At 70.4% G+C, this 57671-nt stretch carries 53 protein-coding genes (2 of these 53 only partly in view); 27 read left to right on the top strand and 26 right to left on the bottom strand.

Annotated elements, in window-relative coordinates; all coding sequences use genetic code 11:
* From Q0Q23_RS02110 to Q0Q23_RS02100, 3 genes are all read left to right on the top strand, one after another.
* On the top strand, positions 1–534 hold the 3' portion of the coding sequence (locus Q0Q23_RS02110) for an aliphatic sulfonate ABC transporter substrate-binding protein (protein WP_295118580.1). It extends 504 nt beyond the left edge of the window; the window shows 534 of its 1038 coding nt (coding positions 505–1038); its start codon lies beyond the left edge, outside the window; its stop codon occupies positions 532–534.
* Between the two features lie 119 nt (positions 535–653).
* A complete protein-coding gene (locus Q0Q23_RS02105; RefSeq protein WP_295118660.1) occupies positions 654–1433 on the top strand; it encodes an ABC transporter permease in 780 nt (259 codons plus the stop codon).
* 129 nt (positions 1434–1562) lie between these two features.
* A complete protein-coding gene (locus Q0Q23_RS02100; RefSeq protein WP_295118577.1) occupies positions 1563–2510 on the top strand; it encodes a helix-turn-helix domain-containing protein in 948 nt (315 codons plus the stop codon).
* Here Q0Q23_RS02100 and Q0Q23_RS02095 read toward each other — a convergent pair.
* Complete coding sequence (locus tag Q0Q23_RS02095; protein WP_295118574.1) at positions 2507–5395, bottom strand: SpaA isopeptide-forming pilin-related protein; 2889 nt, start codon at positions 5393–5395, stop codon at positions 2507–2509. The genes Q0Q23_RS02100 and Q0Q23_RS02095 overlap by 4 nt on opposite strands.
* A 158-nt stretch (positions 5396–5553) precedes the next feature.
* Complete coding sequence (locus Q0Q23_RS02090) at positions 5554–6450, bottom strand: SDR family oxidoreductase (protein WP_295118571.1); 897 nt, start codon at positions 6448–6450, stop codon at positions 5554–5556.
* 129 nt (positions 6451–6579) lie between these two features.
* Between Q0Q23_RS02090 and Q0Q23_RS02085 the strand changes: the two genes are divergently transcribed.
* Together Q0Q23_RS02085 and Q0Q23_RS02080 are read left to right on the top strand one after the other, a co-directional pair.
* A complete protein-coding gene (locus Q0Q23_RS02085) occupies positions 6580–7503 on the top strand; it encodes a helix-turn-helix domain-containing protein (protein WP_295118568.1) in 924 nt (307 codons plus the stop codon).
* 105 nt (positions 7504–7608) lie between these two features.
* Positions 7609–8076: an SRPBCC family protein gene (locus Q0Q23_RS02080; protein ID WP_295118565.1), complete on the top strand. Its 468-nt coding sequence runs from the start codon at positions 7609–7611 to the stop codon at positions 8074–8076.
* 84 nt (positions 8077–8160) lie between these two features.
* Here the strand turns inward: Q0Q23_RS02080 and Q0Q23_RS02075 are convergent, their stop codons facing one another.
* Positions 8161–8901, bottom strand: coding sequence for a DNA alkylation repair protein (locus Q0Q23_RS02075; RefSeq protein ID WP_295118562.1), 741 nt, complete (start codon positions 8899–8901; stop codon positions 8161–8163).
* A 183-nt stretch (positions 8902–9084) separates the two neighbouring features.
* Here Q0Q23_RS02075 and Q0Q23_RS02070 point away from each other — a divergent pair, with 183 nt between their 5' ends.
* The 3 genes from Q0Q23_RS02070 to Q0Q23_RS02060 all read left to right on the top strand — a co-directional run bounded on the left by Q0Q23_RS02070 (position 9085) and on the right by Q0Q23_RS02060 (position 12415).
* A complete protein-coding gene (locus Q0Q23_RS02070) occupies positions 9085–10530 on the top strand; it encodes a DUF6421 family protein (protein ID WP_295118559.1) in 1446 nt (481 codons plus the stop codon).
* 95 nt (positions 10531–10625) lie between these two features.
* Positions 10626–11258, top strand: coding sequence for an SDR family oxidoreductase (locus tag Q0Q23_RS02065; protein WP_295118658.1), 633 nt, complete (start codon positions 10626–10628; stop codon positions 11256–11258).
* A gap of 83 nt (positions 11259–11341) precedes the next feature.
* Entirely contained in the window at positions 11342–12415 is a 1074-nt protein-coding gene (locus tag Q0Q23_RS02060) for a low specificity L-threonine aldolase (protein ID WP_295118556.1), read from the top strand.
* 194 nt (positions 12416–12609) lie between these two features.
* Here Q0Q23_RS02060 and Q0Q23_RS02055 read toward each other — a convergent pair whose 3' ends face one another.
* Complete coding sequence (locus tag Q0Q23_RS02055) at positions 12610–13377, bottom strand: GNAT family N-acetyltransferase (RefSeq protein ID WP_295118553.1); 768 nt, start codon at positions 13375–13377, stop codon at positions 12610–12612.
* Positions 13378–13414: 37 nt separating this feature from the next.
* Here Q0Q23_RS02055 and Q0Q23_RS02050 point away from each other — a divergent pair, with 37 nt between their 5' ends.
* Positions 13415–13741, top strand: a complete 327-nt coding sequence (locus Q0Q23_RS02050; protein WP_295118551.1) for a hypothetical protein — start codon at positions 13415–13417, stop codon at positions 13739–13741.
* Positions 13742–13757: 16 nt separating this feature from the next.
* Here Q0Q23_RS02050 and galU read toward each other — a convergent pair whose 3' ends face one another.
* From galU to Q0Q23_RS02030, 4 genes are all read right to left on the bottom strand, one after another.
* Positions 13758–14741: a UTP--glucose-1-phosphate uridylyltransferase GalU gene (galU, locus tag Q0Q23_RS02045; protein ID WP_295118548.1), complete on the bottom strand. Its 984-nt coding sequence runs from the start codon at positions 14739–14741 to the stop codon at positions 13758–13760.
* 108 nt (positions 14742–14849) lie between these two features.
* A complete protein-coding gene (locus tag Q0Q23_RS02040) occupies positions 14850–16256 on the bottom strand; it encodes a UDP-glucose/GDP-mannose dehydrogenase family protein (protein ID WP_295118545.1) in 1407 nt (468 codons plus the stop codon).
* 31 nt (positions 16257–16287) lie between these two features.
* Positions 16288–17769, bottom strand: a complete 1482-nt coding sequence (locus Q0Q23_RS02035; RefSeq protein WP_295118543.1) for a glycoside hydrolase family 26 protein — start codon at positions 17767–17769, stop codon at positions 16288–16290.
* Positions 17762–19339 (bottom strand): glycosyltransferase family 2 protein, encoded by a 1578-nt coding sequence (locus Q0Q23_RS02030; RefSeq protein ID WP_295118539.1) that lies wholly within the window; start codon positions 19337–19339, stop codon positions 17762–17764. Before Q0Q23_RS02030 ends, Q0Q23_RS02035 begins: the two co-directional genes overlap by 8 nt.
* A 421-nt stretch (positions 19340–19760) precedes the next feature.
* Between Q0Q23_RS02030 and Q0Q23_RS02025 the strand changes: the two genes are divergently transcribed.
* Both Q0Q23_RS02025 and Q0Q23_RS02020 read left to right on the top strand, forming a co-directional pair.
* Positions 19761–20258 (top strand): hypothetical protein, encoded by a 498-nt coding sequence (locus Q0Q23_RS02025; RefSeq protein ID WP_295118536.1) that lies wholly within the window; start codon positions 19761–19763, stop codon positions 20256–20258.
* 149 nt (positions 20259–20407) lie between these two features.
* A complete protein-coding gene (locus tag Q0Q23_RS02020) occupies positions 20408–20998 on the top strand; it encodes a nitroreductase family protein (RefSeq protein ID WP_295118535.1) in 591 nt (196 codons plus the stop codon).
* Positions 20999–21068: 70 nt separating this feature from the next.
* On the opposite strand, the gene Q0Q23_RS02015 is transcribed toward Q0Q23_RS02020, so the two are convergent.
* Together Q0Q23_RS02015 and Q0Q23_RS02010 are read right to left on the bottom strand one after the other, a co-directional pair.
* On the bottom strand, positions 21069–22118 hold the full coding sequence (locus Q0Q23_RS02015; RefSeq protein ID WP_295118532.1) for a zinc-dependent alcohol dehydrogenase family protein: 1050 nt from the start codon (positions 22116–22118) through the stop codon (positions 21069–21071).
* 67 nt (positions 22119–22185) lie between these two features.
* On the bottom strand, positions 22186–25986 hold the full coding sequence (locus Q0Q23_RS02010; protein WP_295118529.1) for an S-layer family protein: 3801 nt from the start codon (positions 25984–25986) through the stop codon (positions 22186–22188).
* A gap of 216 nt (positions 25987–26202) precedes the next feature.
* On the opposite strand from Q0Q23_RS02010, the gene Q0Q23_RS02005 reads away from it, so the two are divergent.
* Genes Q0Q23_RS02005 through Q0Q23_RS01980 form a run of 6 tightly spaced genes read left to right on the top strand, consistent with a single transcriptional unit; the run spans position 26203 to position 29019 of the window.
* On the top strand, positions 26203–26670 hold the full coding sequence (locus Q0Q23_RS02005; RefSeq protein ID WP_295118527.1) for a DUF6916 family protein: 468 nt from the start codon (positions 26203–26205) through the stop codon (positions 26668–26670).
* A complete protein-coding gene (locus Q0Q23_RS02000) occupies positions 26670–27134 on the top strand; it encodes an N-acetyltransferase (protein ID WP_295118655.1) in 465 nt (154 codons plus the stop codon). The genes Q0Q23_RS02005 and Q0Q23_RS02000 overlap by 1 nt, the downstream gene beginning before the upstream one ends.
* Positions 27131–27475, top strand: a complete 345-nt coding sequence (locus tag Q0Q23_RS01995) for a DUF6916 family protein (protein ID WP_295118524.1) — start codon at positions 27131–27133, stop codon at positions 27473–27475. Before Q0Q23_RS02000 ends, Q0Q23_RS01995 begins: the two co-directional genes overlap by 4 nt.
* Complete coding sequence (locus Q0Q23_RS01990; protein ID WP_295118520.1) at positions 27472–27984, top strand: phage tail protein; 513 nt, start codon at positions 27472–27474, stop codon at positions 27982–27984. The genes Q0Q23_RS01995 and Q0Q23_RS01990 overlap by 4 nt, the downstream gene beginning before the upstream one ends.
* Before the next feature lie 14 nt (positions 27985–27998).
* Positions 27999–28496 carry a phage tail protein gene (locus Q0Q23_RS01985; protein ID WP_295118516.1) on the top strand — a complete coding sequence of 166 codons (498 nt, stop codon included), beginning with the start codon at positions 27999–28001 and terminating at the stop codon, positions 28494–28496.
* 7 nt (positions 28497–28503) lie between these two features.
* Complete coding sequence (locus Q0Q23_RS01980) at positions 28504–29019, top strand: phage tail protein (RefSeq protein ID WP_295118512.1); 516 nt, start codon at positions 28504–28506, stop codon at positions 29017–29019.
* A gap of 75 nt (positions 29020–29094) precedes the next feature.
* Here Q0Q23_RS01980 and Q0Q23_RS01975 read toward each other — a convergent pair whose 3' ends face one another.
* Positions 29095–31260, bottom strand: a complete 2166-nt coding sequence (locus Q0Q23_RS01975) for an ATP-dependent Clp protease ATP-binding subunit (protein ID WP_295118509.1) — start codon at positions 31258–31260, stop codon at positions 29095–29097.
* A 119-nt stretch (positions 31261–31379) separates the two neighbouring features.
* Here Q0Q23_RS01975 and Q0Q23_RS01970 point away from each other — a divergent pair, with 119 nt between their 5' ends.
* Positions 31380–31754 carry a hypothetical protein gene (locus tag Q0Q23_RS01970; RefSeq protein ID WP_295118506.1) on the top strand — a complete coding sequence of 125 codons (375 nt, stop codon included), beginning with the start codon at positions 31380–31382 and terminating at the stop codon, positions 31752–31754.
* A 51-nt stretch (positions 31755–31805) separates the two neighbouring features.
* On the opposite strand, the gene Q0Q23_RS01965 is transcribed toward Q0Q23_RS01970, so the two are convergent.
* From Q0Q23_RS01965 to Q0Q23_RS01940, 6 genes are all read right to left on the bottom strand, one after another.
* Complete coding sequence (locus tag Q0Q23_RS01965; RefSeq protein WP_295118503.1) at positions 31806–32519, bottom strand: copper resistance CopC family protein; 714 nt, start codon at positions 32517–32519, stop codon at positions 31806–31808.
* Positions 32516–33334 (bottom strand): YcnI family protein, encoded by an 819-nt coding sequence (locus Q0Q23_RS01960; protein ID WP_295118499.1) that lies wholly within the window; start codon positions 33332–33334, stop codon positions 32516–32518. Before Q0Q23_RS01960 ends, Q0Q23_RS01965 begins: the two co-directional genes overlap by 4 nt.
* A gap of 143 nt (positions 33335–33477) precedes the next feature.
* On the bottom strand, positions 33478–34113 hold the full coding sequence (locus Q0Q23_RS01955) for a hypothetical protein (RefSeq protein WP_295118496.1): 636 nt from the start codon (positions 34111–34113) through the stop codon (positions 33478–33480).
* 133 nt (positions 34114–34246) lie between these two features.
* Positions 34247–35764: an APC family permease gene (locus Q0Q23_RS01950; protein ID WP_295118493.1), complete on the bottom strand. Its 1518-nt coding sequence runs from the start codon at positions 35762–35764 to the stop codon at positions 34247–34249.
* A gap of 135 nt (positions 35765–35899) precedes the next feature.
* Positions 35900–36589, bottom strand: a complete 690-nt coding sequence (locus tag Q0Q23_RS01945) for a GNAT family N-acetyltransferase (RefSeq protein WP_295118490.1) — start codon at positions 36587–36589, stop codon at positions 35900–35902.
* A gap of 126 nt (positions 36590–36715) precedes the next feature.
* A complete protein-coding gene (locus Q0Q23_RS01940; protein ID WP_295118487.1) occupies positions 36716–37831 on the bottom strand; it encodes a class I SAM-dependent methyltransferase in 1116 nt (371 codons plus the stop codon).
* A 101-nt stretch (positions 37832–37932) separates the two neighbouring features.
* Here Q0Q23_RS01940 and Q0Q23_RS01935 point away from each other — a divergent pair, with 101 nt between their 5' ends.
* Complete coding sequence (locus Q0Q23_RS01935) at positions 37933–38424, top strand: hypothetical protein (protein ID WP_295118484.1); 492 nt, start codon at positions 37933–37935, stop codon at positions 38422–38424.
* A gap of 3 nt (positions 38425–38427) precedes the next feature.
* Here the strand turns inward: Q0Q23_RS01935 and Q0Q23_RS01930 are convergent, their stop codons facing one another.
* From Q0Q23_RS01930 to Q0Q23_RS01900, 7 genes are all read right to left on the bottom strand, one after another.
* On the bottom strand, positions 38428–38979 hold the full coding sequence (locus Q0Q23_RS01930) for an isochorismatase family protein (protein ID WP_295118481.1): 552 nt from the start codon (positions 38977–38979) through the stop codon (positions 38428–38430).
* 69 nt (positions 38980–39048) lie between these two features.
* Positions 39049–39375 (bottom strand): hypothetical protein, encoded by a 327-nt coding sequence (locus tag Q0Q23_RS01925; RefSeq protein ID WP_295118478.1) that lies wholly within the window; start codon positions 39373–39375, stop codon positions 39049–39051.
* On the bottom strand, positions 39369–39716 hold the full coding sequence (locus tag Q0Q23_RS01920) for a hypothetical protein (RefSeq protein WP_295118475.1): 348 nt from the start codon (positions 39714–39716) through the stop codon (positions 39369–39371). Before Q0Q23_RS01920 ends, Q0Q23_RS01925 begins: the two co-directional genes overlap by 7 nt.
* A gap of 8 nt (positions 39717–39724) precedes the next feature.
* On the bottom strand, positions 39725–40909 hold the full coding sequence (locus tag Q0Q23_RS01915) for a hypothetical protein (RefSeq protein WP_295118472.1): 1185 nt from the start codon (positions 40907–40909) through the stop codon (positions 39725–39727).
* Between the two features lie 44 nt (positions 40910–40953).
* Positions 40954–41259 carry a hypothetical protein gene (locus tag Q0Q23_RS01910; RefSeq protein WP_295118469.1) on the bottom strand — a complete coding sequence of 102 codons (306 nt, stop codon included), beginning with the start codon at positions 41257–41259 and terminating at the stop codon, positions 40954–40956.
* 352 nt (positions 41260–41611) lie between these two features.
* Positions 41612–44077, bottom strand: coding sequence for a beta-glucosidase (locus tag Q0Q23_RS01905; RefSeq protein ID WP_295118466.1), 2466 nt, complete (start codon positions 44075–44077; stop codon positions 41612–41614).
* Positions 44078–44106: 29 nt separating this feature from the next.
* Entirely contained in the window at positions 44107–45504 is a 1398-nt protein-coding gene (locus Q0Q23_RS01900) for an MFS transporter (protein ID WP_295118463.1), read from the bottom strand.
* 141 nt (positions 45505–45645) lie between these two features.
* On the opposite strand from Q0Q23_RS01900, the gene Q0Q23_RS01895 reads away from it, so the two are divergent.
* Positions 45646–46692 carry a LacI family DNA-binding transcriptional regulator gene (locus Q0Q23_RS01895; protein ID WP_295118460.1) on the top strand — a complete coding sequence of 349 codons (1047 nt, stop codon included), beginning with the start codon at positions 45646–45648 and terminating at the stop codon, positions 46690–46692.
* Between the two features lie 23 nt (positions 46693–46715).
* Entirely contained in the window at positions 46716–48080 is a 1365-nt protein-coding gene (locus tag Q0Q23_RS01890; protein ID WP_295118457.1) for an esterase family protein, read from the top strand.
* 77 nt (positions 48081–48157) lie between these two features.
* Here Q0Q23_RS01890 and Q0Q23_RS01885 read toward each other — a convergent pair whose 3' ends face one another.
* Positions 48158–49345: a glycine C-acetyltransferase gene (locus Q0Q23_RS01885; protein WP_295118453.1), complete on the bottom strand. Its 1188-nt coding sequence runs from the start codon at positions 49343–49345 to the stop codon at positions 48158–48160.
* A complete protein-coding gene (tdh, locus tag Q0Q23_RS01880) occupies positions 49345–50388 on the bottom strand; it encodes an L-threonine 3-dehydrogenase (RefSeq protein ID WP_295118449.1) in 1044 nt (347 codons plus the stop codon). Before tdh ends, Q0Q23_RS01885 begins: the two co-directional genes overlap by 1 nt.
* A gap of 113 nt (positions 50389–50501) precedes the next feature.
* Between tdh and Q0Q23_RS01875 the strand changes: the two genes are divergently transcribed.
* The 6 genes from Q0Q23_RS01875 to Q0Q23_RS01850 all read left to right on the top strand — a co-directional run.
* The gene (locus tag Q0Q23_RS01875; RefSeq protein WP_295118446.1) at positions 50502–51173 is read left to right on the top strand and encodes a GAP family protein; all 672 of its coding nucleotides are present in this window, start codon (positions 50502–50504) and stop codon (positions 51171–51173) included.
* A 49-nt stretch (positions 51174–51222) separates the two neighbouring features.
* Entirely contained in the window at positions 51223–51903 is a 681-nt protein-coding gene (locus tag Q0Q23_RS01870; RefSeq protein WP_295118443.1) for a hypothetical protein, read from the top strand.
* A 244-nt stretch (positions 51904–52147) separates the two neighbouring features.
* A complete protein-coding gene (locus tag Q0Q23_RS01865) occupies positions 52148–53731 on the top strand; it encodes a hypothetical protein (protein ID WP_295118440.1) in 1584 nt (527 codons plus the stop codon).
* A gap of 33 nt (positions 53732–53764) precedes the next feature.
* Positions 53765–54505, top strand: a complete 741-nt coding sequence (locus tag Q0Q23_RS01860) for a cysteine hydrolase family protein (RefSeq protein ID WP_295118437.1) — start codon at positions 53765–53767, stop codon at positions 54503–54505.
* A 261-nt stretch (positions 54506–54766) separates the two neighbouring features.
* Entirely contained in the window at positions 54767–57265 is a 2499-nt protein-coding gene (locus Q0Q23_RS01855; protein ID WP_295118434.1) for a LuxR C-terminal-related transcriptional regulator, read from the top strand.
* A 208-nt stretch (positions 57266–57473) separates the two neighbouring features.
* Positions 57474–57671 carry the start of a hypothetical protein gene (locus Q0Q23_RS01850; RefSeq protein WP_295118430.1) on the top strand. Its footprint extends 729 nt past the window's final position, so the window shows 198 of its 927 coding nt (coding positions 1–198); its start codon is at positions 57474–57476; the stop codon falls past the right edge of the window.

Raw genomic sequence — 57671 nt, 5'->3', positions numbered from 1 at the left:
GCCAACGGGCTGTCGACGAAGGACGTCACCATCCAGAACCTCCAGCACGCCGACGGCTGGGCGGCTCTGCAGGGCGGCTCCGTCGACGCCTGGAGCGGACTCGACCCGATCATGGCGAACGCCGAGAGATCCGGGGCGAAGCTGATCTACCGCAACGTCGGCTTCAACACCTACGGCTTCCTCAACGCGACAGCGTCGTTCCTCGCGTCCAAACCCGACGTGGCGCAGACCGTCGTGAACACGTATGAATACGCCCGCGCGTGGGCTCTCAAGCATCAGGACGAGACCGCCGCGATCCTCGCGGGTGTGGCCGGGATCGACCCCTCCGTGGCGACGACGGTCATCACGCAGCGCACGAACCTCGACGTGTCGAACGTTCCTGGAGCGGCCCAGCTGAAGGTGCTGAAGAAGGTCGGGCCGATCTTCGTCCAGTCGGGCGACGTGCGCTCGCAGAAGGACATCGACACAGCGCTCGCTTCGCTCCTCGACCCGACCTTCGCGAAGAAGGCCGACCCGAGCGCGATCGGAGGCTGATCGTACCCGTGTCCTACCAGAACACTCCCGCCGACGACGCCCCGCTGATCGTCGTCGGCGGCCCGGGCGAGGGTCTCGCCGCGACCTCGGTCGCGCGCGAGCTCCCGCGGGAGGCCGCGGTGTCGAACGGCAGGGCGTCGTACCTGTCCCGGCGCTGGGTGCGCGTCGGCGGCGGCGCGCTGATCCCGGTGGCACTCCTGGTGATCTGGCAGCTCGCCTCGACGTCGGGCGCCTTCACCTCGTCTCAGCTGCCTACCCCGGCGATGGTGGTCGACGCAGCCGTGGACCTCGCTCAACGCGGCCTGCTCGGCCTGTACATCGCGATCTCGACGCAGCGGGTGCTGATCGGCTTCGCGATCGGCGCGGCCCTCGGGCTGGCGTTCGGAGCGGTGGTCGGGTTGTCGCGGCTGGGCGACATCCTGTTCAGCCCCACGCTGGGCGCGATCCGCGCCGTGCCCTCCCTGGCGTGGGTCCCGTTGCTGATCCTCTGGTTCAAGATCGGCGAGGACTCCAAGATCATCCTCATCGCGATCGGGGCGTTCTTCCCCGTCTACACCACGGTCGCGGCGGCGCTGCGGCACGTCGACCGCCAGCTGGTGGAGGCAGGGCGGGCGTTCGGACTCGGCGGCGTCCGCCTGTTCGCCACCGTCCAACTCCCCTCGGTGCTTCCCGCCGTCATCTCGGGCCTCCGGCTGGCTCTCGCCCAGGCGTGGCTCTTCCTGGTGGCCGCCGAGCTGATCGCGTCATCCATGGGGCTGGGCTTTCTGCTCAGCGACTCCCAGAACAACGGGCGCACCGACCGACTGTTCCTCGCGATCATCCTGCTGGCGATCCTCGGCAAGCTGACCGACTCGCTCGTGGGGCTCTTCGAACGGTGGGCCAATCGCCGTTGGGCGTGACGGTCGCCTCTGCGTGCACGGTGGCCTCCCACGTCGTGATCTGCTAGATTCTCGATTCGAGATGTGAGATGTGGCCGGGTTCCGCTACCGGCCCGCAGATCTCTGCACCAAGAGAGTCACCACCCCGCGATGGACGCTTCAGACCGGAGAGCAGTTCTCGCGTTCGGCACGGGGGGCCGGTACTTCGACGACATCGCCGTCAACCGCATCACCGGTGGTCGTCACACCATCGAGCACCAGCCTCCAGCCGACTCCGGGGATGACGGCGCTGCCGACCCGGGCTCGACTCGGATCCTCCACCTGCAACTCGAAGGATCCGGCACCATGGAGCAGCGCGGCCGGACCGCGGTCCTGCGCCCGGGTGACGCGGTGCTCTACTCCCCCGCGCAACCCTTCACGCTTGCACACAGCGGCGAATCCGTCATCATCCGGCCGCCGACGCGCGAACTCCCATTGCCGGAGGGCGTCGTGGATGAACTGGTCGGCGTCCGGCTCGACCGGGACCGCCCGCTCGTGCGCGCCATCAACCCGCTCACGCGGCAACTCGCCACCACCCTCGCCACAGGCGACACCGGCGTGGGCACCCGGATGGTGCACGCCGCGATCAACATGCTCGGGGCCGTCCTCATCGAGACCAGCGGCACGGCCGAGAACAGAGGCCGGCCGGGGCAACTCGATGCGGTGCTCCAGTACATCGAAGAGAACCTGCATCGGCCGGACCTCTCCGTGGCGGAGATCGCGGCTGCCAATTTCATGTCGGCACGTAAACTCCACGGTCTGTTCGAGCCGCTGAAGACCACGGTCGCGGCGTGGGTGCGTTCGCGTCGGCTTGTGCACTGCCGCCGCGAACTCACCGACCCGGCCTTCGCCGGGCTGACGATCGGCGAGGTCGCCGCACGCTGGGGCTTCAAGGACGCGGCGCACTTCAGCCGGGCGTTCACGGACCGGTTCGGAGCCTCGCCGAGGGCGTTCCGCACCGGACACGCCCTCGGAGAGGTGGTCGACCTGTCGCACCGGACGGTCGCGCGGGCAGCGAGCCCCCGCGAAGACTCTCCGACCGCACTCTTCCGCGCCTAGGCCGAGCGGCGACCGCGGCGCCGTCGGAGGGCGATCGCGTTCACACCGCCCGTGACCAGGAGCGTCGCCACGGCGAGCGCACCCAGCCTCACGGCCGAGGACAGGTTCAGCCCGGTATCGGCCAGCCGATCGGCAGCGGGGGACCGGCCGGCGATCCCCCTGCGCGGCGCCTCTCCGTCCGTCGCGCCCGGGCGCGGAGTCGGACCGGTCGTCTCCACCGGACTCGTCGGCTTCTCCGGGTCGATCGGAATGGTGGGCCCCTCCGGGCCGCCGGGCGTCTCCCCCTCGACAGGGCCCTCGGGGTTCCCGTCCTCGCCGGGCGCCGCCGGGGTCGTGACCACGTCCTCGTCCACGGCCCGACACTCGTCCACCGCAGTCGCGGGGTCATCGACGCACACGCCGGCGGCAGTGATCGTGGCGGTATTGGCGATCACCGATGCGGGCGGCGCTTCGGCGTTCACCGTGACCGAGACGATGATCTCGCGCTCCTCACCCGGCGCCAGGTCGCCCAGATCCCAGTGCAGCACGGTGTCCGTCGACACGTCCGCGAGCGGGATGCTCGACTCGACCAGCGTCGTCGAGAACGGGAGCTGATCGACGACGATCACATCGGGTGCGACGACGTCCGAGTCGTTGGTCGCCACGATGCGGTAGTCGAGGCGTTCGCCGACGACGACCGCGGTCGTGCCGTCGTCCTTGGCGACCGAGACGGCGGGGACCCGATCGATGTCCACCGCATCGCACTTGGAGCGCGGCGGCTCGTCGGGATTCGCGGGTTCGTCGGAGGAGGCGGTGCTGCTCGAGCACCCACCACCGCTCGAGACGGAGGCGACGTTCTCGATCTCCGCGCCCGGCGACAGCTGGTCGTCGACCCAGGTGATGACGCGCACCGAACGCTGCTCCCCGGGCCGGAGCGTGCCGAGCCTCCAGGACACCGCGTGTTCGTCGTCGGCATAGTGGCCGTTCGAATCCGCCGCGACGAAGATGAGTTCGCGTGGCAGCGCGTCCACGACCACGACGTCGGGAGCCTCCGCCGCGGACGTGTTGATGACGGTGAGCTCGTACGCGCTCGTCCCGCCGGGCAGGCCGACCTCCATACCGTTGGACTTCATCAGCACGAGGGCGGGGACGACGTCGGTGTCGACGTCCGCGCAGCCGTCGACATCGTCGTGTCCGGGGCAGACGCCGTCGAGGGTGACCGTCGCCCGGTTCGAGATGGTCGTGCCGGGAACCACCGAGTCCTCCACTCGCGCGGTCACCGAGACGACGATCGGCGTTCCATCGACCGGTCCGACATTCCATCTCACGGTCCGCGTCCGTGCGTCGTAGCTGCCGCCGTGATCCGCCGAGACGAAACGGAGCCCGTCGGGGAGGACGTCCTCGATCAGGGCGTCGACCGGCTCCGTGTACGACGAACGATTCGCGATGGCGATCTCGTACGTGGTGAGCTCGCCCGGCTGCAGCACGGAGACTCTGTTGGACTTGTGGATCTCGAGTTCGGCCGTCTCCCGCGTGTTCACGATCGGCGCCCCGCCTGCCACTTGCGCCTGGACGTTCGCGCGGACGATGATCTCGCGGGGCGTCGCGTCACGCTGGTAGCCCTCGGGCGCGCGCGTCTCCATCAGGAGGTAACGGCCGGTGGGCACGTCGTCCAGAACCAGGCGCCCGTGTCCGCTCGTGCCGGTGACACCGACGAGCGGCCGTCCCCAGGAGTCGAGGGCGATCGTCGTTCCGGCCGGGTCGAAGAGCGCGAACTCGGCGCCGTCGAGCGGGTTGCCGTCCGCGTCGCTCTTGCGCACCAGGACGGAACCGTCGTCGACCGCCACCGGCAGTGTGAACGACTCGGTGTAGATGTTCGAGAGGGAGGTCTTGAACTGATGGTTCGCGGCGCGCACCCCCGACGCCAGTCCGTTCGTGCCGAGCCCGTGCCCGAACTTCTTGCGGAAGCCGATCGTGAGCGGCTTGTCGATCGACCGCTTCTTGGTGAAGGTGATCGTTCCGTCCTTCTTGGTCGCGATCGTGAAATAGGTGTCGTAGCCGGGGGTGGACGCGGCCGGATCGACTTCGACTTCGAAGCCCGTCAGCGCCGGGTCTGCCAGCGTCGTGGTCCCGATGTTCAACCGCGCCGGCACGGAGCTGATCGACGGCTCGCTCCGAAACCGTTCGATGAGCGCGTCGATCTCGGCGAACTGCTTCGACAGGTCGACGTCCACGATCGTCTCGACCGCGCCTCCTGGGCCCCTCCGCAGCCGATCCACGGCGAAGTCGCTCCGCTCGAGGTAGGGAAGCGGTTCTGCGCGATTGTCTCGGGCGAACAGGTGCCAGGCGGTGATCTGGGCGGCCATCATGTAGTCCGTCGAGCTGCTGCCCGACGTGAAGCTCAGCGGCTGACCTCCGCCGGTGTCGACCCGCATGCCGTGCTGTCTCGCGAGCTGGAGCCCGGCATTGAGCGTCTGCGAGATACGGACCGCCGTCTCCGGCGGCAGCAGCGTCGCCAGATCGAAGTACTCGGAGCCCTCCGGCACCTCATAGTCGATGTGGAGCATGTCGATGCACACCAGGATGTGCGACGGCAGGTAGCTGCCGGTCCGTGGGTCCTTGCCGAAGAAATAGTAGGGGGCCCCGGTGATCGGTCCGCCGTCGCGATGGCGCAGGTTCGGTATGCCCATGCCCTCGTGTGCGCGCTCGACCCGGTCGGCGTCGAGGCGGATCATGCTGTAGGCGTTGCCGTACAGGGAAGGTCGCGGCTCCCAATCGATGTCGGAGATGTCCAGGGGCGCCGCGGCCGAGGTCGCGGGGGTGAGCACGATGAGCCCACCGAGAGCGAAGCCGCTCGCGACCGCGAACGCCAGACCTGCAGTGAGCCGTTTTCCGATTCGTTTCATTTCCAGCCTTCCGAAGGGCGGGCTGATCCCGGCCCGCCCGAACAGACTGCTGGGCGCACGAAGCCGGGAGGCCGGATTCGCGCGGACCGTGCACGGAAATACAAGCCATCCCGTGCACGCGTGCACGAAACGACAATTCCACCGTCCCCGCGGCGCGGTCAGGAACGGCCGGTGAACTCGTCCATCGAGGTGTACACGCCGAACACGCGGTCGGCGAGCGCGTCCCAGACCCGCACCGGGAGGACGCCCTTCAACGTCTTGGCCAGACCGACCGACCACGGCAGCATCAGCATCGGCTTTCCGGCCAGCATCGCCTTCCAGACCCGGTCGACGACATACTCGGGCGTGAGCACCGGGGTGAGGAGCGGGCCGCGGGCACCGGCGAACATCCCCGTGTCGATGTAGCTCGGCGCGACCGTCGTGACCTTGACGTGCCCGAATCCCTGCTGTTCCAGCTCGATCCGGAGGCTGTCGCTCCAGCCGATGACGGCCCACTTGCTGGCGGCGTAGACGCTCATGCGCGGGTTGGCGATGGTGCCGGCGGCCGAGGCGATGTTGACGATGCGCGCCTCGCGGGAGCTCGCGATCATCGCCGGAAGGAACTCCCTGGTCGTGTACATCGGCGCCAACGCGTTGACCTGCATCGTCGCGCGGGTGTCGTCGCCGTTGTCGTGCTCCCAGAAGTACTTGCCGCGCACGATCCCGGCGTTGTTGATCAACACGTCGACCCCGCCGAGCTCTTTGCGCACCGACTGGGCCGCCTGAGCGATGCCGCCGAGCTCGCCCAGATCGACGGTGTACGGGTGGATGCTGGTGCCCGACCGGCCGCTCGCGGAGCTCGGCGACCCTGCCGGCGCGCCCCAGGCGGTGGCGGTCCGCCCCGTCAGGACCTCCGCACGGAGCCGGTCGGTGAGCCGCGTGAGCCCCGCCTCGTCGCGGTCCCACAGGACGACCGCTTTCGCGCCCTCCCGCACGGCACGTTCGGCATACAGCCGCCCCATGCCGGAGGCGGCTCCGGTGATCAGGACGCGTGCGCCACGAACGGTTCTCGCCATCTCCCCATCATCTCAGGTCGGCTACGCGATCCTCCCGTGCCCGCCCGCGATCTGAGCGAAGCCGCTTGCTGAAATATCAAATCTTCGCTATACACATCTATGGAGCAATATCTTTCAGGAGGCAGCGTCATGGTCAGGGATATCCGACGGCACCGCGTCCGCATCGACGAGTATCGCGAGACGTTCCGGCGCGAGCCCTGGCCCATCATCGTCCACACGAAGGTGCCGGTCACCTTCTCGTCCGCCTTCGCGTCGCGGAACCTCGCCGGATACCCGATCTCCACCGCGGTGAGCTCTCCGCACTGGATCGACCACGAGGCCGGGGTGGAGCCGCGGGATCTTCAGCTGTTGCACTTCCAGCTCGCGGGTGAGACCGTGTACACGCAGAACGACCGCTCCGTCGTCCTGCGGCCGGGCGATGCCTCTGTCTACAACTTCCTGTCGCCGAGCCGAACGGAGAACCAGGGCAGCGATGTGCTGATCCTCGGCGTGCCGTCGCATCGCCTCGGCGTCCCGGTGAACCAGCTCCGCGACCTCTCGGGCATCGCCCTGGAGCGGGATCGCGCGCTCGTCCAGGTTCTCACCCCGTTCGCCCGCCAGCTCTCCCGCTCTCTCGACTCGATCGACGACGCCGTGGGCAAGCATCTGGTCCTCGGGATCATCGACATGGTCTCCGCCGCGCTGGTCGAGACCGCCCGCGAGACCGAGACGAACTCGGGCGACGCGCTTCTCTCCTCGGTGCTCGATTACATCGATCGGCACCTGCACCGGCCGGGGCTGACGGTCACCGAGATCGCGGCAGCGCATTTCGTCTCGCCCCGCAAACTCCATGTCGCCTTCGAGACGCACGAGACCACCGTCGCCGCCTGGATCCGGTCGCGGCGCCTCGAGAACTGCCGACGCGACCTGGCGGATTCGGCGTTCGCCGAGCTCAAGATCGCCGACGTCGCCGCCCGTTGGGGCTACACCGACGCGGCGCTGTTCAGCCGGCAGTTCACACACCGATTCGGCGTGACGCCGCGGGCGTACCGGGCGGGCCGCGGGGCCGCGTAGGTCCGCATCCCACGGACGGGTGCCCGTGTCGACCCCTCGATCGACGGAACGCACCGGCTTAGCGTCGTCGCCGAACATCGAACAGACACGAGAAGGAGGCCGACCATGGCCGAGGTGACCGAGAGCATCGATCTGGACGTCCCCGTGACGACCGCGTACAACCAGTGGACCCAGTTCGAGAGCTTCCCGCGCTTCCTGGACGAGGTCGACGAGATCCGCCAGGTCGACGACACCACGAACCGCTGGCGCGTGACAATCGGCGGTGCCACTCGCGAGTTCGACACCGTCATCACCGAGCAGCACCCCGACGAGCGGGTCGCCTGGAAGAGCGTGGCGGGCGACGTTGTCCACGCCGGAGTCGTGACGTTCCACCGTCTCTCGGACGCGTCAACGCGCGTGACGGTGCAATTCGATTGGCAGCCCGGAGACGCGCTCGAGAAGATCGGCGCCGCCATCGGGGTCGACGACCACGCCGTGAAGAAGGATCTGCGCAACTTCAAGGAGTTCATCGAGGCTCAGCCCGTCGAGACCGGCTCGTGGCGAGGCGAGGTCGACCCGGGCAGCCGGGCCTGAGTTCGCCCGCGCGTCACCGCGCCGCGGAGGACTGCACCGCGGGACGCCGGCCGGGCGACGGTTGGCGACCGCCGACGGCGGCCCTCAACGCGCGCGCGGGACGGCCCGGTACGCGGCCCGGGTCCCCGGGTCCAGGTGCTCGGTGGCGTAGGCGAGCATCGTGCGCGGCATCCGGCCGGCGTGCTCGTCGAGAAAGCCGAGCAGCAGGGCCCGGTCGACGCGCTTGCCGGTTTCGCGCAGCATCCACCCGACCGCCTTGTGCATCAGGTCTTCGGGATCGTCCAGCAGCCGCGCGGCCAGGGCCAGGGTGGTGGAGGCATCGCCGGCTTTGAGGAATGCGAAGGTGGACAGCACGGCGACGCGGCGCTGCCAGAGCACCGGGCTCGCCGCGAGTTCGTCGAGCAGGTCGCGCGGGCGGTCGAGCAGATACGCGCCGAGGACGTGCTCCGCGGACGAGTCGACGAGGTCCCAGTTGTCGACCCGGTCATCGCGGACGGCTCGCACGTAGAAGGCGGCGAGTCGCGCGCGCTCCGTCTCGTCGCGGTGACGCGGGCCGCTCGCCCGCGCGAAGGCGGCGTTCAGGATGATCAGGCCGGCGAGCCGGTGCTCGTGCACCGGGCTGTCGAGCAGTGCTCGCACCTCGGTGAGCGGGAGCCCGGCGAAGCGCTTCGCTACCGCTCGGGTCTGCGGCACGCGCACGCCGATGAACACGTCGCCTTCGCCGTATTCGCCCGGCGCCGTCTTGAAGAAACGCTGCAGAAAGACGGCGCCGTCGGGATCGGCGACGGCGGCGAGCGCCCGCTGGACGTCCGCGGCGGTGGTCACGACAGCACTCTAGCGACCGGGCACATGACGGTTTCGTGCGCGCACCCGCCTTCTCGCGCACGTATCCGTCGAAAGTGTCAAGAAATCGTCCGGTCTGCGCGGTTAGGCTCGGTGGATGAGCGCGCACCGGTGCGCTCTTCGCACTGCCGCGACCGCGGCCGATCGCACGACGGGAGGTTCGTCATGTCTCAATTCGTCCCGCAGTTCACTGCCGGAGCCATTGTCGGGGAGCCCGAGGTCGTCGAGGACGGCCGCCCGGTGCGCGAGGTGGCGACCCATCCCGCGTGGCACCGGCTCAAGGAGGCGGCGACCGCCCTCCAGGCGCTGCAGGTCAAGGACGGCTCTGTCGAGCAGGAATCCGACCGGCCTGCCGCGGCCGAGCTCACGTCCGACATCATCGACGCCGTCGCCGAACTCGCTCCGTTCTTCCCGCACGACGCGTCGTATCTCGCGGCGCTGCAGCGCGATTTCGCGCGCTGGGCCGAGGAGGGGTTCGGGGTTCCCGACTTCCTCGACGCGCTGAACGAGTTCCAGCCGCAGCAGCACCGCATCGACGGGCTCGGCCACCTGGTCGTCTTTCCGATGTACACGCAGAACGGCAGCACGAGCCGCCTCGTGGAGGCCGTGCTCGTCGAGGTGATCTGGCCCGACTTCGTCGCGGCGCTGGAGGCGGGGGACTACGGCAACAAGCTGTTCGTCGCCCTCCGGTTCGTGGACTTCACGCCCGGGTACGACACCAACTCCGCCGTGCTCTTCCCCGAGACGGTCGCGATGCGCGAGATCCCGCAGTTCACGTGGGGGGCGATCTTCCAGGACCGCGAGGCCGCCCGCTACCGCCGGGTGGTCCGCGCCGCCGCCGAGATCACCAAACTCGAGCTGCCGGACGACGCGGCGCGGATGCTGGACGACCAGCACCTCACGGAGGAGACCTTCGTGATGTGGGACATCATCCATGACCGCAGCCACATGCGGGGCGATCTGCCGTTCGACCCGTTCATGATCAAGCAGCGGATGCCGTTCTTCCTGTACTCGCTGGAGGAGCTGCGCTGCGACCTGACCGCGTTCCGCGAGTCCGTGCGGCTGCAGCGCCAGCTGGGCGCACTGCCCGACTCGGAGCTGTCCGACGCCCAGCGCGAGATCCGCGACCACGCGAAGCTCGTGCAGTACGCGGTGATCTTCGACCGGATCTTCCGGTTCGCCATCACCGGCAGCCGGGTGCGCAACTACGACGGACTCGGCGGCCAGCTCCTCTTCGCGTGGATGCACCAGCACGACGTGCTGCACTGGACCGACACGCAGCTGACGATCGACTGGGATGCCGTGCCCGACGTGGTCGTGGCGCTCAGCGACCGGATCAACGAGCTGTACTGGCGTTCCATCGACCGCCCGAAGGTGGCGCACTGGCTCGCCGCATACGCGATGCTCACCGAGACCCTCACGCCGCACCCGGCCTCCAACTGGGCGCGTGGGCTGTCGGACGAGATCCTCTCCGGCGCCCCGAAGGGCTACACGGACGCGGTGCTGGACGACGAGTTCCCGCTGTCGATGTTCTACGAGGCGCTCAACAAGAAGATGGCGGGCGTCATCGAGTCGACCTCCGGGATCACCGGCACGACGGACGCGGCGTGACCGACGGCACGGGTTCGACGTCGGCCCGGTTCTCACCCGAAGAGACCGGGCCGGCGTCGGCGACGTCGGGCGAGGGCTCGGCCGCGGGGCGGCTCGTGCTGGTGGCCGGGGCGACGAGCGCGTCAGGGGAGGCCGTGGCCCGGGCACTGACGGCGGCGGGCGCGACCGTGCTCGCCGTCGGCACGCGGCAGGAGGCCCTCGATGCGCTGGCGGCCGCCGTGCCCGGGGTGGACACGCGCGTCTGCGACCTCGCCGACCGCGACGCCGTCGCCGAGCTGGCGATGCGCATCCACCTCAAGTTCGGACGCATCGACGGGCTGGTGCACCTGGTCGGCGGCTGGCGCGGAGGCGGCGGGATCGCCGGTCAGAGCGACGACGACTGGGAGTTCCTGGAGCGCGGCTTCCGCACCCTGCGCAACACGACCCGGGTGTTCTACGACGACCTCGTCGCCTCGCCGGCCGGTCGCCTCGCGATCGTGTCCTCCACCGCCGTGGAGTCGCCCGCCGCCGGTGGTGCGAACTACGCCGCGGCCAAGGCGGCCGCGGACGCGTGGACCCGCGCTGTGGCGCAGGGCTTCGCGAAGCAGGCACCGCAATCGGCTGCCGTCGTCTTCGTGGTGAAGAGCCTCGCCGGCCTGGAGGAGCGTCTCGGCGCGGAGGTCGTGGCCCTGTGGGACGCCGACGCCGCGTCGATCAATGGCACCCGCCTCCCCCTCCTCCCCGACTGACATTCGTGACGAATGCCGTCATTCGTGGCACGAATGTCGGGATTCGTGACGAATCTCAGCCCACTTCTGGAATCTAGGATGGAATGGTGACTCTGCAGCTCCATGACCTGAACCTGCGCGGGTTCGCTTCCGACAACTACGCGGGCGTGCACCCCGAGATCCTCGACGCCATCGCGGCGGCCAACGCCGGCCACCAGATCTCCTACGGGGAGGACGTCTACACCGAGCGCCTGCACGAGGTGTTCGCCGAGCACTTCGGCGAGGGCGTCCAGGTGTTCCCCGTGTTCAACGGGACTGGCGCCAACGTGGTCGGGCTGCAGTCGATGGTGCCGCGTTGGGGAGCGGTGATCTGCGCCAAGACCGCACACATCAACACCGACGAAGCCGGCGCTCCCGAGAAGGTCGGCGGGCTCAAGCTGCTGCCTGTCGAGACGCCGGACGGCAAGCTGACTCCCGAACTGATCGACCGCGAGGCGTGGGGATGGGGCGACGAGCACCGCGCGCAGCCGCTCGTCGTGTCCATCACGCAGACGACCGAACTCGGCACGGCGTACACGGTCGAGGAGATCCGCGCGATCGCCGACCACGTGCACGCCCGCGGAATGAAGCTGCACATGGACGGCGCCCGCGTCTCCAACGCCGCCGCGACCCTCGGGGTCCCGCTGCGCGCGTTCACCACCGACGCCGGCGTGGATGTGCTGAGCTTCGGCGGAACCAAGAACGGCATGCTGTACGGCGAGGCCGTCGTGGTGCTCAACCCGGCCTCGTCCGAAGGACTGGTCTACCTGCGCAAGCTGAACATGCAGCTGGCCTCGAAGATGCGGTTCATCTCTGCGCAGCTCATCGCGCTGCTGCACGACGACCTCTACCTGCGTTCCGCGGCGCACGCGAACGCGATGGCGTCCCGCCTGCGCGGTGCGCTCGAGGCGGGCATCGCCGACGGCAGCATCCGAGGTGTCGGTTTCAGCCAGGCGACCGAGGCGAACGGCGTCTTCGCCACCCTTCCGGCGGGCGTGGCCGACCGGTTGCGCGAGCACTTCCGTTTCTACGACTGGGACGCCTCGCGCAACGAGGTGCGCTGGATGTGCTCGTTCGACACCACCGAGCAGGACATCGACGACTTCGTGGCGGCCTTGATCGGCGAGTTGTCGGCCTGATATCGCCCCGCCCGCTCGCCCGTCCCTCAAATTGGGGGCGGACCGGGGTACAAAAATGTCCTCCATATGACCGACATGTTTGCTAGTCTCTAAGAGTCGTCGGAGGAACCCGAATAATCCACCGGCGATAACCCCGAAACGTATGCCGGGCTGTGTGGAGTAACCCTAGTATCCACACTGCCCGGCATCGTGGGTTAACCGGGTCGTACCAGCCGAACCTGCTCCGCGTAGGTGTAGCCGGAGGCCCGGCGGAACCCGAGCCGGGCATACAGCGCGTTGGCGGCCGCGTTAGCCGCGAGCACCTGCAGCCAGAGCCCCTCGACGCCCCGTTCGGCCGCCGCGGCGGCGAGGCCCCCCACGAGCTCCCGGGCGAGCCCGCGCCTGCGCGCCTGCGGGAGGGTCGCAACGGCGTAGAGCCCGCCCCACTCGCCGACGAGCGCGAGTCGGGCGACCGCATCCGGCGCCGCCGGATCACCGGACCACGCGTACAGGGCGGGACCGCCCGACAGGATGCGCGCGACGATTCCCCGCTCCCGGCCTCCGCCGCGGCCATCCACCGCCCACCAGGCGTCGAGCCAGCCAGGGGAAGGCGCGTCGGCGACGCGCGCAGCGGAGGGTCCGTCGGCGCGAGTCGCGGCGGCCACGACGTGGCAGTCCGCGATGAGGATGTCGGTCGGTGAGTGCTCGCGATAGCCACGTGCGGCGAGCGCGCCCGCAAGAGCCGGAGGCGAGGCGGGGCTGAGCTGGAAAACGGCGGACAGGCCGCGCTCGGCATACCAGGCCTCGGCCCGGTCGATCGCGGCATCCACGTCATCGACCGGACCGGACGCGAGCACGGAATTGGCGCGGTTTGTCACGCCTCCGGACGCGCGCAGCCTCCAGCCCTGCTGCTGTTCGGCCTCCAGCGCCGGCCAGCCGCGGTCGGCGAGCCGGTCGAGGAGACCGGGATCGGCTGAATGCATCTGTCGACGCTAGCGCACTCGGCGTACCGTGCGAGTCATGACCGACACGAAGGACGCCGCACCCGAGGTCGTAGCGGACCCGTTCCCGGCGGCGGAGGTCGCCGGGCTGAGCGCGAAGACCGTGGCGCACGTCGTCCACTACCGCCGCAAGACCTACGTCACGATGCCGTCGGAGGGCTACGCCTTCCTCAAACGCGTGCGCACGCTGCTGCGCGACGGCACCACCGACCTGGTGCCGCTGGTGCACCGGGACGGCTTCGTCTGGCTCGCGATCGGTCCGAGCATCCCGATCGCCGTCGACGAGGTGGAGACCGAGCGCGGCGAGAGCGAGAAGCACGCGCTCAAGCGACTCGGCCTCCACTGACGCGAGTTCGCGAAGCTCAGGCCCCCGCGATCTGCAGCAGCTCGCGGGCGGCCGCGGGCTCAGCCTCCACCGGCAGAGGAAGCGCAGGGATGCTGCCGGTGTCGGCAGGCCCCGCGTTCTCGGCGAACTCGCGCAGCCAGGGCAGCAGCTCCGGGCCGAGGTCGTCGCGCGCGACGGCGAGCTGGACGATCGCCTTGAGGTAGTCGAGCCGGTCCCCGGTGTCGTAGCGCCGGCCCCGGAAGACCACGCCGTGCACACCGCCGGTCCAGGCGGGCGCTGTCGCCAGCCCCTCCAGCGCGTCGGTCAGTTGGATCTCGCCTCCCTTGCCCGGCGCCGTCTTCTCGAGGATGTCGAAGATCTCAGGGCGCAGCACGTACCGGCCGATCACCGCGTAGTTCGACGGCGCGGATTCGCGGCTCGGCTTCTCGACCAGGCCCGTGATGCGCACGACGTCCTCCTGATCGGTCTCGACGACCGCCGCGGCGCCGTACAGGTGGATGCTCTCCGGCGGCACCTCCATCAGCGCGACGACCGTCGTGTTGAGCGCGTGCTGCACCTGCAGCATCCGGGCGAGCAGCGGGTCGCGCTCGTCGATGATGTCGTCGCCGAGGAGCACCGCGAACGGTTCGTGCCCGATGTGCGCCTTGGCGCGCAGTACCGCGTGGCCGAGACCCTTGGGGTCGCCCTGGCGCACATAGTGGAGGTCGGCCAGCGAGGTCGAGTAGCTCACTTTGCGCAGACGGTCGGTGTCGCCCTTGCGCGCCAGGGTGTCCTCCAGCTCGGCGTTGCGGTCGAAGTGGTTCTCCAGTGCGTTCTTGTTGCGCCCGGTGATCATCAGCACGTCGCTCAGGCCGCTGGCCACGGCCTCCTCGACGACGTACTGGATGGCCGGCTTGTCGACGACCGGGAGCATCTCCTTGGGCATGGCCTTGGTCGCCGGAAGGAACCGGGTGCCGAGCCCCGCCGCGGGGATCACGGCCTTCGTCACGTAACCGCTCATGTCTGACTCGCTTTCTCGAGGTGTTATCCGTCGCCGAGGGGCACGTAAGCGCCCTCATTTCAGTGTTTTAGGGGCGTTAAGGTGCCCCTCGGCGGAGGTGGGGTGGGGTCAGTGGATGGGGACGGGGAGGGCGTCGGGGACGAGCGCAGCGGTCTCGGGCACGCGACCCATGCCCAGGACCGTCCAGCCCGCGGCGTTCCACGCGGCGGCGTCCAGGCAGTTGCGCGCGTCGATCACGGTGCTGCCGCTCGACAACTCGGCGAGCCGGGACGGGTCGGCGGCCGTGAACTCGTCCCACTCGGTGAGCACCACCGTCAGGTCCGCACCGCCGACGGCGTCCTCCATCGAGTCGGCGTACCCGAGCGTCGGGAAGAGCCGCTGCGCGGTCCCGCGCGCCTGCGGGTCGTAGACCACGACCTGCGCACCCCGGAGATGCAGCGCGGCCGCGACATTGAGCGCGGGCGAGTCGCGCACGTCATCCGTGTGCGGTTTGAAGGCGGCCCCGAGCACGCCGATCCGGCGGTTCAGCACCGATCCCCCCAAAGCCTTTAGGGCCAGATCGATGACACGCTGCCTGCGCCCCATGTTGATCTCGTCCACCTGCTGGAGGAGGCCGACCGCGGCGTGCGCGCCCAGCTCGTTGGAGCGGTGCATCAGCGCCCGGATGTCCTTCGGGAGGCAGCCGCCGCCGAAACCGAGGCCGGCGTTGAGGAACTGGCGCCCGATGCGCGCGTCGTGGCCGAGCGCGTCGGCGAGCAGCGACACATCGGCGCCGGCGGCGTCGCACACCTCGGCGATGGCGTTGATGAACGAGATCTTGGTCGCCAGGAACGCGTTCGCGCTCACTTTGACCAGTTCCGCGGTGGGCAGGTCGGCGACCAGCACCGGCGTCCCGTCGGCGATCGGCCGGGCGTAGACGCGGCGGAGGACGGCCTCCGACCGCTCGGAGGTGCCGCCGAAGACGAGCCGGTCGGGGCGCAAGGTGTCGTCGACCGCCTTGCCCTCGCGAAGGAACTCGGGGTTCCAGACGAGCTCGACGTCCACGCCGGCGGGCGCGGCCTCGGCCACGATCGCCCGCAGGCGCGCACCGGTGCCGACCGGGACGGTCGACTTGCCGACGATCAGGGCGTCGTGCGTGAGGTGCTCGGCGATGCCGCGCGCCGCCGCCTCCACGTAGCCGAGGTTCGCGGCGAACGAGCCGGACTGCTGCGGGGTGCCCACGCAGATGAAGTGGACGTCGGAGACGGCGACCGCTTCCGCGATGTCGGTCGTGAACCGCAGCCTCCCGGCCGCGACGTTGCTGCGGATGAGCTCCGGGAGCCCTGGCTCGAAGAAGGGCGCGCGACCCTCGGTGAGCTCGGCGACCTTGTGCGGGTCGGTGTCGACGCCGATGACGTCGAAGCCGAGCTCGGCCATGGCGGCGGCGTGGGTGGCTCCGAGGTAGCCGGTGCCGATGACGCTGATGCGCGGGGCCGGCTGCTCCTTGGGCTTCTTGGTGGAGGAGGTGGAGGTCATGTGCGTTCCTTCCGTGGCGAGTGAACGGGGTCTAGGGGGCCGGGGTGAGCGTGAAGTCGTCTTCCGGCTTGGTGAGACCGGCGATGAACGCCGACAACGAGTCCGGCCGGGAGTCGATGCGCCAGTCGTTGGTGGCGCGCACGCCCTCCACATAACTGGTGACGGCGAGGTTGAACCACGAGAAGCCGATGACGTCGGAGTTCTCGGGCTTGGCGAGCGCGTCGAAGAAGGACGTGATCCACGCGGCCTTATGCCCCTCGGTCTCGGAGGCCCCGACCTCCGCCAGCAGGATCGGCTTCTTCGTGATGCTCCGCAGCGCGTCGAGACTCGGCTTGAACGTGTAGTCGAAGGTGAAGTCGTTGTCGGGCTTGTACGGGGGCCGCAGGTAGCCGGAGAGCCCGACCCAGTCGACGTACTGGTCGCCCGGATACAGGTTCTCGAGGTAGCCGGCCGCCTTGTGCGAGGCGGGCAGATTGTTGACGATGTTGGGCGCCCACACCCACACGACGAGGTCGTTCGCCCCCTCCTCCTGGAACACGTCGTGGACGTGCCGCCACATCTTCACGTAATCGCCCGGGCTGTTGCCGTTGATCGAGTTGCCCGCGCCGTCGTTCTCGGCCCACGGGTACCAGATGCCGTTCATCTCGTGGTCGAGCCGGATGGCGAGGGGCAGGCCGGTCGCGACGACCGCTTTCGCGTACTGGTGCAGGTAGGCGTCGAAGTCTCCGCCGATGATCTTCGGGAGCGAGTAGTCCGGGGCCGAGTTGGAGGAGTTGTCCGCGTTGATCGGACGGGACTCCCAGGTCATCATCGGCATCCGCCCCTGCTGCCAGGCGCGCGTCACCGCGTCGGGTCGGAACGGCTGATCCCAGCCCTGGAAGTAGCCGACCAGGTTCGGCGCCACACCGATCTTCGCGCTGGTGGCGTCGAAGGTCGCCCAGTTGAACGGCGCCTGGTCGGTGTACATCCCGAAGTAGCGGGAGGTCGGGTTCAGGAGGTCGGCGCGAGCCGGCGCGGTGATCGGGGCCGGCCCGCTGCCGGACGATCCGGAACTCGACGCCGGCTTGCCCGACGCTCCTGCACCGGAGGACGTGTGGGCACCCTTCGACTGGAGCGCCGCGAGCTGTGCCTTGACGCTCGCCAGCTCGTTCTGGGCGGCGAGCGTCTTCTGCTGCGCGGCGGCGAGCTGCTTGGCGGAACCGGCCTGCGCGGCCAGCGCCTGCGCCTGCATCGCGGACATCTTGCCCTTCTGCGAGGCGATGGTCTGCGTCGCGCGGTTCAGGTTGCGTTTGAGCTCGGCGTTCTGCGCGGCGAACGGCGTGATCGTCTCGGTCGCATCCGCCACCGCGTTGCGGAGCGGGGCGCCCGTGGGCGAGACCCAGACGTAGGCGGAGATGCCGACGAGCACCATCGCCAGGGCGATGAAGGCGGCGGCCGTGGCCTGCGATCGCGACTTCGACTGCGCCCACCAGGAGTGGGCTCGGGTGCTGAGGGTAGAGGTCGGGCTAGACAAGGAACAGGGCCTCCAGGGTCAGGATCGCGATTCCGATCAGGTACGGGATGGCGGCGAGCGGGTTGAGCCGACGACGAGCCGGCTTCGTGGTCTTCTTGGTCGTGATCTTCGCGGCCGTCTTGGCCACCGTCTTCGCCTGGGCCCGGGTGACCACGGCGGTCGTGGGACGGGTGGCGGTGGCCAGCGCGGTGGCCGAGCTCACGCCCCCGACCTCGTCGGGGAGGCCGGGGATCGGCGAATCCGTGGTCGTGGTCGTGGTCGTGGTCGTGGTCGTGGTCGTCCCGAGCGCTGCGATGTCGTCATCGCTGCTGATCTCGCCCGGTCCTCCCGCGTAGGCGCCGGCGCGCGTTCCCCAGCCGCTGGCGTGCGCCATGCGGAAGAACCCGAGGAGCCGGATCGGCATGAGGAAGAACGTCGAGACGATGATGAACACCGGCAGGCGGAAGAAGTCGCTCGGCTTCTCGGAGAGGTGCCGGATCTGGCGGATCGACATGCTGATCACCGACGAGGTGACCATGAGCGCGACGACCGTCATGATGCCGCCCTGGATGCCGTAGGTCTTCAGGAAGCCCTCATAGAAGTTGTAGCCCTCGCCCGTGATCGAGCGGTACACCCAGCCGCCCATGACGCCGGCGAGGACGAACGGGAGCAGGATGTCCATCACGAAGAAGAAGGACAGGATGGGCGCGTGGCCGAGCATCCACGGCAGCATGCGCAGGGTGTTGTACTGGCTGCCGCGCGCCCAGCGCAGCTGCTGCTTGAACAGCTTCTTCACCTTCAGCGGCGCGTCGGTGTAGACCAGGCTGGTGTGCTGGTACACCGTCCGGTAACCCTCCTTGAGGGTGAGGTTCGTCAGCGTGCGGTCGTCGGAGACCTCCAGGAACACCCCGAGGAACTTCTCGGTCATGAACTTCTCCATGACCCGCATCAGGATCGAGCGGCGGAACGCGATCGTGCGCCCCGGCAGGCAACCGATCTGACCGACCACGCTCTGGGCCGGCATCGAGTACAGGGCCCGGGAGTTCTCCAGCCAGTCCGCCCAGCGCGTGATCCAGGACCGCTCCGGCTCCAGGATGCGCTGCTTGGTGGTGACCCCGCCGACGCGCTGGTCGGCGAACGGCTTGACCAGTTCACTGAGCGTGTTCTGCGTCCACACGGTGTCGGAGTCGACGAGCACGGTGATCTCACCGGTGGACATCCTCGTCCCGATCATGACGGCGTTGCGCTTGCCCGGGATCGGCGTGTGCACCCAGCGCACCAGCGGCGCGAACTCCTCGCACACCTCCGCCAGCTCCGGGTTCGGGGCGCCGTTGATGACGACGATGATCTCGCCCGGCCGCTGCTCGACCATCCGGCCGAGCACATCGCGGAAGAGGTCGAGCGGCTCGTCCACGACCGGGACGACCACGCTGGTCGTGCCGTGGAACTCACCCGTGTACGGGCGGTAACGGCGCGACATCAAGACCTTCACGATCCAGATCACCCAGATCAGCGCCGAGTAGATGGCGAACAGGTAGAGCTCCGGATGGCCGCCGAGCATGTGCCGGAGCTGCAGCAGGAAGATGAACACGAGACAGACCTCTCACGGGGCTGAATGGGGGTGGCATCCGCGACGGTGGGGATCTGGTCGGTTCGGGTTTTCACAGTTCTACGGGTCGTCGTGCAGACCCCGCAAGTGGGGGTGGAACACGCTGGACGACGCGTCGCGGGTCTGCAGTCGGGGGACATGTCCGCAGACACGCGGACACGGCATTCCGCTCGGTACCGAACCGGTTGAATGCCCGGTCAGCACGATAATCCGCGCATGAGATCCCGGGCGTGGCGAGTGCAGCTCGGCGGGTGCCCGTGTACCCCGGATCGCCCCTCTCGGCGCTGCCTGAAAGATTACGAAGTTTTACACGTCCGTCACACAGCGTTCACACGCGCGGCCGTCTCGGGGCCGCTCGATTCGCCTCTACTGTGCGCGGCATCCGCGGCGCTATGCTGGCGCCGTGACCGCAGTCGAGCGCTCCACCCGTCGACCGACCCGCCACCGCGCGCGCCGCAGAGCCGCCGCTGCGATCGTCGGTGTCGCGGTCCTCGGCCTCCTGACGGGCTGCGACCTGTTCGCCCCGCAGGAGACGAAGAACATCACCGAGGCGGCAGACGGCGTCAACGGCGACATCGGGGCGATCTTCATCGGCAACGCCGTGCTGCTCACCACCGATCCCGCCGGAACGACGAGCCTCGTCGCCACCCTGGTCAACCAGGGCGAGTCGAACGAGAACGTACGGATCAGCACCGACTCGGGGTCGGAGACGGTCACCGTGAAGCCGGCGGAGTCCGTGCAGGTCGGCACGTCCGACGGACAGTCGGTCACCTTCGCAGGGCTCGGCGCGAAACCGGGTTCGCTGGCGTTCGTGACCTTCCAGACGAGCACGGAGACCGAGACCCTCAACGTTCCGGTGCTGGACGGCTCGCTGCCGCAGTACCAGGATCTGGCGCCGTAGCGCCGTCAGCTTCGGCGCGGGATGACGCGCTCGGCGACATCGAGGCTGTGATACGGCTGGAATAGCCGGGCCGATCCATGTGTTCTCATGGATATAGCCAGGCAATGGAGCCTCGAGCAGCCCATCCACGTCGAGGAGAATCCACCCCCATGTCGCTGATCGACACCGCCACCCGCACCGCCGACACCTCCTACCCGCTCCTGCCCGCACTCGCAGAGCGCTGGAGCCCCCGTGCCTTCGACACGGAGGCCGTCATCGACGAGGCCAAGCTGACCGCCGCCCTGGAGGCCGCGCGCTGGTCCCCGTCGGCCAACAACACCCAGCCCTGGCGCTTCATCGTCGCCCGCCGCGGCAGCGCCGCGTTCGACACGATCGTCGCCAACCTGATGGGCTTCAACCAGGTCTGGGCCGGAGCCGCCGGCGCCCTCGTCGTCGCGCTCGCGGAGGTCGTGGACGCGGACGGCAACGAGCGCCGCTGGGCGACCTACGACGTCGGCCAGGCTGTCGCCCACTTCAGCGTGCAGGCACACCACGACGGTCTCCACACCCACCAGATGGGCGGCTTCGACGCCGCCGGCCTGCGTGCCGCGTTCGACCTCGACGAGCGATTCCTGCCCGTCTCGGTCACCGCTGTCGGCATGCTCGGTGACGTGGATACGCTCCCCCAGCCGCTGCGCGAGCGCGAGCTCGCCCCGCGCACCCGCAACGCGCTCGACGAGATCGTCGTCGTCAACTCCTGAGCCTCGAGATGTGAGTAATCGCGGGAATCGGCCCTTCGATTCCCGCGATTACTCACATCTGGGCGTCGCGCTAGGGGCGGACGAGGGTCTTGATGGCCCGGCGCTCGTCCATGGCGGCGTAGGCCTCGGCGATGTCCTCCAGCGGCAGCTCGAGGTCGAAGACCTTGCCCGGCTGGATGGCGCCCGACCAGACGTCCTGCAGCAGCTCCTCCACGTAGTTGCGCACGGGAGCGACGCCGCCGTTCACGCCGACGTTGGAGCCGAAGAGGGTGCGGATGGGCAGTTCGGCTCCGCCGTTGGGCACGCCGACGTAGCCCACCATGCCACCCGGGCGGGCCGAGCGGATCGCCTGGTCCATCGACTCCTTGGTACCGACCGCCTCCAGGACGCAGTCCGGGCCGATGCCGTCGAACAGCTCCTTGACTGCCGCGATCCCGGCGTCGCCGCGCTCGGCGACGATGTCGGTGGCCCCGAACTCGCGCGCGAGCGCCTGGCGGGACTCGTGCCGCGACATCGCGACGATCCGGGAGGCGCCGAGGCGGGCGGACGCGAGGACGGCGCACAGGCCGACGGCCCCGTCGCCGACCACGACGACGGTGCTGCCCTCGGTCACGCCGGCCGAGACGGCGGCGTGGTGACCGGTGCCCATCACGTCCGAGAGCGTGAGCAGGCTCGGGATGAGGTCGGCGCTCGGGTACTCGGGCGTCGCGACGAGGGAGCCGTCGGCGTGCGGCACGCGCACCTTCTGGCCCTGACCGCCGTCGGCGAAGCCGCCGAGCCTGTCGTCGGCGCCCCACCAGCCGCCGTGGAGGCACGACGTGCTGACGCCGTTCTTGCAGTTGGCGCAGGTCATGTCGCAGTCGTAGAAGGGCGCGATCACGAAGTCGCCGACGGCGATGGTCCGCACCTCGGGGCCGACCTCCTCCACGACGCCGACGAACTCGTGGCCGATGCGGCGCGGGCTGCTGGTCGGCGTGACGCCGCGGTAAGGCCACAGGTCGGAGCCGCACACGCACGCCGCGACGACGCGCACGATGGCGTCGCCTCCGGTGGACAGGACGGGGTCGGGCACTTCTTCGAGACGAACGTCGCGTTCGCCGTGGATCACGGTGGCAAGCATGGGAAAAAGCCTACGCCTGCATGCGCCCGCAGCCCGGCTCCGGCGACCGCGGAGCCTGCGACCGTACTCAGGAACGCGCTCCCGCCCGCCTCCGGAACACGAGTACGCCTCCGGCAGCCAGCAGCAGGAGAACGAGCAGCGCCACCGCGGTGATGTCGCTTCCGGTGTCGGCGAGGCCGTCGGCCGCGCCCGGAGTGGCCGACGAGCCGCCCGTCGCTCCCCCGGGCAGTACGAAGTCGGTGCGCAGCACGCGCGTGCTGCCGTCGGCGGCCGTGCCGATCGCCACGAGCGAGTGCGCTCCCGTGTAACCGGCCGGGATGACCACGGTCGCGGTGGCGGTACCGGTGACGTCGGCGTTCACCACGGCGAGCGTGACGGGCGTCGAGTAGATTCCGAAGCTCACGGGCGAATCGGGAGCGAATCCGCTCGCCGTGAGGACGATCGACTGGCCCGCGTGCTGCGATGCCGGCACACCCGGCAGCACGCCGTCGGCAGCCGGCGGGACGAGCGGCAGCGTCCGGAGGGCGACATCCGCGACGACGACGCTCAGCGTCTGCGACACCGCACCCGCAGTCAGTGCGACGGTCGCGGTGCCCGCGGCGTCGAGCGTCCTGCCGGCGATCGTCGCCGTCCCGTCGCCGTGGTCGGTGAAGGTCAGTCCGGTCGGAAGAGCACCCGCCAGCGTGATCGCACCGACCGCCGGATAGGCATGCGCCGTGGTGACGGTGAAGTCCACGTCGACGCCGCGCTGGACGTCGAGTGTCGCCGGGCTGGTGATCGCGCCGGCTTCGTCGACCGTCAGGGTGAACGATTGGGAGGCCGCCGGTGCCGGCGCGGCGTCCGCCGTGACGGTCACGGGGTAGACACCGCCGGAGCCGGCCGCCGGGGTGCCTGTGAAGACACCGGAGCCGTCGCCCTGGTCGACGAAGCGCACGCCGCTCGGCAGCGCCCCCGACACGCTCAGTGCCCGGGCAGCCGGGTATCCCGGCGTCGTCGTGACGGTGAACGACGAGGACGCACCGGCCGTGAAGGCCGTGGCCGCGGCGCTCGTGAACGCGGCCGGCTGCAGCACGGTCAGGACGAACGCCTGCGTCGCATCGGGGAGTGCGCCGTTCGCCGCGGTGATCGCGATCGGGTAGGTTCCGCCCGCAGCCGCCGGCGGCGTGCCCGCGATCGTCGCCGTGCCGTCCCCGTTGTCGGTGAAGCCCAACCAGCCCGGCAGCGCCGACGTCGTGCTCAGCGCCGGGACGGGCGATCCGCCCGTGGTGACGGTGAACGACCCGGCCGAGCCCGCGGTGAACTGCGCGCCGGCGGCGCTGGTGATCGTCGGCGTCCGGGTGACCGTGAGCGTCGCGACGGTCGTCGCCGTGCCCGACGCGTTGCTGAAGACGGCGGCGTAGCGGTAGCCGCTCTCCGCGAGGGAGGCGGTGAAGCTGAGCGTGGTCGCGGTCGCACCGGGGATCGGCTGGTAGCTGGCGCCGCCATCGGTCGAGCGGGTCCACTGCACGGTCGGCGCGGGGTAGCCGCTCGCGGACGCCGTGAAGGCCGCCGTGCCGCCCTCGCCGACGGTCAGGTCGGAGGCCGCGAGCGTGATGCCGGGCACCGCCGCGACGAGGATGGTCAGGGGCGCGCTGCCGGTGCCCGCGCCGGAGGTCGCGCCGAGCGTCACCGGGAACGAGCCTCCGGTGCCGGTCGGGGTTCCGGCGATCGTCGCCGTCCCGTCGCCGTTGTCGCTGAAAGTCACGCCCGCGGGCAGTGCACCGCTCAGCGAGAGCGTCGGCACGGGATAGGCGTGCGCGGTCGTCACCGTGAACGAGAACGGCGACCCCACGAGCGCGTTCGTCTGCGCGCTGCTGGTGATCCGCCGCGCCTCGAGCACCGTCACCGTGAAGGACTGCGCCGCCGGGGTGCCGACGCCGTTGGACGCGCCCAGCGTGACCGTCGCCACACCGCCGCTGCCGGTCGCGGGAGTGCCGGCGATCGTCGCCGTCCCGTCGCCGTTGTCGACGAAGCCCAGCCCGCCGGGGAGCGTGCCGGTGAGCGTGATGGGAGCCGGCGTCGGCCGTCCCGTCGTGGTCACGGTGAAGGATCCCGAGGCGCCGACGGTGAACTGCGCCGTCGACGCGCTCGTGAACGCCGGGGTCTGGTCGAGCGTGTACGGGATGCTCTGGGTGGTCGTGCCCGCCGCGTTGGTGGCCGACACCGTCAGCGTGTAGTCGCCGGCGGGAGCGGTCGGCGTGCCGGTCAGCGTCGCGGTTCCGTCGCCGTGGTCGGCGAGGGTCAGCCCGGCCGGCGGCGTCCCCAGCAGTGCGAAGCTCGGGACGGGATAGCCGGTCGCCGTCAGCGTCGACGACTGCGGCTGGCCGACGACACCGGTCAGCGCGCTGGTCGAGGTGATCACCGGCTTCGCATAGACGAGGACGGGGACGGAGAGGGACGCCTGGTCGACCAGCACCGTGACGGTCGCGGAACCGGGCCGGGCGGAGGAGAACGTGGTGGTGGTCTGGCCCGTCGTGAGTGCTCCGGCGGCGGGGGCGACCGTCGCTCCCGCGATGCCGGACACCCCCCAGGTCGGGGTGAGGCCGGTGAGCGCGCCGAGCTGGCCGAGCGGCACGGCGGCGCCCGACGAATCGGCGAGCAGGGAGGCCGTGATCCCGGTGCTGCTGGCCGGCTGCACGATCGGCGACGAGGCCGCGGACACCGTCAGCGTGAGGTACGGGGTCGCCGTCACCGCGCCGGAGGTGGTGTCGCAGCCGCTCGCGCCCGGCGCGCCCGCGCATCCCCACCAGTTGCGGGTCGCGGTCACCGCACCGCCGAGGTTCGCCACGGCGGTGCCCGTGTTGCCGGTGATCCGGTCGTACTGCGCGGTCAGGGTGCCGCCGGTGACGCCGATGGCCGAGCCGCCGCCCGTGGAGTTCTGATTGCCGGTGAACGTCGAGCCCGTGACGCTGAGGGCGCCGCCGTCGAGCCACACGCCGGCGCCCCGGAAGAGGCCGGTTCCCGCGGTCACCGTGTTGCTGCTGAACGTGCTGCCCGTGATCGACAGGGCCGTGGCCGATCCCTGCGGGTCGCTCACCGCGACGGCCGCGCCTCCGGTGACGTTCGTCGCTGTCGCCGTGTTGCCAAAGAAGGTGGACCCCGAGATCGAGAGCGACTGGCCGACCGCGCCCTGAGCGGTCGAACCGACGGCCTGATAGTAGATCGCGCCTCCCGACCCGGTGCCCGCATCGTTGTTGGAGAACACGGAGTTCGTCACGGTGAGCGACCCGCCGACGAACTGGATGGCGCCGCCCGGGTTGCTCGTGCCGGTCACGGTGTTGGCCCGGTTGCCGCTGAACTCCGAGTTCGTGACGACGAGGGTGTCGGGGAGAGTGGGGTCGGGCGAGCCGCCGAGCAGGGCTCCGCCGCCGAAAACGTTGTCGACACCGCCGGTCACCTTCAGACCGTCGATGGTCGCCTTCACTCCGCCGACCGGCACGGGATCGACCAGGAAGACCTGGTGCTGGCCGTCGCCGACGATGGTCGGCGTGCCCTGGCCGGTGATGGTGATGTCCGCTCCGGCCTGCGTGCCGACGGGCAGCGAGCCGAGAGCACTGGAGAGCGTGTAGGTCCCCGGCGCGACGGTCACGGTCTGGGGGCCGCCGAGGTTGTTCGCGACGCACAGCGCGTTGCGCAGGGTCGCGGGCGAGCCCTGGGTGACGACGCTGGGCTGCGCGCACGCGTTGTTGGGGTCGCTGTCGAGGGTGGAGGTGACCGAGAGCGTGCCGGCGGCCTGCGCCGGCACCACGCCGGCGAACAGTCCGGCGACGAGCGCGACGACCGCGCCGGCGGCGATGAGGGGGAGGCGGCGCGCGGTCGAGGTGGGCATGACGGGAGCGGCTCCTCGCGGGCGGCCGCGTGCGAGCGCGCGCGGGCATGTCGGGTGGCCGCGGGTCGGGTCGCGGCCCTCCGATGCTAGCGGCCCGCGGCGGGCGGCGATGTCCCCTCTGTGCGGGCCAGAGGCGCCGCGCGGGGATGCCCTAAGCTCGCATCCAGGCTGCGCGCGACCCGACCCGTCACGCCGCCCCTGCAGGAAGGACCTCCCGTGCCCGAGCTGTCGCGCCGTGCCGTCATGGCGTCCGCGCTGGGCGGCCTCGGCATCGCCGCAGCCGCCGGGCTGCCTGCCGTGCCCGCCGTCGCCCACGGGATCGTCGCGACCGGCGCGGGTGCCGGCCGGGCTTCGGCCGCCAGCACGGCGACCGCCGATCCGGTGCGCTCGCTCTTCGCCCCCGCGATCGGACGCGCATTCCGCGCCACCCAGAGCGCCGACGGCAGCGGCGGCGGCGAACGCACGATCGACCTCGTCCTCACCGCGGTGGAGGACATCGCCGACAGCGCCCCCGGCGACGAGTACCGTTTCCTGTTGCTGTTCACGGCCTCCGGCTACACCGCCGCGGACGGCATCTACACCTTGCGCCGCGCCGGCGCCCCCGAGGTGACGCTCTTCCTCAGCGCGATCGGCCCGCGCGGCATGACCCGCGCCATGCAGGCCGTGGTGAGCCGGACGGCGTGATGGCACTGCGCACCGTCGAGCTGCGGCCGGCCCTCCCGTCCGACGACGCGTTCCTGCGCCGCCTCTTCCTCGAGGTCCGCCGCGGCGAGTTCCCCGGCCTCCCCGCCGCCGACCTCGACCCGCTGCTCGCACTGCAGTACCGCGCGCATCTCGCGGAAAGACGCGATCGCCACCCGCGCGCCGAGACGTCCATCATCCTGGACGCCGGCGAACCCGCCGGCACGATCAGCATCGACCGCCAGGGCTCACGCGTGCACCTGGTCGACATCGCCGTCGTGGCCGACCGCCGCGGTCGGGGCATCGCCTCACGCGTGCTCTCCGACCTCGTCGCCGGCAGCGGGCGCGTGACATTGTCGGTCTGGAGCCTCAACCACGCGGCGCGCCGCCTGTACGAACGCCACGGGTTCGAGGTGGTCTCCGAACAGTTCGGCTACCTGCTGATGGCGACGGAGGCCGACGGATGACCGCGTACGAGGCGTGGGCCGCTGCGGCCGGGCAGACCTTCGAGGCGACGGCCGGCGACGGTGAGCGGTTCCCGCTCCGGCTCGCCTCGGTCTCTCCCGCCCGGCGCTCGAACGGCTGGCTGGGCTACACCCTGGAGTTCACCGCTGCGCCGGACAGCGCCGCGCAGCAGCAGGTCCATGCACTCCGGGGCGCGGGCATCGACGAGGCGGTGTTCCTGGTGCCCACCGGGAGGACGGCGGACGGCCTGACGCTGGAGGCCGCGTTCATGGTCGCCGACCCGGCGGACGACGCCGCCACCACCAGCGCCGCCACCACTGCCACCGCCGAGGAGGAACGATGAGCGACCCGTACATCGGGGAGATCCGCATGTTCGCGGGCAACTTCCCCCCGAGCGGTTGGGCGCTGTGCAACGGCCAGCTGCTGCCGATCTCCGAGAACGACGCCCTCTTCAATCTGATCGGCACCACGTACGGCGGCGATGGCCAGCAGACGTTCGCTCTGCCGAACCTGAACGGTCGGTTCCCGATGCACTTCGGGTCGGGCCCCGGCGGCACCACGTTCCAGCTGGCCCAGACCGGGGGAGCGGACGAGGTCACCCTCACCGCGAACCAGCTGCCGGCGCACACCCACCCCGTCGTCACCGGCTCCGCCGCCACCACGGCGAGCGCGAACGGCGCGTATCCGGCCGCGTGGGCCGACTCCCCGTACACGACCGCCGCGCCCGACACGGCGCTCACGTCGCAGCAGCTCGCGGCCCAGGGCGGCTCGCAGCCGCACGAGAACCGGCAGCCGTACCTCGCGATGACGTTCATCATCTCGCTGAACGGCGTCTTCCCCAGCGCGAACTGACCCGAGGAGCATCCGTGAGCGAACCCTTCCTGTCGGAGATCCGGCTCGTCAGCTTCGTCTTCGCGCCCAAAGGCTGGGCGCTGTGCAACGGTCAGCTGATGCCGATCAACCAGAACCAGGCGCTTTTCGCGCTGCTCGGCACCACGTTCGGCGGCGACGGTCGCACGACGTTCGCGCTGCCGAACCTGCAGGGGCGCGTGCCGGTCGGCGTGGGCGACCGCTACAACCTCGGCGAGGTCGGCGGCGAGTACGCACACACCCTGACCCTGGCGGAGATGCCCGCACACGCCCACCCGGCGTCCGTCGCCGCCGCGGCGACCGCTGCGACCCCGACCTCCAGCACCGTGCTCGCCCAGCCGGGCAAGGCCGCCTACTCGACGACGCACACCGGCGCGATGGCCGCGGCAAGCGTGTCCACCGTCGGCGGCAACCAAGCGCACGAGAACACGGCGCCGTACCTGGCGCTCAATTACGTCATCGCCCTCCAGGGCATCTTCCCGTCACAGAACTGAGGCCCCGATGAGCGACCCGTTCCTCGCCGAGATCCGGCTGGTCCCCTTCAACTTCGCACCGACGGGATGGGCGTTCTGCGCCGGCCAGATCCTGCCGCTGTCGCAGAACACCGCCCTCTTCTCGCTGCTCGGAACGACCTACGGCGGCGACGGCAAGTCGACGTTCGCCCTCCCGAACCTGCAGGGCGTCACCGTGCTGGGAGCCGACCCCGACCAGTTCCCGCTGGGCCAGCAGGGCGGGGTGGACTCCGTCGGCCTCCTCGCCGGCGAGATGCCGTTCCACACCCACCAGTTGCAGGTGGCGGCGGCGAACGGATCGACGACCGACCCGGCCGGCGCGAGCTTCGCCAAGCCGCGCGTCGGCCGCACTCCCGAGAACGGCTACGGGACGAGCCCGACCGTCCCGCTCGCGGCCGACGCGATCGCACCGGTGGGCGGTTCCGTGCCGCACAACAACATGCAGCCGTACCTGGTGCTGAACTACATCATCGCGCTGCAGGGAGTCTTCCCGCCGCGGCAGTAGCCGACGACGACGCGGCAGGGGCGGGCATCCCGTGAAGGGACGCCCGCCCCTGTCGCAACTCGGAACCGGCCGGCGTCACGCCTCGTCGCGAACGGGCGCCACGGTGAGGCGGTCGCCGTCCGGCGCGAGGTCCACCCGCACCAGGTCGCCGTCGCGGACCTCGCCCGCGAGGAGCTCCGTCGCGAGGCGGTCCTCGATCTCGCGCTGCATCAACCGTCGCAGCGGCCGTGCGCCGTAGATCGGATCGTAACCGCGCTCGGCCAGCCAGCGCCGCGCGTCCGGCGTGACCGCCAGCTCCAGCCGGCGCTCCTCCAGCCGCCGCATCAGGCGATCGATGTTCAGCTCGACGATCTCGCCGAGCTCGTCCTGGCTGAGGGCCGAGAACACCACGATGTCGTCGAGGCGGTTCACGAACTCCGGCTTGAACGCCTGCCGCACCATCTGCAGCACGGCCTCCTCGCGCTCGGTCTCGTTCAGGGCCGGGTCGACCAAGAACTGGCTGCCGAGGTTGGAGGTCAGAATCAGGATCGTGTTGCGGAAGTCGACCGTGCGCCCCTGCCCGTCGGTGAGCCGACCGTCGTCGAGCACCTGCAGGAGCACGTCGAACACCTCGGGGTGCGCCTTCTCGACCTCGTCGAGGAGGATCACCGAGTAGGGGCGACGGCGCACAGCCTCCGTGAGCTGTCCGCCCTGCTCGTAGCCGACGTAGCCGGGAGGAGCGCCGACCAGCCGCGAGACGGAGAACTTCTCCCCGTACTCGCTCATGTCGATGCGCACCATCGCCTTCTCGTCGTCGAAGAGGAACGCGGCGAGCGCCTTCGCGAGCTCGGTCTTGCCGACACCCGTCGGGCCGAGGAACAGGAACGAGCCCGTCGGACGTCCGGGGTCGGAGATGCCCGCCCGCGTGCGGCGCACGGCGTCCGCGACAGCGGAGACGGCCTTCTTCTGGCCGATGATGCGGCGCCCGAGCTCGTGCTCCAGGTGCAGCAGCTTCTCCGTCTCGCCCTGGGTGAGCCGGTCGACCGGGATGCCGGTCCACGCCGCGACCACGGCGGCGATGTCGTCCGCCGTGACCTGTTCGTTCACCATGCGCGGGTGGTCGGGATGCTGCTCGGCCTGCTCGGCCTCCGCCAGCTCGCGCTCGATGTTCGGGATGGTCTCGTACTCGATGCGGGAGGCCTCCTGGTAGCGCCCGTCGCGCAGTGCGAGGTCGCGGTGCGTCTTGGCCTCCTCGAGCTGCGAGCGCAGCTCGCCCACCCGGTTGAGGGACGCCTTCTCGGCCCGCCAGCGCTCCTGGAGCGCCGCCAGCTCGTCCTCCTGCTCGCGCAGGCGCTGGCGGAGCTGTTCGAGGCGCTCCTTGCTGGCCTCGTCCTTCTCCTTCTTGAGCGCGAACTCCTCGAGCTTCATGCGCTCGACCTGGCGCTGCAGGGTGTCGATCTCGACCGGGGCGGAGTCGATCTCCATCTTCAGCCGGCTGGCGGCTTCGTCGATGAGGTCGATCGCCTTGTCCGGCAGCTGCCGCGCGGTGATGTACCGGTTCGACAGGGAGGCTGCGGCGACGAGGGCCGAGTCTTCGATGGTGACGCCGTGGTGCGCCTCGTACCGTCCCTTGAGCCCGCGCAGGATCGCCACGGTGTCCTCCACGCTGGGCTCTCCGACGTAGACCTGCTGGAAGCGGCGCTCGAGCGCGGCGTCCTTCTCGATGAACTCGCGGTACTCGTTGAGCGTGGTGGCGCCGATCAGACGCAACTCGCCGCGGGCCAGCATGGGCTTGAGCATGTTGGAGGCCGCGACGGAGCCTTCTCCGCCGCCGGCGCCCATCAGGATGTGCAGCTCGTCGACGAAGGTGATGATCTCCCCCTCCGCGTCGTTGATCTCCTTCAGGACGGCCTTGAGCCGCTCCTCGAACTGGCCGCGGTACATCGCACCGGCGACCAGCGCCGACAGGTCGAGCGACACCAGCTGCTTGCCCTTGAGCGAGTCGGCGACGTCGCCGGCGACGATGCGCTGGGCCAGCCCTTCGACGACGGCCGTCTTGCCGACGCCGGGCTCGCCGATGAGCACGGGGTTGTTCTTGGTGCGACGCGTCAGCACCTGACTGACACGACGGATCTCGGCATCCCGTCCGATCACGGGGTCGAGCTTGCCGCTCTTCGCGATCTCGGTGAGGTTGATGCCGTACTGTTCGAGGGCGCTCTTCGCCTCCTCCTGCGTGGAGGGGGCGCCTTGCATGTTCGCCATTCTCCGGTGTTCCTTTCGAAGTCCTGTGACAAAGTTGAGTCTACTAAGCTCAACTTTGGTTTGGCGAGGGGTATTCCGGATTCTTTCGACGCGAACGCACGGCGACTAGCCTGGTTGCCATGATCGACCCGATGGATGCGCGGGTCGTGCTGCTCGACGGCGCGACAGCGGCGACCCTGGCCCAGGTCCTGCCGCTGCTCCTGCTGACACTCATGGTGGAGCTGCGACGGGTGGAGGTGCACCGGCGTGGGCGCGTGCGCCTGACGCGCACGCTGCTCGGCGTGTTCTTCCTGGTCTTCGGCATCGTGGAGACCGTGCTGGTGCTGTCGATCGACGGCAGGTTCATCCCGTTCGAATGGACGGACCTGGTGCTCGCACTGGTGATCTTCGGGCTGCTGGCCCTGCTGTTCTGGCTCTCGCTGCTCGACGCGCCCGGCGCGAAGAAGCGCAAGCACGACCACGAGCGGGACGAGGGGTCGCCGAGGGGCGCCTAAACGCCCCTAAGGCGCACGCATAAGGGCGTTAGGACGCCCCTCGGCGACCCTTCAGTCGCCGCCGGGGGCCGGCGGCTGCGGGGGCTTACGGCGGGCGGTGAGGACGACGATGACCACGCCGATCAGGGCGAGCACCACGATCGCGATACCGATCCCGATGACCAGCGGCAGACCGCTGTCGGCGGACGACGACGCGGATGCAGGCGCCGACGTGGACACCGTCTCGCCGGGTGTCGGCAGAGCCGCCCCCGGTGTCGCCTCCGGCGCCGGCGTCTTCTCGGACCCCGGAGTCGACGGCGCGCCACACGTCGGAGACGCGGAACCGGCCGATGCCGAGGTCGCGCCCGCCGCCGGCTTGTACTCGAATCCGTACGTGCCCGACACCGTGTGACCGTCCGCCGAGACGATCTGCCAGTCCACCGTGTACGCACCGGCCGCGCCGAGCGCCACGGGGGCCGTCACGCTGTCGCCGAGGACGCTCGGGCAGCCCGTCTCGAAGTACCGGCCGCCTGCTGTCACCTGGAGGATCGCCGACGAGCCGTTGCCGGTCAGGTCGAGCACCCGGTCGTTGAACGTCAGGCTCACCTGGGTCAGCGGCTCGGTCTGCACCGCCCCGCTGGCCGGCGACGAATCGACGAGGTAGTCGTGCGCGCTGGCCGCCGTCGCCGGGAGGAGCGTCAGCGCCGAGGCCACGAGCACGGCACCCAGGGCCGCGAAGCGCCGACCACGCCTGCGCCCGGTGCCGCCGTTCCGGGCGACGGTCACTTCGAACCGTCCGCTGCGGTCGCCGACGCGGGCGTCGACTGAGCCGCCGGTGACGTGACCGCGCGCGAGCGCCGCGTCAGCGCGAGCACCGAGACGACGAGGGCGACGGCGCCGAGCACCAGGCCGGCGATGCCGAGACCGATCGCGGTCGCTGCAGCCGCCGGCGACGCCGCGGCGGGTGCCGCCGGCGCGACCGCGGTGGGCGTCGCCAGCAAGCCGGGGGTCGCCGCACCGTCGGCCGGCGGGGGCGCGTCGGTGATGTAGACGGTGGGCGCGGGGTGCTCCGGCTCAGCCCCGGAGGCCGGGGTCTTCTCGTCCCAGTTGACGACCGTGCCGTCGGAGTAGTACTGGTGCGTCGGCAGCACGATGCTGCCCGTATCGGGCATCGCCCCCGCCGAGATCACGAACTGCTGGAACTGACCGGGAGCGATCTGGACTCCCTGCTCGGCCGTCCAGACGACCTTCACCGGAGCCTGGGTGACGGTTCCGTCGTCGGTCTTGATCGGCTTTGCGAGCGTCTCGGTGACGACCTGCGTCGACCAGCCCGCGAGCGGCTGGTACGACACCGAGCCGAGGGGGGTGTCGGTCGGCAGGTCGACCTCCAGCTTCACCGTTCCGGCCGTCGCCGACTCGGTGGGGACCTTGAAGGTGAGCGTGGCATAGCTGCCGACCGCGGCCTGGTCCGGATCGACATGGACGTGCGCGCTGGCGGCGAGCGGAGCCGCGAGCGCGAGCGCCATCGCGGCGAGGGAGGCCGCGCCGGCCACGACGGCGGTGCGGGCGCGCAGTCGGCTGCGCGAGGTGGAACTGTTCATGGGTTCGTCCGATTCTCGGCCGCGTCGAACGCGAGCCGGGTGAGGGGATGGCGGAAGCCTCCCGGCCGAGCGCGCGGCTGCGTTCAGCCGAGCGTCGAGCGCGGAAGGGAGCATTCCCCGGGCGGCGCATGCGCGAGCGCTGCTCAGCCGGCCGGGACGAACCCCGGGGGCGGACCGCGGCGCCGCCGTCCGTCGAGCACGGTGTCGAGCCGGCGCGGCGCGCGCGGAGCCGCCGCGACGACCGAAGAGACGCGCCAGGTAGGCTCCGCCTGCACCGCCGTTACCCGGTCGACGAGCCGGCGGAGCACGAAGAACGCGAACCGGGCGACGGCCAGCAGGGTGCGCTCACCGTGCAGCAGCACCGTGACCGTCAGCACGACGGCGGCCGCGTGGGCGAGCCACATCCACGGGCTGTCGCCGATCAGCGTGGCGGACATGGCCATCCGCGCCGGCGAGGGCGAACCGGGGTCGATCGTCAGGTGCATTCCGGCGTGGAGGTGGCCATCGGCCGGCATCCCGCTGAATGTCGCGGAGGGGCTCAGCGTGAACAGTGCGTGGAAGAGGAACTGGCTGACCAGCACCGACAGGGTCACGCGCCAGACCGCGACCCGTTTGCCCGCCAGGGCGATGCTGCCGAGCGACGAGAAGACGAGGCTGAGCGTCAGAGCCAGCGCACTCGGCGCCTGTCCGCCCCCCGTCATGTGGAAGAGCGCGGCGACCACGGTGGCGATACCCGCGGCGGCGAAGCCGCGGGCGACCCGTGCTCCGCGCGAACTCATGCGCACCACTCTACGCGGCGCTCTACACGCGGTCGAAGTCGGCGACGCTGCGGGGCGCGCCGCCGGACATGACGCGACCGCCGAGCATCCCGGGGTCGGAGGATGTTCGGCGGTCGCGCCGGGTCCGAAGGCGTCAGAGCGCGGCAGGGTCCCTGTCGTCGATGTTCGCCGGGGCCTTGGCATCCAGCTCTTCCGGGAGCTCGAGCGGACGGCGCGCGTAGTAGCCCTTCGCCTTGCGGTAGAAGAGGACGAGCGGCACGATGCCCACGACGATCAGTCCGACGCCGATGCTGTTGACGATCGGGTCGTTCTGGGTGATACCCATCACGAAGATCACGCCCATGAAAATCGCCCCGGCCGCCGGCCAGAGGAAGATCAGCAGGAAGTTCTTCACCGAGCGGAACAGCACCCGACGGTACGCGACCACCACGGCCACGCCGGCGAGCGTGTAGTAGAAGGCGATCTGCATGCCGATGGACGCGATCGCGTTGGTCATGATGTCCGACACGGTGCCGAGCAGGTTCGAGCCCACGAAGAGGATGATCGACACGCCGACGACCACAAGCGTCGCGAAGGCGGGCGTCCGCCAGCGCGGGTGGATGCGGCCGAACGCCTTCGGGATGGTGTGGTCACGGCCCATGGCGAAGAGCGTGCGGGTCACCTGGATGAGCGTGGTCTCCAGCGTCGCGATGGTCGACAGGGCGACGGCCACCACGAGGATCTTGCCGCCGATGCCCGGCCACACGGCGTCGCCGAGCACCGAGAGGATGTTCGCGCTGTTGTTCTCGATCGTCTTCGACGGCAGCATGACCAGCGTCGCGATCGTGAAGATCTCGAACAGCAGGAAGACGATGACGATGCCGATGATTCCGGCGGATCCGGCGTTCTTGTGGCCGTCTCTCGTCTCCTCGTTCAGGTTCGACGAGACGTCCCAGCCCCAGTAGTAGAAGGCGGCGATGAGGGCGGCCGAGACGAAGACGCCCTGCCCGCTCAGGTGGCTGAAGCCCAGCCAGTCCCACGAGAACGACGGGCCGGCGTGGCTGCTGGTCGCCGCGCGCACGATCATGAGCACGGCGAAGAGGATGAGGATCCCCACTTCGATGAGCGACATGATCCACTGCGCCCGCGCGGTCACGTGCACGCCGAACAGCACGCACGCCGCCATCACGAGGAACCAGATCGCGCCGACTCCCGTGATCAGCCAGGCGTTGTTCGCCTGATCGGGCGCGAACAGCGTCACCGTCATGGCACCGGCCGGGAGGGCTCCCGCGACCATGAAGATGGTGGCCGAGACGACCAGCGCCCACCCGGACAGGAAGCCGAGGATGGGATGGAGGGCGCGGGCGACCCACGAGTACGTGGCACCTGCGTTGACGTCGGCGCGCCCGAGATAGAGGAACGCCCAGGCGATGCCGAGCATCGGGATGCCGCACCAGAGCAGTGCGGCCGGCGCGCCGAGTGCGGCGGCGCCGACGAGCGTCGCGGTCGTGGCCGCGATCGAGTAGGCTGGCGCGCTGCCGGCCACGGCCATCACGATCGAGCCGGCGGCGCTCACCCCGTCCGCCTGCAGTGCGTGCTTTTCTTCGCCCCCGCGAGGGTCGGCTCCGTTGTCGAGTGCTACGGAAGCCGGCCGGGAATTGTCCTGCGTCATTGCTCTCCCTGGCTAGGGTCGCGTGTGCGACAGAGGGACGTTAGCAAGTCCACGCCCCGACGACAAGCTTTTTGCTACGAAATCGGTTGCCAAAGTCATGAGGCAGTGCGGAAACCGGACGAATTCTGTGTGGAGTCAGAGATTCTCCGCACTTTCCACTCCGTGCTCAGGCAGCTCGGGAGCCGCCTGGAGCGTCTGGCCGCACCTGTGCTCGGCCGCCGCGATCACGAACGTGGCGTACCGTGCCGTGCCGCCGGCTGGGCGGAATCCGAGCCGGAGAGCCAGCCGCGCGGAGGCGAGGTTCGTGCGGTCGATCACCGCGGTCACCAGACACGCGCCGAGCTCGCCGAACGCGAGGTCGAGGAGGGCGCGGGCCGCCTCCGTCGCATAGCCGTGGCCGCCCTCGGCGGTCAGCTGCAGCCAGCCGATCTCGGCCACGCGGGTCTCGGCCGCGACCGTGCGCAGGTGCAACGAGACGTCGCCGATGACACGGCCGTCGCGCTCCACCGCGAGGACCAGGAGGTCGCCCGGCCGCGACAGCACCGTGTGGGTCGTGCGGGCCATCAGATGGTCCCTCACCTGGCGAACCGTGCGCAGGGGCCAGTCCAGGCCGCGCCGCACCTCCTCGTCGTCCTCGATCCGTCGCCAGTCCGGCTCGTCCGACGACCGGTAGGGCCGGAGGAGCAGGCGCGCCGTCCGCAGCTCACGGGCTACGACCGGCGCTCCGATGGCCGGTGAGCTCCAGAGGAGGCGGAGCGTCCGCAGTCCGGAGAGCGGACCGCGCAGGTGCAGCGCACGATGAGGGCGGCGCGGGAGAGAGGCCACGGCAACCTCCTCTCCTGCCCTGACGCTAACCCGGTGCGACTCCGTCGCGGCTGCGACCTCCGAGCGGCGCGTGAGAAGCACGGAAGCGTCGCATAGGGCGCACCCAGCGGGGCGATGCCGGAGAGGTCAGGGTCGACGGGATGCGGTCACCGTGAACTTGGGGTTGCGCGTGATCTGACGGGTCGGGCCGACCGCGCGCTCGAGCGCCGGCCGATAGCCGAGGTGCGAGTTCCACACCGTCCACAGTTCGCCGCCGGGGGCGAGCACGCGGCCGGCGTCGGCGAACATGCGGTGAGCGATCCCGGTGTGCACGGCCCCGCCGATGTGGAACGGCGGGTTGAGCACGATGAGGTCGGCCGATGCGTCGGCACGGGTCGACAGGCCGTCGTCGCGGACGACCTCCACCCGGTCGGCGACCCCGTTCGCCGCGGCCGTGTCGCGCGCCGAGGCCACGGCCGCCGCCGACTGATCCGTCGCGACCACGCGCAGGCGGGGCCGCCGGGTGGCGAGCGCGGCCGCGAGCACACCGGTTCCGCAGCCGAGGTCGACCGCGGAGGCGGCCTCGGGCACCGCCCCGTCGAGCACCGACAGCAGGAGGCGGGTGCCGATGTCGACGGTCGGGCCGGCGAACGCGGCGCCGTAGGCGCACACGTGCAGGCCGGTCTCGGCATCGAGCGCCCGCTCGGGCCAGCGGTCGAGCACGGTGGCGGCGGCGGTGTGCGGCTCGCGGACGGTGAGCACGCGCGCCTTCTGCCGGGCCAGCGAGACCTGGAGCTCGCCGAACACCTCAGCGAAGACGGCATTCATGGCCGGCGTCATGTGCTTGAGCATCCCGCCCGCATACACGACGACCTCGGGATGCGCGTGCTCGGCGACGAGCGTCGCGATCTCGGCGAGCGCCTCCAGGCTCCGCGGCAGCCGCAGCAGCACGGTGCGGGCGCCCGCGACGAGCTCGGAGTCGAGCGCGTGATGCGTGAAGCCGCCCGCGAGCGCGAGCGCCTCCGCGTTGGCGTCGAGAGCCCGCTCGGCGGTCAGCGGGTCCTGGTGCACCCGGATGCCGTTCGCGCCGCGCGCGGCGGCGGCGAGCGTCAGGGCCCCGTACGCGTCGCCGATGACGACCAGCCCCGGACGCAGCACGTCATCACCGGCGACGTCGGCGAGGAGGCGGTCGGCCGCATCCGAGGCGAACAGGTTCGGCGCCTCCACATCGGGCCGCCGGCGCAGCCGCTCGTAGGGGAACATGCGATCCAGTCAAGCAGACGCCCGGGCGGCGTCGGTCCCAGCGGGAGCGGTCGAGCGACGGAGTGGACGACGGCGCGACCGACGACGGAGGACGAGCACGTGTGGTATCCCTGACGCGTGAACGACGCCGATCCGCACCTCCTCGCCCCGGGCTCGCCCCGACCCCGTTCACGGCGGCCGAGATCCGCGCGGGGTGCCCGGCTGGTCGCGTCTCGATCGTCCGGACGTCCGACGGCATCGGCTCCACCCGGTTCGCCGCGGTGGACGACGACGGGGCGTGGATCGAGGACACGCCACTCGACGGAAACGGGGAGGCGGCGGGCCCGGTCGAGCGCGAGCGGTCGACGTGGCACGAGTTGCAGGAGCACGCGGCGTTCCCCGCAGCGGACACGACGATCGACCGTGCCGAGCTGACCGGCCCGCTCGGCACGCTGTCGTGCCTCCGCTACACCGTGCGCCGTGACGCGGCTGAGCTCGTGTTCTGGTTCGCGGTCGACTTCCCGGGGATGCCGATCCGCGTCGAGCGCACCGAGAACGGCATGACCCGGGTCACGCTCGAGGTCGTCGCTATCTCGGGCGTGCCCGAGCGCTGACGCTCAGCGGAACGCGACGTCCGCCGCCCCCACGACCTCGGCCGTTCGCCCGGGCGCCCGGTGGTTGCCCCAGTACAGGTTCGTGTGCGCGATGACCAGGTCGGGCGTCGGTGCTCCCCACTCACTCAGGTCCTCCGTGGTGTGCGCGTCCCCGACCAGGGTCACGTCGTAGCCGCGGACCACTCCGCCGTGGATGGTCGACCGGATGCACTCGTCGGTCTGCGAGCCCGTGACGACCAGGTGCCCGACGCCTGCGGACGCCAACACGTCCTCGAGCGTGGTCTCCTCGAACGCGTCGGCGTAATGCTTGGGCACGAGCGCCTCGCTGTCGTCGCGCGACAGCTCGGGCACGTACTCCCACGCCTCGCTGCCGTACTCGACGTTCTCGTCGGAGTGCTGGATCCAGATGACCGGGACGCCCTCCGCACGCGCCCTGTCGACCAGGTCGCGGATGTTGCCGACGACGTCGTCGCGGCGGTACGCGCCGCCGATGACGCCGTTCTGGACGTCGATCACCAGGAGCGCGGAGCGCTCGCGGCCGTGGAGTGTTGTCATGCGATCCCCCTCACCGCACCGAGGCTACTCGGATCAGGCGCTGGAGGAAATGGTGCGCCCGCTCGGCCGTCACTGCTCGGCCAGGAAGCGCTCCCGCTGCTCGTCCTGCTCCCTGAGCATGCAGTCGTACTCGTCCTCCAGCTCGCCGACCCGGCGGCCCGCGTACGCCACGTTCTCGGCGGCGGCGTCCGAGACCCGGCGCAGCCCCTCCCGGAAGCCGGGGTCATCGGCCACGCCCTCACGCGCGCCGACGCTGAAGAACGCCTCACACACCTGGTCGACTCGGGAGCGGTAATGGCCGAGGTAGCGCTCGGCCGCCTCGATCCTCAGCCGGGCGGTCGTGCGCTCGTGGTCCTGAGCGTCCTCCAGCTCTGCCAGCGTTCTGTACGTCACCATGCGATGCTGTCCACCCCGTTGGCGTAGTCGTTCTCGGCCCTCAGCTCGCCGATTCCGCGCTGCACTGTGTCCGCGACGGCGCCGGCGAGGACGGTGTTGCCGACGTCAGCGGTGCGGAGGGTGAGGCCGATTCCGGTGTGCGCCGGCAGCACGATCGCGGACTCACTCACCTTCACCGCCGCGTGGTCGGCGTGCACGATCGGAGGCATCAGGCAGTCCAGCAGCTGGACGGCCGCACCGTGGACCTGCGCCTCGATCCAATTCTGGACCTCGTGGACGCCGGACCGTATCTCCCGGTCAATGCCGTCGAAGAGTTCCTGCACGAAATCTGCGGGGTCCATGCCCCCTCCTATCCGCGGAGTCCGAAGGTCACGGCCCACTGAGCGTCCTGCTCCAGGGTGTGCTGCACGGCCTGAACGATGCCCCTGCTGAGCTGGCCGACGCGCTCGATGTGCCGGTCGACTCGCTGATCGACGGCCCGCACGGCGCGTTCATCGACGTTCTGGTGGACATGCAGGCGGTGCCGGTCGATACAGGCCTCGACGTCGTATGCGGTGATCGTCGGCAAGAGGGCGGCGGTGTTCTTCGCCGCCAGCAACCCGGCCTCCATGCGCGGGATGATCCGGCCGTTGGCCTGCTTGATCTGCGCCAAAGCGGTCGCCGTGCCGCCGATACTCGCCGCAAGACCCAGCGCGGCGACCGAGTTGACCGCCACCATCGCCCCGGACGCGTTCTTCCCCAACGTCTGCATAGCTACCGGGCTGCGCGCGATACCCGCCAGCATCGACAACACAGGAGAAGCGGCCGTCGACGCCCCGGGAAGGAAGGTGTCCATCGCGTTCCCGAGAATGTCTTCGAGGCGACGGCCGTTCGCGCCCGCGCCCGTGATCGAACCATCCGGGTCGAATCTGAACGCCCCACCATTTCCGAGGTTGTGATAGTCCAACGTCTCGCGACCACGCTGATCGGACACGAAAACGGCTGCGCCCGTCCGGTTGGCATACAGGTTGCCGATCAGGTCCCACTCGTTCACATAGTTGACCAGCCGGGTGCGACCCGCCGTCAGGTCGGCCTCCAACCGCTTCCTCGCCTGCGGCGACAACCACTCCCACGGGTCCGGCCCGTTGAACGTCGTCGCATCCCACCCGTTCTCCGCCGCGACCAGCAACGCCAGGAACCCGCCCAGCGAATGCCCCGCCGTCGACACGGACGAACCGGGATGCAGGTTCGCCACCCGATCCGCGAAGAATTGCGCGTCGAGCACCTGGCTCGACGGAGCGTGCGCGCCCCCGACGACCGTCTCGACATCCGCCAGGATGTCAGCCCGGTGATCCGGATTCGTTCCCGCATACGAGACGACGATGTGCGACATGTCCGGGACGCCGTCCGCCACGGGCACGACGGCCATCGCCTGGAAGCCGTTGACGGGGTTGTCCTCGGTGTCGATCACCTGATACGCCTGGGCGTGGTCGCCGTTACCGACGATGATCTTGTCACCGGTCGAATATGCGGGATCCTTCGCTAGCCGATCCACAAAATACGCTTCTGCCGCGATATCCAAGGCTTGCTCGGTCGTGGTCATTGGATTATCTCGGACGTTCCGTCGCTGTAGATGACCGTCAAAGCTAGACCCTGGGAAGGCGACGGGGCTTCGGGAGGCACATCACTACCTCCGACGAATCCGGGCCCGATATCCGGACCTATGATCACCTGATAGTCCACTCCATCGACTGTGGCCACGGCATTAGCCCCCCAAGGAGCGCCGAGGCCACCCCGACTGCCATCCTGCGTGAAGCGGACCTTCTCAACGTTCGGCTGGTACTCGTCGCGAAAGTAGAGCGCGGCCGCTCGCTGCAGCTCTTTGACGGGTGGGTCTGGTGTCATGAGGCGACTCCTTATCGGTGAACAGGCCGTCAGACCGACGATCAGCGCGATGCCCATCAGCGCAGCGCCCAGCACTCGAACCACCCGCATGTGCACCTCGCTCCCGCGCAGCCAGAGAAACCCGAATCCACCACCCGGACGGGACTGATGCGCCCCAAGAGGACCGGTCGTTCTACTCAACACGACGGTGACGACGGGGAAGCGGGCGAGACCCGGAGTCCGGCCCAATGATCACCCGGCCGTTCACACCCGCAACTCCAGCTGGCTTCAGCCGGAAATGATGCGCCCCCTCGGCCGGAGATTCACGGCCGAGGGGGCGGGTTCAGTAAGGACGGCGCGCAGCCGCCCATGGTCACACGGTGAAGCGGATCGGCTCCCCGAGCGTCGCGACGGAGGTGCCCACCTGCACGGCGTACTCACCCGGCTCCGTCCGCCAGGCGTGGTCGTCGACCGACCAGTACTGCAGCGATCGCGGCTCGAGCTCGACGGTGGCCACCGCGGCCTCCCCCGCCTCGGCCCGGATCAGGGCGTAACCGGCCAGCCAGAGCACCGGCCGCTCGATCGGCGATTCGGAGACACGGGACAGGTAGACCTGCACGACCTGCTTGCCCGCTCGCGTCCCGACGTTGGTGACGGGCACGCTCACGGAGAGGCCGTCGAGGGTCGCCTCGCCCAGCTCCCACTCGGTGTAGCCGAGGCCGTGACCGAACGGGATGGCCGGTGCCGGGCCGCCGAGTGCGGCGCGGCGCAGCCACTCCCGGTAGCCGACGTTCAGCTTCTCGTCGTAGAACAGGGCACCGTCGATCGGCTCGACCTGCCAGACCGGGACGTCCTCCTCATCCGCCGCCCACGTGGTCGGGATGCGGCCGCCCGGCTCACGCGCGCCCGAGAGCACGTCGGCGAGGGCCCCGCCGGTCTCCTGGCCCGGGAACCAGGTGAGCAGCACGGCGGGAGCGTCCTCGAGCCAGGGCAGGATCACCGGACCTCCCGAGTTCACGACGACGACCGTGCGGGGGTTCGCGGCCAGCACGCGGCGGACCAGCTCGTCCTGCCCGTCCGGCAGGCGCAGGCCGGCCCGGTCGAAGCCCTCCGACTCGAGGGTCTCGGTGGTCCCCACGACCACCACGGCGACATCGGAGGACGCGGCCAGCTCGACCGCTCGCTCCAGCTCTCCCGCCGGGTCCGCGAACGGCTCCTCGTAGCCGAAGGTGAACATCACCGCGGCGAGGCCGGCCTGCTGCTGCGGCCGGTGCTCCAGGCGCAGCGAGACGCTCTCACCGGCCTTCAGCCGCAGAGGGAAGGACTGCTTGGGCGGGTTGAGGAACGCCATGAAGGGGTCGGTGCCCTCGGGGAAGAACAGGCCGTCGCTCTTGAGCTCGCCGTCCACCTCGAACCGGAACATCCCGAGCCCGGCGAACCCGACCTCGTACTCGCCGTCCTCCGGCGCCGTGAACGATGCCACGGCCTCCACCACGGCGGTGTCGCCGAGGACGGGGTCGCCCAGCCAGACGAGCCTGCCCGACGTGCGGTGCTCGTCGAGGAGCACCTCGCCTGCCTCGCTCAGGAACCGCACGTGCAGGCCCGGCTCTCCGGTCACCGGGTCGGTGGCGACCCGGCCGTCCACCGGCAGGATCGACTCCGACGATCTGACGCCCGCCGCGTAGCGCACGTGGTCGGCGCCGAAAGCGGCGACCAACCCGTCGTACGGGGTGACGACGTGATCCGGGAACACCGTGGCAGAGCCGCCGCCCTGCGTTCGAGCGATGCGGGCGTGCTCGCCGACGAGTGCGACCGTCGGGCCCGCGGCGGTGTCGAACGGCAGCACGCCGTGGTTGCGCACCAGCACCATCCCGTCGGCAGCCGCCTCGCGCAGCAGGGCGTCGATGCGATCCTGCGGCCACGGCAGCGCCTTCGGCGTCGCCGGTTCCACGCCCTCGAGTGCGCCGAGGCGCCCGGCGAGGCGCAGGATGCGGCGCACCTTCTCGTCGATGTCCGCCTCGTCGACCTGGCCGGAGCGCACGGCCTCCACCAGAGCGGCGCCCCAGACGCCGTCGGGCCCGGGCATGGCGAGGTCCTGCGCCGCGCGACCGGCGGCGACCGTGTCGCGCACGCCCATCCAGTCGGACACGACGACACCGTCGAAGCCCCACTCCTCTTTCAGCGGCGAGCGCAGCAGGTCGTTCTCGGTCATCGTCACGCCGTCGACGGAGTTGTAGGACGACATGACCAACCAGGCCCCGCCCTCGACCACCATGCGCTCGAACGGGGCGAGGTAGACCTCGCGGAGGGTCCGCTCGTCCACGTGGACGTCGACCGTCATGCGGTCGGTCTCGCTGTCGTTCGCCACATAGTGCTTGGGCGTGGCTCCGACACCGCACGACTGCACGCCCTTCACGAAGGCCGTGCCGATCACGCCCGAGAGCCACGGGTCCTCGCTGTACGCCTCGAAGTGGCGGCCGCCGCGCGGGGAGCGCTGGATGTTGACGGTCGGCCCGAGAGCGACCCCGACGCCCTTGCGGCGCGCCTCGGCCGCGATGAGCTGGCCGAAGCGGTGCACCCGCTCCGCATCCCACGACGCGGCAAGGGAGGTCGGCGACGGCAGGCTCGCCGACGAGTCGCGCTCGTCCCATCGCTGCCCGCGGACGCCGGCGGGGCCGTCGGAGACCACGATCGTCTCCAGGCCGATCTGCGGCTCGTCGTGCAGGGTCCAGAACGAGGCGCCGGTGAGGAGGCGCACCTTCCGCTCGAGCGAGAGGGAGCCGACCAGCCCGTCGAGGAACTCGTCCGCGACGTCGGCGGCGGTGGTGATGTCGGTCATGCGCACATTCTCCTTGGCGGGCGGGGCACCTATCGGACGGACTTGATCGGGAGGACCGCGAAGGAGCCGAGGAGGGCGATCACGATGCCGATCGGGAACAGCGGGGTGTAGACGTTGCCGAACCCGACGACGATGGCGCCGGCGATCCCGGGGGCGAGCGTCTGCGGCAGGGTCGCTGCGATGTTCAGCACACCGAGGTCCTTGGCGAAGTCGTCCTTGGACGGCAGCACTTCGCTCATCAGGGCGGTGTCGACCGACTGGTAGGCGCCGAAGCCGAGGCCGGCGACGAACGAGAAGATCATCATGCCGGTCACGGTCGGCATCACCAGCGGGAACAGGAGCGAGACGGCGAGGATGACACCGGCGATGATCACGAGCGGCTTGCGGCGCCCCAGCTTGTCGGACAGCGGACCGCCGACCAGGGTCGAGATCAGGGTTCCGGCGAGGCTCAGGAGGCCGAGCAGCGGGACCACCGCGACGGCGCCGCCCTTGAGGCCGATGTAGTCCTGCAGGATGAACAGCTGGTATCCCGTGACCATGAAGTAGCCGGCGAAGAGCAGGAGGCGTCCGGTGAAGCCCCAGAAGAAGTCGGGGTGCTTGACCGGGCTGACCCAGAACGTCTTGAGGAAGGCGACCAGGTTGAACGGCGGCTTGGGCTCGCCCTTGCTGGACGTGTCCGGGTTCAGGACGACGAACAGCACGATGACGATCAGGGCGACCCCGGCGAACACGAGATAGCCGGTGGGAATCGAGCCGGCGAAGGCCGCGCCGGCGATCTGGCCGCCGAGTGCGCCGAGCATCAGGCCGAGGCCGCTCAGGGCGGCGAAGGTGCCGCGGACGGCGCTGGGGACCCGGTCGGGGAGGATCGCGCTCAGCGGGCCCTGGGCGAAGTTGTATGCCACCTGCACGATGACCCAGGCGATGGCGATCTGCACGACGGTGTTCGCCGCTGCCATGCCGAGGAGGGCCAGACCGCCGATGAGCGCACCGGCGACCATCCACGGTGCGCGCCGCCCGAACCGGCTGCGCGTGCGGTCGGACACCATGCCCGCGATCGGCTGGGCCACCATCGCGGCGAACGCGCCGATGGTCGCGACCACGGCCAGCGTGCCGGCCTTGGCGCCGTCGCCGACGATCCCCTGCACCTGCAGCGGGAGCAGGATGCCGGGAACGGCTCCCCAGATGCCGAAGATGGCGAGGTTGGCGACCGACATGGACAGCATCAGCTTGAGCAGCTTGCCGCGCACCCTGACCTTCTGCGGCGCCTGGGCCGAGACGGCGGAGGTGGGCGCGGCCGAGAACGCCGAGTCGGCGGTGGTCAGGGTCGAGCCGAGCGCCACGCTGTCGGGCGCGCCGGACAGGTTCGGCGGGAGTGTGGGCTGGATGGGGCGCGGGGCCTCGGGGAGGTCGTCTGACGGCGTTGTCACGGGGTGTGTCCTTTCCTCAGCAGGCGACGCTGCGTGCTAACACGCGTAACCATACGGGACGCGATCCGCGAATACAAGCCGTCGCTCGGTTTTGCTGACGCGAGTAACCAGGCCGGTGCCGAGACCTAGACTGAGCACACCATGTTCACGCCGCAGGTCGTCAAAGCGCCCACGAGCGCGGACGTCGCCCTCGCGGCCGGCGTCTCGCGCGCGACGGTCTCGTTCGTCCTCAACGACAAACCCAACTCGCGCGTCTCCGACGACACCCGCCACCGCGTGCTCGAAGCGGCGCGCCTGCTGGGCTACACGCCGAACACGGCGGCCCGGTCGCTCGCGAGCGGGGAGGCCGTGGCAGGCCTGCTGCTCGCAACCTCGGCCTCCGACCACGGCGCCACGGTCGAGCGCGCCTTCGACGCCCTCCTCGGCCGCACGGTCGACGACGGCACCGACGCGCTTCGGCACGCGGACACGGCGACCACGGGTGCGGAGGCGGGCCAGCTCTGGGCGAAGCTGCGCCCCGAGGCCGTGCTCGCCGAGGCCGAGCGCTGCGACGAGGCGGCCACCGAGGTGCTCCGCCTCGCGGGCGTGCGCGCGCTGATCGTGCACGGAACGGTCGCGGTCGACCACGCACCGTCGCTGGTCATCCCCCAGCGCCCGTTCGGGAGCACGGCGATCGAGCATCTCGCCGCACTCGGCCACCGGCACGTCGTCTACCTGGCGCCCGCGCGGCCGGGGGCGGCCGCCTCCGAACGGCTCGCCGGCGCCCAGGAGGCCGCAGACCGGCTCGGGGTCCGGCTCGACATCGCGCACGCCGCAGCGTCCGCGCGCACGCTGCGCGACTGGGCACACGGCCTCCGCTACGACCCCGCCGCGCCGACGGCGGTGGCGGCCGCCGACGACGGGCTGGCGATGGCGGCGATCCGCGCCCTCGTGGACGCCGGCCTGCGGGTGCCGGGCGACGTCGCGGTGGTCGGCGCCGACGACCACCCTGCCGCCGCCGACTTCGTCCCGCGCCTCAGCACGGTCACCTTCGACGCGGAGGCACTCGCGGCCGACCTGCTCGACGCCTACGCACGCATGCGCTCCGGCGAGCGGGTCGAGCGACTGGAGGCACCCCCGGTGCGGTTGGTCGCGCGGGAGTCCAGCACGCCCCCGGTTGCGGGGGTCCGTACCGACGATCAGGGGTAGACCGGCCGGTTAGGCTGGGCGGTGTGGGGACTCTCGCCTGGCTCACACTCGCCCTCGGCCTGCTCGCCGCCTACCCGGCCTGGCGATTCGGCGTGCGCGCGTGGCGGTTCGGGGCGGGTCCGACCGTCCGGGCCGTGCTGATCGGCCAGGTCGCCGGACTGGCGTTCATCCTGCTCTGGTGCCTCTTCGCGCCGCGGCCCGATCTGGGCGGTGTCGGCTGGTTCGCGATCGCACTCGCGACGCTCGCCGTGCCGCTCGCCCTCGGCGACGCACTGCAGTCCCGCGCCCGGCTCCGCATGCTCGCCGTGACCCTGACCGTCGTGAGCGGTCTGGCCGGTCTGGCCGCGACCGGGTTCACGCTCGTGCCGACGCTCACCAGCGCGACGATCGCGGGCAAGCAGGTGCCGCTGACCCCGCAGAACCTCGCCGACGGCGCGCAGCTCACCGTGCGCATCCCGCCGACCGCCTCCGGATTCTCGGCCCGCGACGCCCACCTGTTCGTGCCCTCCGGGTGGTTGCGCGACCCCTCGACCACGCGCCCGGTGGTCGAGATGATGATGGGGCAGCCGGGACGGCCGACCCTGGGCGCGACGCTCGACGCCTTGCACAGCCTCGGCGACCAGCGGCTGGACGACGCCCCGTTCGTGCTCGTCGTCGACCAGCTCGGCGCGATCGACAAGAACCCGCCGTGCAGCGACACCGGCGGCGGCAACCTCGACACCTACCTGTCGAAGGACGTGCCGGACTGGATCCGGGGCAACCTGCCCGCCGGCGACGACCGGCAGGACTGGGTGATCGCCGGCTACTCCCACGGCGGCGAGTGCGCCGCCTACCTGGGCGCGAAGCATCCCGGAACGTGGGCGAACGTCGTCGACATCTCCGGCCCCGACAAGCCGGGGGAGCACCGTCCCGTTTACACGCGCAACACGTACTACGGCGGCAGCCAGGCCGCATTCGAAGCCACCTGGCCGGCGAACGTGATGGCCGCCACCACCTACACGGAGCCGATGACCGGCATCTTCGTCGCCGGCGACCTCGACACGCACTTCCGGCCGCAGGTGGAGGCCACGGCCACCGCGGCGGAGAAGGCGGGCTGGAAGGTCACATACTGGGCTGTCCCCCACTCCACTCACACCGAAGCACTGGAACCCGGCCTCGCGACCGCGTACAACCAGCTCATCCCCCGGTGGATCGCCTCCGGCGCCATCCCCTTGGCCGGCCGATTGCTGTGCACGCCCGACCAGAGCGCGCGTGCGTGCGGGCTGACCCAGGCGGCCGCGGTCGCCGGAACCGTCACGATCGTCGATCTGAGCGTGCTGGCGGCGTTCCTGGGCGCACAGCTGCTGCTGTTCTTCCGTCGCGGACGCCGGGCCGCTCCCTCACAGTGACAGCGCCCTGACGACGGGCGAGATTCGTCACGAATGTCGACATTCGTGGCACGAATCCCGACATTCGTCACGAATCCTCAGGCTGAGACGGCCTCCCGTGCCGCGGTGAAGGCGTCGACGCACCGATGGATCTCCTCGTCGGTGTGCGCCGCCGACAGCTGCACCCGGATGCGCGCCTTGCCGCGCGGCACCACCGGGTACGAGAACGCCGTGACGTAGACGCCGAGCTTCTGCATCTCGTCGGCGATCCGCGCGGTGAGCGCGGCGTCGCCGAACATCACGGGCACGATCGGGTGCTCGCCCGGCAGGAGGTCGAACCCCGCCTCCGTCATGAGGTCGCGGAACAGCACCGCGTTGCCGAGGAGTTGCGCTCGCAGCTCGTCCGACTGCTCCAGCAGGTCGAGCGCGGCCAGCGTTCCTGCGACGATCGACGGTGCGAGCGTGTTCGAGAACAGGTACGGCCGAGCGCGCTGGCGCAGCAGATCGACGATCTCGCGCCGCGACGAGACGTAGCCTCCCGAGGCTCCGCCGAGCGCCTTGCCGAAGGTGCCGGTGTAGATGTCGACACGGTCGGCGACGCCGCAGAACTCCGGCGTGCCGCGGCCGTGCTCCCCCACGAAGCCGACGGCGTGCGAGTCGTCCACGAACACCAGCGCGCCGAACTCGTCGGCGAGGTCGCAGATCTCACGCAGCGGCGCGATGTAGCCGTCCATCGAGAACACGCCGTCGGTGACGATCACGGTGAACCGGGCGCCTGCCTCCTTCGCCGCGGTCAGCTGCACGCGCAGGTCCTCCATGTCGCGGTTCCTGTAGCGGTAGCGCTGCGCTTTCGACAAACGGATGCCGTCGATGATCGAGGCGTGGTTGAGCTCGTCGGAGACGATCGCGTCCTCCGCCGAGAACAGGGTCTCGAACACCCCGCCGTTCGCGTCGAAGCACGACGAGAACAGGATCGTCGCCTCGGTGCCGAGGAAGGCTGACACCCGGCGCTCCAGCTCGAGGTGCTGCTCTTGCGTGCCGCAGATGAACCGGACGCTCGCCAGGCCGTAGCCCCAGTCGTCGAGCGCGGTCTTGGCGGCGTCGCGCAGGGCGGGGTGGTCGGCCAGGCCGAGGTAGTTGTTGGCGCAGAAGTTCAGCACCTGGGCGCCGTCGGCCGTGATGAGGGCGGCCTGCGGGCCGTGGATGCTGCGCTCGCGCTTGGTGAGCCCGGCCTCCTCGATCTCCGTCAGCTGCGCCGCCAGGTGCTCGCGAAACGTCCCGTACATCAGAGCTCCGTCCAGTCGAGGATGACCTTGCCGCCACCGGCCGCCGCCGCGGCGGCGAACCCCTTCTCCCAGTCGCGCGCGGGGAAGCGGTCGGACACGATCGAGGCGATCGCGTCGTGCAGCGGCTTCGAGGTCTGCAGCATCGCCCCCATCGCGTTCCAGGTCTCGAACATCTCGCGACCGTAGATGCCCTTGAGCGTGAGCATGTGGGTGACGACGATGCCCCAGTCGATGGCGATCTTCTGGCTCGGGAGGCCGAGCATCGCGATCCGGCCGCCGTGGTTCATGTTCTCGATCATCGAGGGCAGCGCCGTCGGGGCGCCGCTCATCTCGAAGCCGACGTCGAAGCCCTCGCGCATGCCGAGGGCGCGCTGGGCCTCCCGGATGTCGTGTTTCGACACGTCGACGGTGCAGTCCGCTCCCATGCCGGCGGCCAGCTCCAGCCGCTGCGCGCTGACGTCGGTGCCGACGATGAAACGCGCCCCGACGTGCCGGGCGACGGCGATGGCCATCAGACCGATCGGGCCGCAGCCGGTGACGAGGACATCCTCGCCGACCACCGGGAACGCCAGCGCGGTGTGGACCGCGTTGCCGAGCGGGTCGAACAACGCGCCGACCTCCGGCTCGATGCCGGTGTGGTGCACCCACACGTTGGTCGCGGGCAGCACGAGGTACTCGGCGAAGGCGCCGTCGCGCTGCACGCCGACGCCCTGGGTGCGGATGCACATCTGACGGCGGCCGGCGCGGCAGTTGCGGCAGGTGCCGCACACGATGTGGCCCTCGCCGGAGACCTTGTCGCCGACCTCCACGTCGTGCACCAGCTCGCCGACCTCCACGACCTCGCCGTAGAACTCGTGACCCGGCACGAGCGGGGCGGCGACGGCGGAGGCGGCCCAGTCGTCCCAGCGCAGGATGTGCAGGTCGGTTCCGCAGATGCCGGTGCGGAGCACCCGGATCTTGACGTCCTCCGGGCCGATCTGCGGCTCGGGGACGTCGACCAGGGCCAGCCCGGGGCCGGCCTCGCTCTTGTACAGGGCTCTCATGTTCGCCATCCTCGTGGGGTCGTGCGGTGTGCGTCGTCGCAGGGGCCTCCTCTGCCTTGTGAGCGGGTGGCCGCAGACCAGCCTACTCGCCGGTCCGCGCTACATTTCCTGTCATGTGGTCGCAGCTGGGGCAGGTCGTCGCGGAGTTCTTACCGCTCGCCGTCGGCGTGGCACTCAGCCCGCTGCCGCTCATCGCGGCGGTCATCATCGCTCTCGGCGAGGGGGGCGGCGGCCGGGCCTCGGCGCTGCTCGCCGGCCGGTTCGCGGGGGTCGTGGTCGTGGTCGGCCTCTTCGCCGCACTGTCCGAGCTGTTCGCGGATGCCGGAGGACCGGAGGTCGTCCTGGCCGTGCTGAACGTCCTCCTCGGCCTGGCGATGATGGTGTTCGGAGTGCTCAGCTGGGTGCGGCGACCACGCGGCGATGAGGCCGATGCGCCGCCGAAGTGGATGGCCTCGCTCACGGGCGTCTCCGGCGGCAAGGCCGTGGGGCTGGGGTTCACGCTCTCGGTGGCCAATGTGAAGGAGCTCGCCTTCGGGGCGGGCGCTGGAATCCTCATCGGCAGCACACTCACCGAGGCGCCGCCGACGATCGCCGCGGTCGCGGTCTTCGCGGCGATCGGCAGCCTGACCGCGGCCCTCCCGGTCGTCGCGGTGCTCGTCGGCGGCGAGCGCATCCGTCCGGCCCTCGACCGGCTGCACGGCGCGTTGCTCCGGTCGAGCAGGACCATCACCGCCGTCGTCCTCGTGCTGTTCGGGGCGGTGCTGCTCGCCAGCTCGTTCGGGTGATCTCCCGGGCGCTGTCGCCGCGCCCTTCCCGATCGCTATGCTCTGCGCCATGACAGGCGAACCGGTGCCCGGAGCGGTGGCACCCGTCGGCGGTGAGCGGCCGTGGACGGATGCGGACAGCGCGCTCTGGCACACGGCCCGCCTGCTGGCCGCGGTCGAGAGCGGCACGATCCCCGACGAAGGCGTCCGCACCCTCTTCCCGCTGCACGAGGGGGAGGTCGCGATCGCCCAGGGTTCGTACACCCTCGACTCGATGCGGGCGATCGGCGACGGCAGCTACCAGCGGTCGGGGGCGTTCGCGTTCGGCACGGGAACGCTCGGGCTCGCCCTCACCGCGGGCACCCTGGCCGCGAACGCCTCACACAACAACGCGGCACGCGCCCAGGCGGCCGCCGATGCGCAGGTCGTCTGGAGGCCCGACCATGGCGGGATCCTGACCGTCACGAACCTCGGATTCTGGATCGTCACCAGCACCGGGACTTTCTGGTGGGACTGGGGGTCCGTCGACCTCATGCAGGTGGTGGCGTTCAATACGGTCGTGCTGCAGGGCAGGTCGGAGCGCGGACCCGTCACCTGGCGCGTCTACTCGTACTGGGCCGAACTGCTGTTCGTGCTCTGGGCGCGGGCACGGCATCCCGGCCACCCGCAGCTCGCGGGCCGCGGCTGGCTTCCGGACCGGTGGGAGGCCTGGGCAGCCCAGGTGGGTCATCCTCTGCCGGCACTGCCGTGAGGGGTGAAGAGTCCGGCGATTTCCGGCCTCCCCTGCACTGAAACCCCGGTACGTCGGCGTCGCTTGCTCGTACGCTACGGGCCCAGGACTCCCGATCCTGCAGACCCGACCCGCCTGGCGAAAGGCATCGACGCAATGGCCACCCCGTGATTCCCGACCCCGCACGACCACCACCAAGCAGGGGCTCTCGCGGCGCACCGTCGTCGGCGCGACCGCCTGGGCCGTTCCGGCGATCGTCGCCACGGTGGCGTCGCCGGCCGCTGCCGCCTCCATGCCGCCGGGCGGTCCGGTCTACATCCCCCCGCGGCTCACGGGCGTCATCGGCGGCGGATGGGCGATCACGACGAAGTTCGATGCGGCCAAGCGGCTGCCCACGGGCACGCCGCGCGCCGTGACGGCGACAGCGACCGAAGTGCCCATCATCGTGTCACCGCCGAAGGCCACGACCGTCACGGTGACGATCGCCGGCTCCGGCTTCTCGCTGTTCGGGGTGGGGAACGAGCTCACGTTCACGGCCACGCAGACCATGACCGTCGCGACGGCGGCGAACGGCGCAGGCGTCGTGTACGTCGCGATTCCGCCCGCCGGTGTGGGCGACACGACAGCCGTCATCACCGCGACGGCGAACGGGTCGAGCGCCAGTTCACTGCTGACGGCCCGCCCCGGGCACGCCTACACGATCGGAGGGCGCACCGCGCAGGGCCAGACCGCCAACGGGGTCATCGTGGGCAGCGTCGCGTACCCATCGCCGTGGGCCCTCGACGGGCCCCTGTCGGCAGTCGGCGTCTCGCAGAGCGCCGTCCTCGGCATCGGCGCCGACGCGGGGCTCCGCGGCGCCGGCGTCAACTCCAAGGGCGACCTCGGCACCGGAGGCACCGCCGCCTCGACGCGCGGGCTGCAGAGCGCGCAGAAGGCCGACGGATCGCCGTTCGTCGACGCCGTGCGCATCATCGCCTCGCAGAGCGGCGCCGACCAGTACCTGGTCATCGTCGAAGACGCCGCGGGCGACTGGCTGGCCGCGGGGGAACAGGCCTCGAACTACCTCGCCATTCCGGGCGACGTGACGACCGCCCGAACGATGACCCGCTTCACGCCGGTCGGCGGCAAGCTCCCGGGCAAGCCCGTCTGGGTCTCCCTCAACCGAAACGACGCGATGCTGGTCTGGACCCTCGAAGACGGCACGGTCTGGCTGACCGGCGATGCCTCGAAGTTCGCCAAGCTCACGAAGGGCCTGCCGGTCAAGACCGGAGCCGGTGTCGTGCAGCAGCTGCTGTACCGCGACGGCTCGCCGGTCACCGGGGTGAAGAAGGCGGTCCAGGCCGACGACTGGACGCTGATGATGCTCACCCTCGACGGCCGGGTGCTGTTCTCGGGGACGGCGACGGCCGCATACACGCCGGGCGGGTACGTCGACGACGGGTACGTCCACGAGATCCAGCCTCCCCCCGGCGAGCTCGTCGAGATCTGGGCGCATCAGCCCAGCAACGCATACGGAACGAGCTTCTACATCAAGAACACGGCCAACGAGCTGTGGGCGGTGGGCGGCAACGCGGACGGCACACTCGGCAACGGCACGACGGCTGCGACCCAGGACTGGAAGCGCGTCCTCGTCGACGATGTGAAGGAGATGTCCACGGGCAGCCAGCATCTCCTGGTCCTCGACAACTCCGGGGACGTCTGGTTCGCCGGGACCAACGTGGAGAACTGCTGGGGCATGGGCTCGGGAGGTCCGGCCACGGTCACGACACCGGTCAAGATCACGACCCTCCCGCCGAACGCGAAGAGCATCGCCAGCACCTGGATGAACGCGTCGGTGGTCCGCTACTGATCCAGGGGCCCCCGGCGGCGCTAGAGTGCGGTCATGAAGCGTGCCCTCATCGTCATCGACGTGCAGAACGAGTACGTCACCGGCAACCTGAAGATCTGCCACCCCGACCTGATGACCTCGATCCCGAACATCGAGGTCGCCATGGACGCCGCGGCCGACCACGGTGTGAAGCTCGTGCTGGTGCAGCACATCGAGGACGAGGGCTCCCCGGTGTTCGCCCGCGGCTCCGACGGGGCCGCCCTCCACTCGTCGGTCGCCGACCGCACCCCCGACCTGCTGGTCACGAAGCAGGGGGTGTCGGCGTTCGCCGGGACCGAGCTGAACGGCTGGCTGCGCTCGGAGGGTGTCGACACCGTCACGATCGCCGGCTACATGACCCAGCACTGCTGCGCGGGCACAGCGCGCGACGCGGCGGCGCTCGGCTTCGCCGTCGAGTTCCTCTCCGACGCGACCGGAACCCTCGACCTCGTCAATCCGGCCGGCACGATCTCCGCGGACGCCCTCCACGTCAGCGTGCTCGTCACGATGGACTCGGAGTTCGCCGCGGTCGCCACGACGGAGGAGTGGACGCTCGCGGTGGAGGCCGGAGACACCCTTCCCGTGTCGAACCTGTGGGACAGCACCGGACACGCGCGCCTGCCCGCCAAGCACGCCGAACTGCACAAGCTGATGCGCGACGTGCGCGCCGGAATCGACCGCGAGATCGCCGCAGGCGAGGCGAGCCAGTTCGCCAACACGCTCTACGTGGGGCAAGGGGCCTCGGGCTCGCTCTGAGCAGCCGGGGGCGCGGGGCGTCCAGTCGCTCGAAGCGCGACATCATGTCGCCTCTCGCGCTCGCAGGCGACAACGACGTGCCCTTCGGCCGCGGCGCAGCGGGCGACGGCACTCACACTCAGAGTGCACTGAGGTGAAGATCGTGGCGAAGTGGGCCGGTCCTTTCCTACCTTTCGGCATTCCGTACTCCGCTGCGCTGGTATTACGGATGCACCCAGCGCGGCCGAGTCCGCCGCGCAGGCGAGGAGCGAGGGGCTGCACGTGTTCGCATTCGGAGCCGAACTGGATCGCGCGGTCGCCGCGGCGCGCGCGCAGCGCACCGTCGGCATCGTCGGCGTCCACGGCAGCGGACGGTCGGCGCTGCTCCGCAACGCCGTGCGCACTCTCGAGCAGACGGGCACGCCGGTGATCACGGTGGAGGCCGACCGGGCGTCGACGCAGCCGGGGGCCGCCTTCCTCCGCTTCGCGCGACAGCTCGGGGTGCGCCTGGCTAGCGACAGCGATCCGCTGGACCAGGTGTCGCCGGCCGTTCGCTCATCCACGGTCGTCGCCATCGACGACACCCATCTCGTCGATCAGCGATCCCTGCGTCTGCTCGAGGGCCTCCGCAAACGCACCGGCATCGTCTTCGTGTTCTGCGAGCTGCCCGGAATGGGCATGCACCACCCCGACCGGACCATCACGCCCGCCTGGCCTCAGACCGTGATCCCGATGCGCGGAATCGGGATCGGCGCCACGAGCGAGCTGGTCACGGAAGAGCTCGGCGGTGAAGCCGATCCCGCCGTGGTCTCGCGTATCTACGCCAAGACCGGCGGCCTCCCCCTGCTCAGCAGGGCCGTCGTCACGAGCGCACGCGAGCACGGCCGCATCGTGCAGCACAACGGGATGTGGCGCCAGGCGACTGCCTCGTTCTGGAACGACGACCTCATCCCGCTGATCGACGGGATCCTGGCCGACTACGAGCCCGACGTGTGCGCGCTGGTCCGGTCGATCGCCGAGCTGGGCGACGTCGCGCTCGACATCGCGAGCGAGCGCTTCGACCCCCAGCTGACCCAGCTCGCCTGCGACTACGGGCTGGTCCGGCTCACCCAGACGGGCCTGGGCGCCGCCCTGCAGGTGTGGCCGCGCGTGTTCAGCGACCGCTACCAGCGCAGCAGCATCCCCCTGTCGACGATCTGGAAGCACGAGTCGGCCCTCCTGCCCGCCGATATGACCCCGGAGGTCGAGGGAGCGTCGCTCGCGTCGCTCTCCCAGCTCTTCCGTGAACACGAGCGCCGGGCTGTCACCGCGACCTTCGCGAACTGGGAGTCCGCGCCGACGCCCGCGACGGCGGGCGCCTACCTCACGGAAGCCCTGGGAGTGCCGCAGGAACGCGAACGGATCGTGCGCGTGTTCGCCGAGACGGCGGTCGAGCTGGAGGACTCGTCGAGCAGCTCCTTCGAGTTCGTGCTGCAGCAGGCGAACTGGCTGGCGGCCGAGGAGCAGCGCGAGACCGACTGCCGCGACCTTCTGGAGTCGTACGGCAAACTGCACCCCGAGTGGCGCGCGGCCGGTTCCGCGGCGGGGAGGGCCATCTCGCTGATGCTCGGATCGGGGGTGGAGACGCCGCGGTCGGAGGACGACGACGAGACCACCGGTTTCGTGCTCCTCGAGCGCGCCGTGCGCGCGCTCGCCCTCGGACGGACCGACGACGCCAGGACGCTCTCCCGGTCGGCGGCCCCCTCGAGGCAGGTGTCGAAGATCACCTGCACCACGATCGAGGCGCTCGCCGATCTCATCGACAGCCGCCCCGATGCCGCCCTCGCCAAGGCGGAGGGACTGATGTCGCAGGGCGAGTACCACAAGCTCCGCGGCGCCTACATCTCCGGCTCGTACGTGGCTGCGATGGCCAATTACGAGCTCGGCCGGCGCAACGCCTTCCTCGGCGTCCTCAACTCGGTGCTCCTGGTCGGCCGGCCGCAGTACCTGTTCCAGGGCTTCTACGCGGCGCTGCTGCAGATCCACGCCATCGGCCAAGGGCGGGGAGGCTCGGCGTCGTTGCGCGCCGCACTGCTGCGCGAGTCGGAGCGGCTGCAGCCGCGGCCCGGCCCGTTCTTCGGGATGGGCGTCGACTTCGCGACGACGGTATCGGTCGAGCAGCACTCGCCGATCCTCTTCGACCAGCACATCGCGGCCGCCGTGCGGCGCCGCCGCGAGCTCGGCTACCTGGTCGGAGCCGCGCACCACGGCCTGTACGGGCTGCAGTACTACTTCGGTCCGAACACCGTGCAGGAGTTCCGGCGCGTCGTCGGCAGGCTGCAGACCCCCGGTTTCGACCAGGCTCTTCAGCTCGTCGACCTGGTGCAGAGCGGGACGACGGACGGCCTCGCCGCGTGGGCGGACGGCGTGCGCACGGGGCACTACAACGCGTCGACGCCCCGGCTGCTCCTGTCTGCGGCCCGCTCCGAACCCGAACCGCACCGCAGAGACGTGATGGAGAACGTGGCCCGCGCGCTCGGAGGTGACCGCATCGTCACCGATTGGCCCGCCTACAGCGAGCTGGGCAGCCCGGAACGGCCGGCCACCGGGCCGCAGCTCACCCAGCGCGAACGCGAGATCGCGCTGCTCGCCGGCCGGCTCACCAACTCCGACATCGCCGAGCGGCTGTCCCTCAGCCCCCGCACCGTCGAGAACCACCTCGCCCGCGCGATGCGCAAGATCGGCGTATCGAACCGCCACGAGCTCTTCGAGAAGACGAGCATGCGTTCCTCCACTCAGTGATCGGCATCGCCTACTCAACGCGCCGTGGGCGCCCACCCATCTCGCAGCCGGACGGCGGGCGGCCGCACGAGTGGCCCACCAGATCTTCGATCGTCGACACCTAAGCCGACTCGACCGACCCAGACTGGAATCACCGACGACGCGAGCCACGCGGAACAGACCGCAGCGTCGTCTCCTCGAACTTCTCTTCCCCTGAAGGAGTCCAGCCGTGACACAACTCGCCCCGACCACCGAGAGCCGCCGCCCCTCACGCCGCGCAGTCATCGCCGCAGGCGCCTGGGCGGCGCCCGCCATCGTGATGACCGTCACGTCACCCGCGCACGCGGCCTCGACCGCCCTCGGCGTCATCACCTTCGCGGAGGAGCCCGCCGACATCGTCGGCCGCGGCGCTGTCCAGTCCTTCACC

This window comes from uncultured Leifsonia sp. (assembly GCF_945957465.1).
In the GTDB taxonomy this organism is placed as follows: domain Bacteria; phylum Actinomycetota; class Actinomycetes; order Actinomycetales; family Microbacteriaceae; genus Leifsonia.
Note: the sequence above shows the minus strand (reverse complement) of the source record. Positions and strands in the feature narration are given on the sequence as shown.

Bases quoted from the DNA above. Each gene is read 5' to 3' on its own strand.
- Q0Q23_RS02100 (WP_295118577.1), top strand. From the start codon at position 1,563: ATGGACGCTTCAGACCGGAGAGCAGTTCTCGCGTTCGGCACGGGGGGC.
- Q0Q23_RS02095 (WP_295118574.1), bottom strand. From the start codon at position 5,395: ATGAAACGAATCGGAAAACGGCTCACTGCAGGTCTGGCGTTCGCGGTC.
- Q0Q23_RS02090 (WP_295118571.1), bottom strand. From the start codon at position 6,450: ATGGCGAGAACCGTTCGTGGCGCACGCGTCCTGATCACCGGAGCCGCC.
- Q0Q23_RS02085 (WP_295118568.1), top strand. From the start codon at position 6,580: ATGGTCAGGGATATCCGACGGCACCGCGTCCGCATCGACGAGTATCGC.
- Q0Q23_RS02080 (WP_295118565.1), top strand. From the start codon at position 7,609: ATGGCCGAGGTGACCGAGAGCATCGATCTGGACGTCCCCGTGACGACC.
- Q0Q23_RS02070 (WP_295118559.1), top strand. From the start codon at position 9,085: ATGTCTCAATTCGTCCCGCAGTTCACTGCCGGAGCCATTGTCGGGGAG.
- Q0Q23_RS02060 (WP_295118556.1), top strand. From the start codon at position 11,342: ATGGTGACTCTGCAGCTCCATGACCTGAACCTGCGCGGGTTCGCTTCC.
- Q0Q23_RS02055 (WP_295118553.1), bottom strand. From the start codon at position 13,377: ATGCATTCAGCCGATCCCGGTCTCCTCGACCGGCTCGCCGACCGCGGC.
- Q0Q23_RS02050 (WP_295118551.1), top strand. From the start codon at position 13,415: ATGACCGACACGAAGGACGCCGCACCCGAGGTCGTAGCGGACCCGTTC.
- galU (WP_295118548.1), bottom strand. From the start codon at position 14,741: ATGAGCGGTTACGTGACGAAGGCCGTGATCCCCGCGGCGGGGCTCGGC.
- Q0Q23_RS02040 (WP_295118545.1), bottom strand. From the start codon at position 16,256: ATGACCTCCACCTCCTCCACCAAGAAGCCCAAGGAGCAGCCGGCCCCG.
- Q0Q23_RS02020 (WP_295118535.1), top strand. From the start codon at position 20,408: ATGTCGCTGATCGACACCGCCACCCGCACCGCCGACACCTCCTACCCG.
- Q0Q23_RS02015 (WP_295118532.1), bottom strand. From the start codon at position 22,118: ATGCTTGCCACCGTGATCCACGGCGAACGCGACGTTCGTCTCGAAGAA.
- Q0Q23_RS02010 (WP_295118529.1), bottom strand. From the start codon at position 25,986: ATGCCCACCTCGACCGCGCGCCGCCTCCCCCTCATCGCCGCCGGCGCG.
- Q0Q23_RS02000 (WP_295118655.1), top strand. From the start codon at position 26,670: ATGGCACTGCGCACCGTCGAGCTGCGGCCGGCCCTCCCGTCCGACGAC.
- Q0Q23_RS01995 (WP_295118524.1), top strand. From the start codon at position 27,131: ATGACCGCGTACGAGGCGTGGGCCGCTGCGGCCGGGCAGACCTTCGAG.
- Q0Q23_RS01990 (WP_295118520.1), top strand. From the start codon at position 27,472: ATGAGCGACCCGTACATCGGGGAGATCCGCATGTTCGCGGGCAACTTC.
- Q0Q23_RS01980 (WP_295118512.1), top strand. From the start codon at position 28,504: ATGAGCGACCCGTTCCTCGCCGAGATCCGGCTGGTCCCCTTCAACTTC.
- Q0Q23_RS01975 (WP_295118509.1), bottom strand. From the start codon at position 31,260: ATGGCGAACATGCAAGGCGCCCCCTCCACGCAGGAGGAGGCGAAGAGC.
- Q0Q23_RS01970 (WP_295118506.1), top strand. From the start codon at position 31,380: ATGATCGACCCGATGGATGCGCGGGTCGTGCTGCTCGACGGCGCGACA.
- Q0Q23_RS01960 (WP_295118499.1), bottom strand. From the start codon at position 33,334: ATGAACAGTTCCACCTCGCGCAGCCGACTGCGCGCCCGCACCGCCGTC.
- Q0Q23_RS01955 (WP_295118496.1), bottom strand. From the start codon at position 34,113: ATGAGTTCGCGCGGAGCACGGGTCGCCCGCGGCTTCGCCGCCGCGGGT.
- Q0Q23_RS01950 (WP_295118493.1), bottom strand. From the start codon at position 35,764: ATGACGCAGGACAATTCCCGGCCGGCTTCCGTAGCACTCGACAACGGA.
- Q0Q23_RS01940 (WP_295118487.1), bottom strand. From the start codon at position 37,831: ATGTTCCCCTACGAGCGGCTGCGCCGGCGGCCCGATGTGGAGGCGCCG.
- Q0Q23_RS01930 (WP_295118481.1), bottom strand. From the start codon at position 38,979: ATGACAACACTCCACGGCCGCGAGCGCTCCGCGCTCCTGGTGATCGAC.
- Q0Q23_RS01925 (WP_295118478.1), bottom strand. From the start codon at position 39,375: ATGGTGACGTACAGAACGCTGGCAGAGCTGGAGGACGCTCAGGACCAC.
- Q0Q23_RS01920 (WP_295118475.1), bottom strand. From the start codon at position 39,716: ATGGACCCCGCAGATTTCGTGCAGGAACTCTTCGACGGCATTGACCGG.
- Q0Q23_RS01910 (WP_295118469.1), bottom strand. From the start codon at position 41,259: ATGACACCAGACCCACCCGTCAAAGAGCTGCAGCGAGCGGCCGCGCTC.
- Q0Q23_RS01905 (WP_295118466.1), bottom strand. From the start codon at position 44,077: ATGACCGACATCACCACCGCCGCCGACGTCGCGGACGAGTTCCTCGAC.
- Q0Q23_RS01895 (WP_295118460.1), top strand. From the start codon at position 45,646: ATGTTCACGCCGCAGGTCGTCAAAGCGCCCACGAGCGCGGACGTCGCC.
- Q0Q23_RS01885 (WP_295118453.1), bottom strand. From the start codon at position 49,345: ATGTACGGGACGTTTCGCGAGCACCTGGCGGCGCAGCTGACGGAGATC.
- tdh (WP_295118449.1), bottom strand. From the start codon at position 50,388: ATGAGAGCCCTGTACAAGAGCGAGGCCGGCCCCGGGCTGGCCCTGGTC.
- Q0Q23_RS01875 (WP_295118446.1), top strand. From the start codon at position 50,502: ATGTGGTCGCAGCTGGGGCAGGTCGTCGCGGAGTTCTTACCGCTCGCC.
- Q0Q23_RS01870 (WP_295118443.1), top strand. From the start codon at position 51,223: ATGACAGGCGAACCGGTGCCCGGAGCGGTGGCACCCGTCGGCGGTGAG.
- Q0Q23_RS01860 (WP_295118437.1), top strand. From the start codon at position 53,765: ATGAAGCGTGCCCTCATCGTCATCGACGTGCAGAACGAGTACGTCACC.